Origin of the sequence: Streptomyces cinereospinus (assembly GCF_042430725.1) — a bacterium.
GTDB classification, from domain to species: domain Bacteria; phylum Actinomycetota; class Actinomycetes; order Streptomycetales; family Streptomycetaceae; genus Streptomyces; species Streptomyces cinereospinus.
Window position 1 is genome coordinate 1 of sequence record NZ_JBHMCY010000060.1, and the last position, 45,751, is coordinate 45,751.

Annotated in this window: 37 protein-coding genes and 5 pseudogenes; 21 read left to right on the plus strand and 21 right to left on the minus strand. The window is 72.9% G+C overall.

Annotated features, from left to right (window positions below; translation table 11 throughout):
• From ACFF45_RS26045 to ACFF45_RS26060, 4 genes and pseudogenes are all read right to left on the minus strand, one after another.
• Positions 1–692 (minus strand): annotated as a pseudogene (locus tag ACFF45_RS26045) (hypothetical protein); the annotation flags it as partial.
• A complete protein-coding gene (locus tag ACFF45_RS26050) occupies positions 674–1,414 on the minus strand; it encodes an ABC transporter ATP-binding protein (RefSeq protein WP_381348897.1) in 741 nt (246 codons plus the stop codon). The gene ACFF45_RS26050 and the pseudogene ACFF45_RS26045, both read right to left, overlap by 19 nt.
• Positions 1,415–1,644: 230 nt before the next feature.
• Entirely contained in the window at positions 1,645–3,009 is a 1,365-nt protein-coding gene (locus tag ACFF45_RS26055; protein ID WP_381348898.1) for an aspartate aminotransferase family protein, read from the minus strand.
• A 2-nt stretch (positions 3,010–3,011) separates the two neighbouring features.
• Positions 3,012–3,560, minus strand: coding sequence for an Lrp/AsnC family transcriptional regulator (locus tag ACFF45_RS26060; protein ID WP_381348899.1), 549 nt, complete (start codon positions 3,558–3,560; stop codon positions 3,012–3,014).
• 164 nt (positions 3,561–3,724) lie between these two features.
• On the opposite strand from ACFF45_RS26060, the gene ACFF45_RS26065 reads away from it, so the two are divergent.
• Entirely contained in the window at positions 3,725–5,164 is a 1,440-nt protein-coding gene (locus tag ACFF45_RS26065; protein ID WP_381348900.1) for a gamma-aminobutyraldehyde dehydrogenase, read from the plus strand.
• 163 nt (positions 5,165–5,327) lie between these two features.
• Here ACFF45_RS26065 and ACFF45_RS26070 read toward each other — a convergent pair whose 3' ends face one another.
• The 9 genes from ACFF45_RS26070 to ACFF45_RS26110 all read right to left on the minus strand — a co-directional run bounded on the left by ACFF45_RS26070 (position 5,328) and on the right by ACFF45_RS26110 (position 15,718).
• Positions 5,328–5,846, minus strand: coding sequence for a YbaK/EbsC family protein (locus ACFF45_RS26070; RefSeq protein ID WP_381348901.1), 519 nt, complete (start codon positions 5,844–5,846; stop codon positions 5,328–5,330).
• Between the two features lie 117 nt (positions 5,847–5,963).
• Positions 5,964–6,275, minus strand: a complete 312-nt coding sequence (locus ACFF45_RS26075; RefSeq protein WP_381348902.1) for a hypothetical protein — start codon at positions 6,273–6,275, stop codon at positions 5,964–5,966.
• Positions 6,276–6,826: 551 nt separating this feature from the next.
• Positions 6,827–6,994, minus strand: coding sequence for a hypothetical protein (locus ACFF45_RS26080; RefSeq protein WP_381348903.1), 168 nt, complete (start codon positions 6,992–6,994; stop codon positions 6,827–6,829).
• Positions 6,978–8,309 carry a hypothetical protein gene (locus tag ACFF45_RS26085; RefSeq protein ID WP_381348905.1) on the minus strand — a complete coding sequence of 444 codons (1,332 nt, stop codon included), beginning with the start codon at positions 8,307–8,309 and terminating at the stop codon, positions 6,978–6,980. The genes ACFF45_RS26080 and ACFF45_RS26085 overlap by 17 nt, the downstream gene beginning before the upstream one ends.
• Complete coding sequence (locus tag ACFF45_RS26090) at positions 8,306–10,108, minus strand: anthranilate synthase family protein (protein WP_381348906.1); 1,803 nt, start codon at positions 10,106–10,108, stop codon at positions 8,306–8,308. The genes ACFF45_RS26085 and ACFF45_RS26090 overlap by 4 nt, the downstream gene beginning before the upstream one ends.
• A gap of 4 nt (positions 10,109–10,112) precedes the next feature.
• A complete protein-coding gene (locus tag ACFF45_RS26095; protein WP_381348908.1) occupies positions 10,113–11,900 on the minus strand; it encodes a carbamoyltransferase family protein in 1,788 nt (595 codons plus the stop codon).
• 34 nt (positions 11,901–11,934) lie between these two features.
• Positions 11,935–13,266, minus strand: a complete 1,332-nt coding sequence (locus ACFF45_RS26100; protein WP_381348910.1) for a chorismate-binding protein — start codon at positions 13,264–13,266, stop codon at positions 11,935–11,937.
• Complete coding sequence (locus ACFF45_RS26105) at positions 13,266–14,672, minus strand: radical SAM protein (protein ID WP_381348911.1); 1,407 nt, start codon at positions 14,670–14,672, stop codon at positions 13,266–13,268. The genes ACFF45_RS26100 and ACFF45_RS26105 overlap by 1 nt, the downstream gene beginning before the upstream one ends.
• Positions 14,669–15,718, minus strand: coding sequence for a RidA family protein (locus ACFF45_RS26110; RefSeq protein ID WP_381348912.1), 1,050 nt, complete (start codon positions 15,716–15,718; stop codon positions 14,669–14,671). Before ACFF45_RS26110 ends, ACFF45_RS26105 begins: the two co-directional genes overlap by 4 nt.
• Before the next feature lie 566 nt (positions 15,719–16,284).
• Here ACFF45_RS26110 and ACFF45_RS26115 point away from each other — a divergent pair.
• Together ACFF45_RS26115 and ACFF45_RS26120 are read left to right on the plus strand one after the other, a co-directional pair.
• Positions 16,285–16,548 carry a hypothetical protein gene (locus ACFF45_RS26115; RefSeq protein WP_381348913.1) on the plus strand — a complete coding sequence of 88 codons (264 nt, stop codon included), beginning with the start codon at positions 16,285–16,287 and terminating at the stop codon, positions 16,546–16,548.
• Positions 16,549–16,620: 72 nt separating this feature from the next.
• Positions 16,621–17,067, plus strand: a complete 447-nt coding sequence (locus tag ACFF45_RS26120) for a radical SAM protein (RefSeq protein ID WP_381348914.1) — start codon at positions 16,621–16,623, stop codon at positions 17,065–17,067.
• Here ACFF45_RS26120 and ACFF45_RS26125 read toward each other — a convergent pair.
• On the minus strand, positions 16,976–17,704 hold the full coding sequence (locus tag ACFF45_RS26125) for a glycerophosphodiester phosphodiesterase (protein ID WP_381348916.1): 729 nt from the start codon (positions 17,702–17,704) through the stop codon (positions 16,976–16,978). The genes ACFF45_RS26120 and ACFF45_RS26125 overlap by 92 nt on opposite strands.
• 20 nt (positions 17,705–17,724) lie before the next feature.
• Entirely contained in the window at positions 17,725–18,807 is a 1,083-nt protein-coding gene (locus ACFF45_RS26130) for an adenosine deaminase (RefSeq protein WP_381348917.1), read from the minus strand.
• Between the two features lie 196 nt (positions 18,808–19,003).
• On the opposite strand from ACFF45_RS26130, the gene ACFF45_RS26135 reads away from it, so the two are divergent.
• Positions 19,004–19,918 (plus strand): DUF4190 domain-containing protein, encoded by a 915-nt coding sequence (locus ACFF45_RS26135; protein ID WP_381348919.1) that lies wholly within the window; start codon positions 19,004–19,006, stop codon positions 19,916–19,918.
• Between the two features lie 155 nt (positions 19,919–20,073).
• Here the strand turns inward: ACFF45_RS26135 and ybiA are convergent.
• Positions 20,074–20,642, minus strand: a pseudogene (gene ybiA / locus ACFF45_RS26140) (riboflavin biosynthesis intermediates N-glycosidase).
• 205 nt (positions 20,643–20,847) lie between these two features.
• Here ybiA and ACFF45_RS26145 point away from each other — a divergent pair.
• The 3 pseudogenes from ACFF45_RS26145 to ACFF45_RS26155 form a co-directional block, all read left to right on the plus strand.
• Positions 20,848–21,382, plus strand: a pseudogene (locus ACFF45_RS26145) (aldehyde dehydrogenase family protein); the annotation flags it as partial.
• 4 nt (positions 21,383–21,386) lie between these two features.
• Positions 21,387–21,578, plus strand: a pseudogene (locus tag ACFF45_RS26150) (ABC transporter permease); the annotation flags it as partial.
• Between the two features lie 152 nt (positions 21,579–21,730).
• Positions 21,731–22,028: pseudogene (locus tag ACFF45_RS26155) on the plus strand (hypothetical protein); the annotation flags it as partial.
• Between the two features lie 67 nt (positions 22,029–22,095).
• Here the strand turns inward: ACFF45_RS26155 and ACFF45_RS26160 are convergent.
• Together ACFF45_RS26160 and gabT are read right to left on the minus strand one after the other, a co-directional pair.
• A complete protein-coding gene (locus ACFF45_RS26160; protein WP_381348945.1) occupies positions 22,096–22,737 on the minus strand; it encodes a phosphatase PAP2 family protein in 642 nt (213 codons plus the stop codon).
• Between the two features lie 487 nt (positions 22,738–23,224).
• The gene (gene gabT / locus ACFF45_RS26165) at positions 23,225–24,559 is read right to left on the minus strand and encodes a 4-aminobutyrate--2-oxoglutarate transaminase (protein ID WP_381348920.1); all 1,335 of its coding nucleotides are present in this window, start codon (positions 24,557–24,559) and stop codon (positions 23,225–23,227) included.
• Between the two features lie 273 nt (positions 24,560–24,832).
• On the opposite strand from gabT, the gene ACFF45_RS26170 reads away from it, so the two are divergent.
• The 10 genes from ACFF45_RS26170 to ACFF45_RS26215 all read left to right on the plus strand — a co-directional run bounded on the left by ACFF45_RS26170 (position 24,833) and on the right by ACFF45_RS26215 (position 41,101).
• Entirely contained in the window at positions 24,833–26,953 is a 2,121-nt protein-coding gene (locus tag ACFF45_RS26170; protein ID WP_381348922.1) for an ATP-binding protein, read from the plus strand.
• Positions 26,954–27,076: 123 nt separating this feature from the next.
• A complete protein-coding gene (locus ACFF45_RS26175; RefSeq protein WP_381348923.1) occupies positions 27,077–28,639 on the plus strand; it encodes a PucR family transcriptional regulator in 1,563 nt (520 codons plus the stop codon).
• Between the two features lie 160 nt (positions 28,640–28,799).
• Positions 28,800–30,245, plus strand: coding sequence for an aldehyde dehydrogenase family protein (locus tag ACFF45_RS26180; protein WP_381348925.1), 1,446 nt, complete (start codon positions 28,800–28,802; stop codon positions 30,243–30,245).
• A gap of 754 nt (positions 30,246–30,999) precedes the next feature.
• Positions 31,000–32,931: an acyl-CoA dehydrogenase family protein gene (locus tag ACFF45_RS26185; protein WP_381348926.1), complete on the plus strand. Its 1,932-nt coding sequence runs from the start codon at positions 31,000–31,002 to the stop codon at positions 32,929–32,931.
• Between the two features lie 225 nt (positions 32,932–33,156).
• Complete coding sequence (gene dxr / locus ACFF45_RS26190; RefSeq protein WP_381348927.1) at positions 33,157–34,437, plus strand: 1-deoxy-D-xylulose-5-phosphate reductoisomerase; 1,281 nt, start codon at positions 33,157–33,159, stop codon at positions 34,435–34,437.
• The gene (locus ACFF45_RS26195; RefSeq protein WP_512701203.1) at positions 34,434–35,738 is read left to right on the plus strand and encodes a M50 family metallopeptidase; all 1,305 of its coding nucleotides are present in this window, start codon (positions 34,434–34,436) and stop codon (positions 35,736–35,738) included. Before dxr ends, ACFF45_RS26195 begins: the two co-directional genes overlap by 4 nt.
• A 169-nt stretch (positions 35,739–35,907) precedes the next feature.
• The gene (ispG, locus tag ACFF45_RS26200; protein ID WP_381348929.1) at positions 35,908–37,065 is read left to right on the plus strand and encodes a flavodoxin-dependent (E)-4-hydroxy-3-methylbut-2-enyl-diphosphate synthase; all 1,158 of its coding nucleotides are present in this window, start codon (positions 35,908–35,910) and stop codon (positions 37,063–37,065) included.
• 623 nt (positions 37,066–37,688) lie between these two features.
• Positions 37,689–38,537, plus strand: a complete 849-nt coding sequence (locus tag ACFF45_RS26205) for a GNAT family N-acetyltransferase (RefSeq protein ID WP_381348931.1) — start codon at positions 37,689–37,691, stop codon at positions 38,535–38,537.
• Positions 38,538–38,790: 253 nt separating this feature from the next.
• Positions 38,791–39,318 carry a GNAT family N-acetyltransferase gene (locus tag ACFF45_RS26210; protein ID WP_381348932.1) on the plus strand — a complete coding sequence of 176 codons (528 nt, stop codon included), beginning with the start codon at positions 38,791–38,793 and terminating at the stop codon, positions 39,316–39,318.
• Positions 39,319–39,391: 73 nt separating this feature from the next.
• Entirely contained in the window at positions 39,392–41,101 is a 1,710-nt protein-coding gene (locus tag ACFF45_RS26215) for a proline--tRNA ligase (RefSeq protein WP_381348934.1), read from the plus strand.
• 108 nt (positions 41,102–41,209) lie between these two features.
• Here the strand turns inward: ACFF45_RS26215 and ACFF45_RS26220 are convergent, their stop codons facing one another.
• The 3 genes from ACFF45_RS26220 to ACFF45_RS26230 are packed head-to-tail and all read right to left on the minus strand — an operon-like array spanning position 41,210 to position 43,125.
• On the minus strand, positions 41,210–42,103 hold the full coding sequence (locus ACFF45_RS26220; protein ID WP_381348936.1) for an aminoglycoside phosphotransferase family protein: 894 nt from the start codon (positions 42,101–42,103) through the stop codon (positions 41,210–41,212).
• Positions 42,104–42,130: 27 nt separating this feature from the next.
• Positions 42,131–42,595, minus strand: a complete 465-nt coding sequence (locus ACFF45_RS26225; RefSeq protein ID WP_381348937.1) for a ferritin-like domain-containing protein — start codon at positions 42,593–42,595, stop codon at positions 42,131–42,133.
• Complete coding sequence (locus tag ACFF45_RS26230) at positions 42,592–43,125, minus strand: hypothetical protein (RefSeq protein ID WP_381348939.1); 534 nt, start codon at positions 43,123–43,125, stop codon at positions 42,592–42,594. The genes ACFF45_RS26225 and ACFF45_RS26230 overlap by 4 nt, the downstream gene beginning before the upstream one ends.
• Positions 43,126–43,319: 194 nt before the next feature.
• Between ACFF45_RS26230 and rimP the strand changes: the two genes are divergently transcribed.
• The 4 genes from rimP to ACFF45_RS26250 form a co-directional block, all read left to right on the plus strand.
• Positions 43,320–43,838, plus strand: a complete 519-nt coding sequence (gene rimP / locus ACFF45_RS26235) for a ribosome maturation factor RimP (protein WP_381348940.1) — start codon at positions 43,320–43,322, stop codon at positions 43,836–43,838.
• 2 nt (positions 43,839–43,840) lie between these two features.
• The gene (nusA, locus tag ACFF45_RS26240) at positions 43,841–44,827 is read left to right on the plus strand and encodes a transcription termination factor NusA (protein ID WP_381348941.1); all 987 of its coding nucleotides are present in this window, start codon (positions 43,841–43,843) and stop codon (positions 44,825–44,827) included.
• Between the two features lie 102 nt (positions 44,828–44,929).
• Positions 44,930–45,226, plus strand: a complete 297-nt coding sequence (locus ACFF45_RS26245) for a YlxR family protein (RefSeq protein ID WP_381348943.1) — start codon at positions 44,930–44,932, stop codon at positions 45,224–45,226.
• Positions 45,227–45,376: 150 nt separating this feature from the next.
• Positions 45,377–45,751 (plus strand): translation initiation factor IF-2 N-terminal domain-containing protein (locus tag ACFF45_RS26250; protein WP_381348944.1); only part of this gene is annotated, 375 nt, incomplete at its 3' end.

Below are 45,751 nucleotides of genomic sequence, written 5' to 3' on the forward strand. Positions count from 1 at the left end.
CCCGCGGCCGGGGCGTGCGCCTGCCGCCCGGCGGCGGCCCGCGGCCGGCTGCCGCCCGCGCCCCGCCGCGGATGCGCGCCGTGACGCCCGTACGCCCCGAACGTCGCGCGCGGTCCGCCGCGCCCGTACGCCCCGCAGCGGCCGAACGCCCGGCGCGTGCCCGGCGCCGGGGGCGGGCTCGTCTCGCGCGGGCGCAGGACCAGGGCCACCGACAGCGACGCGGCGGCCGGCACCAGGGCCAGCAGGGTCAGCGCCGCCGGGACCGGCAGGGCACGGTCCGCGGCGAGGAACCGGGCCGTCGCTCCGTCGAACGGCATGCCGGTGAGGTCGCCGCGCAGGTGCAGGAAGAGCAGGAGGGCCAGCGCCGAGCCGAGCGTCGTCGCCAGGGCGGTCGTCGTGGCCGCGACGGTCATCAGGCGGGCCGGGCCCAGGCCGATCGCCGACAGACCGGGGCGCGGGCGGGTGCCGGGGTCGGTGCGGGCGACGGCGACGGCGAAGTGGACGGTGGCGGCCAGCGGAACCGTGCACCAGGCCAGGCGGAGCACGGCGGCGGGGGGATCCTCGGGGTGGCCCAGCGCGTAGCCGAGGGTGCACAGCAGCAGGAGGCCCGTGCCGGCCGACGCCGTCGCGACGAGCAGGCGGCGCAGCTGGACGGCGGGGTGGGCGCCGCGGGTCAGACGGAGAGCGAGCACGCGGCCCGGCCTTCCGCCTCGGGGACCGGCGGCAGGTGCACGGTGGAGACACACCGCCCGTCCAGCAGGGCGACCGTCCGGTCGGCGAGGGCCGCGGTCGCCGCGTCGTGGGTGGCGAGGACCACCGTGATGCCGTGCGAGCGGACCGCCGTGGTGAGGGTGCGCAGCACGTGCCCGCGGTCGGCGTGGTGCAGCGGGGCGGTGGGCTCGTCGGCGAAGAGGACCGTCGGTGCGGGGGCCAGCGCACGCGCGATGCACACCCGCTGCCGCTCGGCCTGCCGCAGCGTCTGCGGGTGTCTGCGCGCGCAGTCGCCGACGTCGAGGCGCTCCAGCCACTCCAGGGCGACCGTCTTGGCCTGCCGCCGTCCGGCGCCGCGCAGCATCAGGGGGAGCGCGGCGTTCTCCCAGACGTTCAGCTCCGGTACGAGGACGGGGGCGGGGTCGATCCAGGCGAACCGCTCGCGGCGCAGCCGTTCGCGGACGACCGGGCCCATGGTGTGCACCGGGACGCTGTTGAACCAGATCTCGCCGTCGCGGGGACGCAGCAGGCCGGACAGGCAGGACAGCAGGGTGCTCTTGCCGCTGCCGCGCGGTCCGGTGACGGCGAGGATCTCGCCCTCCCGGACGCCCAGCGAGACACCGCAGAGCGCGGGGGAGCCGTCGGGGTGCTGGTAGTGCAGGGCGCGTGCCCAGAGGACGTCGTTGTCCGGCGGAGCCACCATGGGCGTACACCTCAGTTCGGATCCGTATGTGCCTGCCGGCTCCCTCCTGCGGGGGAACGAAGGCTGGGCCGATCGGTCACTGGGCACGCTAGGCAGCGGTCACCGGGGTCCCGGACAGCACACGGCCCCGGGCCGCCGTTTCTCACTCGAACGGACGGCGCCGGGGCCGTGGCCGGTCATCCCGAGGGAAGATCACGGCGTCGGCCGGCCCGAGGACGACCGGAAGGCGGTCAGAGCTTCGTCCACGCCTCCGTCAGCGTGGCCCGCAGGATCTGCTCGATCTCGTCGAACGTCTCCTGGGTGGAGATCAGCGGCGGGGCGAGCTGGACGACCGGGTCACCGCGGTCGTCGGCCCGGCAGTACAGGCCGTTGTCGAACAGCGCCTTGGACAGGAAGCCGTACAGGACGCGCTCGGTCTCCTCCTCGTCGAAGGACTCCTTGGTCGCCTTGTCCTTCACCAGCTCGATGCCGTAGAAGAAGCCGTTGCCGCGGACGTCGCCGACGATCGGCAGGTCGTGCAGCTTCTGCAGGGTCCGCAGGAAGGCGCCCTCGTTGTCCAGCACGTGCTGGGTGAGGTTCTCGCGCTCGAACAGGTCGAGGTTGGCGAGGCCCACCGCGGCCGACACGGGGTGGCCGCCGAAGGTGTAGCCGTGCAGGAAGGTGTTGTCGCCCTTGTAGAACGGCTCGGCGACGCGGTCGGAGACGATGCACGCGCCGATCGGGGAGTAGCCCGAGGTCATGCCCTTGGCGCAGGTGATCATGTCCGGGACGTAGCCGAACTTGTCGCAGGCGAAGATCGTGCCGAGGCGGCCGAAGGCGCAGATGACCTCGTCCGACACGAGCAGCACGTCGTACTGGTCGCAGATCTCGCGGACCCGCTGGAAGTAGCCGGGCGGCGGCGGGAAGCAGCCGCCGGCGTTCTGCACCGGCTCCAGGAAGACCGCGGCGACGGTCTCGGGGCCCTCGAAGAGGATCTGCTGCTCGATCTGGTCGGCGGCCCAGCGGCCGAAGGCCTCGGGGTCGTCGCCGTGGATCGGGGCGCGGTAGATGTTGGTGTTCGGCACCTTGTGCGCGCCCGGGACGAGCGGCTCGAAGGGGGCCTTCAGGGCGGGCAGGCCGGTGATGGACAGGGCGCCCTGCGGGGTGCCGTGGTAGGCGACCGCGCGGGAGATGACCTTGTACTTGGCCGGCTGGCCCTTGAGCTTGTAGTACTGCTTGGCGAGCTTCCAGGCGGTCTCGACCGCCTCGCCGCCGCCGGTGGTGAAGAAGACCTTGTTCAGATCGCCCGGGGCGTGGTGGGCGAGGCGCTCGGCCAGCTCGACGGCCTTGGGGTGGGCGTACGACCAGACCGGGAAGAAGGCCAGCTCCTGGGCCTGCTTGAAGGCGGTCTCGGCGAGCTCGACGCGGCCGTGACCGGCCTGGACCACGAACAGACCCGCCAGACCGTCGAGGTAGCGCTTGCCCCTGTCGTCGTAGATGTGGGTGCCTTCGCCGCGCACGATCGTCGGTACGGGGGAGTTCTCGTAGGAGGACATGCGGGTGAAGTGCATCCACAGGTGGTCGTACGCGGATGTGCTGAGGTCCTTGGTACTCACGGTTATCGGGTTCCCCACATGTAGGTCTGCTTCTTGAGCTTGAGGTAGACGAAGCTCTCGGTGGAGCGCACGCCGGGCAGGGCCCGGATGCGTTTGTTGATGACGTCCAGCAGGTGGTCGTCGTCCTCGCAGACGATCTCGGCGAGGATGTCGAACGAGCCCGCGGTCATCACCACGTACTCCACTTCCGACATGCCGGTCAGCGCGTCGGCCACGGACTCCGTGTCGCCCTCGACGTTGATCCCGACCATCGCCTGCCTGCGGAAACCCACGGTGAGCGGGTCCGTGACGGCGACGATCTGCATCACGCCCTGGTCGAGGAGCTTCTGCACGCGCTGGCGCACGGCCGCCTCGGACAGGCCCACGGCCTTGCCGATGGCGGCGTACGGCCGGCGGCCGTCCTCCTGGAGCTGCTCGATGATCGCGAGGGAGACGGCGTCCAGCTGGGGACCGCCGCTCCTGGACTCACGGGAGGACTCACGGAAGGACTCGCGGAGATCCCGCGAGTTCCTCTGGTCTGCGCTTCGACTGGCCACGGCCTCACTGTGCACGACGTCTCGACAGTTTCGCAAGGCGACAGTGATGATATTCGTCGTCTGTGGTCGAGAATCTTGCGGATATCGCAGATTCGACGCGGCAGGGGGTGTTGAAATCGTGGGGCTTCCGATTAGTGTGGATGTCTCAGCCATGGGACACCGAACCTGGAGGGCCGGCAGTGAGCACCGAGCTGCGTCGTCTGCGCAACTACATCGACGGAGAGTTCCGGGACGCCGCCGACGGACGGACCACCGAGGTGGTGAACCCGGTCACCGGCGAGGCGTACGCCACCGCGCCGCTGTCCGGGCAGGCCGATGTCGACGCCGCGATGGCGGCCGCCGCGGCGGCGTTCCCGGGGTGGCGGGACACCACCCCGGCCGAGCGGCAGAAGGCCCTCCTGAAGATCGCGGACGCGTTCGAGGAGCGCGCCGAGGAGCTCATCGCGGCCGAGGTGGAGAACACGGGCAAGCCGGTCGGGCTGACCCGCTCCGAGGAGATCCCGCCGATGATCGACCAGATCCGCTTCTTCGCGGGCGCGGCGCGGATGCTGGAGGGCCGCTCGGCCGGCGAGTACATGGAGGGCCTGACCTCCATCGTCCGCCGCGAGCCGGTCGGCGTCTGCGCGCAGGTAGCGCCGTGGAACTACCCGATGATGATGGCCGTGTGGAAATTCGCGCCGGCCGTCGCCGCGGGCAACACCGTGGTGCTGAAGCCGTCGGACACCACCCCCGCCTCCACCGTGCTGATGGCCGGCATCATCGGCGCGATCCTGCCCAAGGGCGTCTTCAACGTGGTCTGCGGCGACCGCGGCACCGGCCGCGCGATGGTCGAGCACCCGACCCCGGCGATGGCCTCCATCACCGGCTCGGTGCGCGCCGGCATGTCCGTCGCCGAGTCCGCCGCCAAGGACGTCAAGCGGGTCCACCTGGAGCTGGGCGGCAAGGCGCCGGTCCTCGTCTTCGAGGACACCGACATCGCCAAGGCCGTCGAGGACATCTCCGTGGCGGGCTTCTTCAACGCCGGCCAGGACTGTACGGCGGCCTGCCGCGTCCTGGTCCACGAGGCGATCCACGACGAGTTCGTCGCCGCCCTCGCCAAGGCCGCCGCCGACACGAAGACCGGCCGGCCGGACGACGAGGACGTGCTGTACGGGCCGCTGAACAACCCCAGCCAGCTCAAGCAGGTCGAGGGCTTCATCGAGCGGCTGCCCGCGCACGCGCGCGTCGAGGCCGGCGGCAAGCGGGTCGGCGACACGGGCTACTTCTTCGCGCCCACCGTCGTCTCGGGCGTCCAGCAGGACGACGAGATCGTCCAGAACGAGGTCTTCGGCCCGGTCATCACCGTGCAGTCCTTCCGTGACGAGGACCAGGCGGTCGCGTACGCCAACGGCGTCGAGTACGCCCTCGCGTCCTCCGTCTGGACCAAGGACCACGGCCGGGCGATGCGGATGTCTAAGCAGCTCGACTTCGGCTGCGTGTGGATCAACACCCACATCCCGCTGGTCGCCGAGATGCCGCACGGCGGCTTCAAGAAGTCCGGCTACGGCAAGGACCTGTCGGCGTACGGATTCGACGACTACACGCGGATCAAGCACGTGATGACGTCGCTGGAGGCCTGACCGCCCCCGCACCGCGCCCGCCGGGCGTGCGGTGACACCGAACTCGGCCCCGGACGGAGGGACGGTCCGTCCGGGGCCGTGGTGTGTCCGGGGCCGTGGTGTGCGCGGGCACGTGCGGTGCGGGGGCGGGTGCGATCGTGGGCGTGGGACGCCCGGACCCCGGTCAGCCGGTCCCGCGGGCACCGCCGGCCGCCGGCGGGGCGGCGATCTCGCAGACCACCGGGTCGCCCGCGAAGCGCGCGATGTCCGACCCCAGCAGCTCCAGGGTGCAGTCGGCCCGGCCGCTGCCGCAGAAGACCCGGCCCATCGCGGGGACGGCGGAGTCCAGGACCACGGTGACGGCCGGATCACCGCACAGGGGGCTCACTCCGCCGGACTCCATCCGCAGCGCCTCCAGCACGTCCGGGCCCGCCGGCTTCAGCGCGCTGCGGCGCACGCCGACGGCGGCGGCCAGCCGCCCGTACTGCAGCCGGGCCGGTCCCGGGAGGCCGGCGAGCACCACCCGGTCGGCGTCGTCCTGGAAGGCCAGGGCCTTCACCGACCGCTCGATGGAGAACCACGTGCGCGACCGGATGTCCTCGGCCGTGCGGATCCCGGCGTGCTGATGGACCGTGAAGTCGACCCCCCGCGCCGAGAGCAGCTCGGCCAGCGGGAGTCGGCCGTCGGGGTGCCTGTCGTCCATCGCTCTCCTGTCACCGGTCGTCTGCCATCGGGCACCTGTCATCCGGCACCGGTCGTCTGCCGACGCGTTCCGGGCACAGGGCGATCGTAGTGAAACGCCCCGTTCCCTCCGCCGGTTTCACGGCTCCCGGTCGGCGCCCGTCTGCGCCTTGCCGCCCGCGCCGGCGCCGTCCTCGGAAGCGTCACCGGGGCGGACGGCGCTGCCGGCGCGCATGCCGGCCGCGACGGCCGCCGTCGCCAGCAGCGCGACGGCGCCGAACACCAGCCAGGCCGCGCCGCCCCACGCGCTCCACAGTGCCACCCTCACGGCCGGCCCCAGGGCGGTCCCGGCGCCGAACGCGGCCTGCCAGGCGCCCATGTAACGGCCGACCAGCTCCGGCCGGGCGGCGTGCGCGGGGTAGGCGAGCAGACCGTCTCGCCGAGCGACCACACCACCGTCGCCACCGCGAACACCGCGAACACCGCGAACACCGTGAACACCGCGACGTGCGGCGGCAGCGCGTACGCGGCGACGCCACCGGCGACCAGCACGATTCCGCCGGCCGCGGCGGCCCGCCGGGGTCAGTGCTGGGTCCACCGGGTCACCAGCAGCTCGCAGCAGATCACCACCAGGCCAATGACGCCGATCAGACCGCCGTAGACCCAGGTGGGCCACCCGGCGTCCCGCACGGCCAGCGGCAGGACGGCGACGTACTGGATGCGCCGCGTAGAGCGGCATCCCCAGGACGCAGACCAGGAAGCGGACGTCCCGGACCACCGCCAGGTAGCCGGACCCGCCCGGGCCGCGCCGTCGGCGCCCGCGCCGGGGGCCGGCCGGCGGGATCGCCCACCAGCTGATGACCGCGCACGCCAGGGCGGCGACGGCCTCCACCCAGAACAGCAGCGGATACGACACGGCGGCGAGCACCGCCCCCAGCAGCGGCGCGACGGTGGTGCCGAGGTTCGTGGCCAGGGGCACCGGTGGCGGCCGGGGTGCCAGGGTCACCGGTGCCCGGCGGCCGGGCGGGTCGACGCGAAGAAGTCGTCGTGGACGCCGACGCCGGTGACGGGCGGCTCGGCCAGGCAGATGCCCCGCAGCAGCAGCTCCGTGGCGTTGCGCGGCTCGTCGCCGTCCCGGATCCGGACGGGCGGATCACGCGGCTCGCTCATCGGCGGCTCCCTGGACGAGCCGCCGGACCGCGGCGGACCGTGCGACGAGATCGACGTGAGCGGTGGCCAGGAAGGAACCGGGTTCGCAGAAGCGGACCCGGTCCACGAGGGTGCAGTCGTCGAGGTCCACGACGAAGAGTTCGCTCGCGCCGGTCAGGAAGGCGTGCCGGGTGTCCTCGGCGACGGCGAGGTAGAGCGGGGCCGGGGTGTTCTTGGCGCAGACGAACGGCGGCTCGGGCACCTCGTCCTCGAACAGCACGGTCCGGCGGACCACGTTCAGGTCCGAGTCGAGCAGGTAGAAGGCGTTGGGGAAGGCGGGCACGGCGATGAACGTCTCGCCGTCCCGCTCGAACAGCGCCTGGGAGGTGACCCGCAGGAACCCCGGGTCGGTGAACCGGCCGAGCCGGGTGACGCCCCGCGGGCTCCAGCGGTACTTCTCCAGCGCGCCCGGGCCGTGCACGACCACGTTGTTCCGCCACTTGGAGATGTTGTGGCAGGAGACGTAGAACACGGCCGGGTCGACCGGGTCGATCTCGGCGTGGGCGGCGCAGGAGGTCTGCGGCACATGGGTGGTCGTGGTGCCGGTGCGCTCGTCCCGGACGAAGAAGCCGGACCGCGGGAACGGGGCCCGCGCATAGGCGTCGACGTCGAAGGGGGTGCCGGGCGCGTCGCGGAAGCCCGCGGCGGCGACGTCCGCCTCCAGGCCCATGTCCACGCCGACGTGGTACCCGGCCGGGGAGTACTGGAGCTGGTGCAGGGTGTCCCGGATGAAGGGCCGCACCGCGTCGACACGGCGCTCGACGCCGGTGGCCGGTTCGTAGGTGAGCAGTTCGCACCCGATGAGGTCCGCGCCGCCCCGGTAGCGGGCGAAGCGGTCGGCCGACGCGACGGCGGTGAGGCCGACGACCCCGGGTGCCGTCTCGCAGTTCGTCGAGCTGAGCATCCGGCCGTAGTCGAGTTTCTCCGGGGCGGGCCACAACCGTTCCTCCCGGCTGCCGAGAACCCGTACGTACGGAGCCTGCTTGAAGGAGACGACGATGTCACCGGCCGTGGTCTGCACGAATTCGTGCGGATGCATGAAGTAACCGAGCAGCTGTTCCGGAGCGGTGTGCCCGTACGGCAGCTCGGTTCCGGCCAACCCGTCCTTGATGACGTCCAGTTGGCGGTCGCGGAGTTCGTCCACGGGAACGCGCGTCTCGTGCACCAGCCCGGCGGCGAAGTCGACGAACTTGTACAGCTCGGCCCGCCCGTCGGCGGAGAGTCCCGATATCAGCAGGACCTTCTCGGAATACCGGCCGGCCAGGGATAACGTCACCGGAGCCATTCGAGTGCCCTTCGGAGAATCGACACGCAGTTGCTGGTGAGCAGGGACTCGACGTGGAACTGGAAGGTGCAGAAGTTCTCGGAGCGCATCGCGACGATCCGGCCGTCGGGCGTTCCGGCGATCTCCACCCCGGCCGGCGCGATCTCGGGCCGCTCGACGAAGAAGGTGTTGTAGAAGCCCACCGGCTCGTGCTGGCCGAAGAGGTCCACCTGCTGCTGCACGCCCTGGAGCGGCGGATCGACCCGGACGACCTCCATGCCCAGGTGCTGGGAGACGATCTGGTGGCCGAGGCAGACGGCGATGAACGTGGCCCGGGACTCCAGCAGTTCGCCGACCAGCTCGCGCACCCGGCGCATCTTGGGGTCGGTGTCGTCGCGGGGGTCGCCGGGGCCCGGGCCGATCAGCACCAGATCGGCGGCGGACAGGTCCAGTCCGGGGTCGTCGTAGTCGCGGACGGTCACCTCCAGCCCCAGGTACTTCAGGACGTGCCCGAGCATGTGGGTGAACTCGTCCTCGTTGTCGACGATGAGGACGGACTTGCGGGCCGGCGCCTCGGTCAGCACGCTGCCCTGCTGGTCGTCGGTCCAGAAGCGGGACAGGTAGGTGTTGCGCGACTGCAGGATGCGCTCGACGTGGTCGTCGACGTACCGGTCGAGCACCGGCTGGGTGCTCTCGGTGCTGTGCAGGGCCCTGAGCAGGCCGGCGATCTTGGCCTGGACCTCCTTGGTCTCCTTCTCGGGGGAGGAGTCCCGTACCACGCTGCAACCGCTCTGCAGGATGGCGTCGCCGGTCGCGGAGACCTCCATCGTGCGGATGGTGATGGCGCTGTCCAGGTACTCCGCGCCGGTCTGGTCCAGGCCGTGCACCATGATCGCCGACGAGTAGTAACGGCGCGACTCGCGCTCGTACTTGTGGATGATCCGGGCCGCGTTCTCCAGCGGGCTGCCGATCATCGTGGCCGCGAACATGGAGTCGCGGAACGCGTCGATCTTGTCCATCCGGCTGTGGCCCTCGAGGAAGTACTCGGTGTGGACGAGCGAGCCCATCTCCTTGAGATAGGGACCCTTGACCACACCTCCCTCCGAGCAGATCCGGGCCATCATCTTCAGTTCCTCGTCGACGACCTGGAACAGCTCGTTGATCTCCTTCGGGTCGGTCAGGAACTCGATGAGGTCGGAACGGCTGTGCAGGGCCGTCTTGGGCAGCGTGCCGCAGATCGGGTTCATCACCACCGTGTCGCCCGTGAAAGAGATGTGCCGTTCGGGCGACGAGCCGATGAAATACTTCTCGCCGTCGAAGAAGCAGAACGTCAGATAGGCGCCCAGTTCATTGCGGACCAGCCGCCGGAACACGGCCCGCGCGACGTCCGCATTGAATCCCTCGATATGCACCCGGCCGCGCCGGGAGATCAGGAAATTCGATCCCTCGCCCCGGCAGATCTCGTCCTCGACGACCCGGCGGATGATGTCGGTGAATTCCTCGTCGCTCACGTCGAAAACGACGTCGCCGACCGTGAAGTCCGGCTCGGCACTGTCCATGAGCTCGTCCAGGTCCACCTCGCGGCACTCGTCGGCGACCAGGGCGATGACGGGTTCGCCGCCGTCGTGCAGCACGAAGCCGCGCTCCTTCAGCTGCGCGTACGGCACCATGCTGATGACCGGCAGACCGGTCGGCCGGGGCAGGTCCTCCAGCAGCTCGACGCGGTGGATCTCGCCGGTGGCGAGGCGGGTGACCCCGTCCCGGCGGTAGAGGCAGAAAGGCCTGGCGTGGACAGTGGCCGTAGCGGACATATTTTTATCTCTCGATCTTGCGGACAAGGAAATCTTCCAGGACCAGATGGTCCATTGCGGTGCCGAGGAAGCAGCGCAGCGCATCCTCGGGCGAGGATACTATCGGCTCTTCTGCGACATTGAAAGAAGTATTCAGCAGGCAGGGTACGCCCGTCTCCTGCTCGAATATCCGGAGCAGCTCCGCGAGAGCGGGTTCCTGCTGCGCGGAAATCGTCTGAATGCGGCCCGTGCCGTCGACGTGGATCGCCCCGCTGGCCAGGTCGCCGTACTCCTTCTTGACCGGAAATACGAAGGTCATATGAGGTGAGGTTTTCTTCTTCCCCATCTCGAAGACCCGGGGCGCCACGGATTCCAGCACCATGGGGGCGAACGGCCGGAAGGTCTCCCGCTTCTTCACCCGGATGTTGATGATGTCCCGGATGTCGGGGAACGAGGGGTTGGCCAGGATGCTGCGGTGCCCCAGGGCCCGCGGCCCGTACTCCACCCGGCCCCGGAACCAGCCGACGACCACCTTCTCGCGCAGCAACCGGGCGGTGCGGGCGATCAGTTGCTCCCGCGGCAGCCGCTCCCAGCGCACCCGGTCACCGACCGCGCGCAGCGCCGCCTCCGCGGCCCCGGAGCCGTACGACGGCCCGAGGTACGGCGTGGCCGCGCCGCGCGGCCGCTTCCCCGCGAGGAAGCACGGATAGAAGCCGGCCCCGATCGCCACCCCGGGATCGCTCGCGCCGAAGCTCACGTCCAGCTCGGTGAAGGACGAACGCTCCAGTAACTTCGTGTTGTTGACGCAGTTCAGCGCCACCCCGCCCTCCACCAGCAGCCGCGGCAGGGAGGTCCGGGTCTCCAGGTGGGCCAGCTGGTGGGCGGTGACGGCCTCCACGGTGTCCTGCGCCCACCGGGCCACCCGGACCTGGAAGTCCCAGTCGTCGCGCGGACCCTGCCGGTCGAAGATCCGGTCGAAGCAGGCGTAGTACGACTGGGTGTCCAGCAGGACGTTGTCGAAGGACAGCTCGTAGCGCCCGCCGGGCAGCAGTTTCACGACGTGCTGCAACAACGGATTGACACCCGCCGGAGCGGAGGCGAAGGCACTCAGCCCCATCACCTTGTACTCGTCGTTGTTGGGCATGAACCCCAGATAGCGGGTGACCTTACTGTAGAGCAGGCCGAGGGAGTGCCGGATGGGGATCGCGGACTCCTCGAAGACGGTGATCCGCCCGTCCCGCACCTCCCCCGTGATCGACGAGTGGTGCTCGGCCCGGCCGTCGGTGACCAGGAAGGCGGCGTCCCCGCCGCCCGACAGGTAGTGACCGCACATCAGATGGGCCAGGTGGTGCGGCACCAGCAGCAGCTTCTCCGCCGGGACGGCCACCCCGGTGCGGTCGCGCAGGTCGGCGAGGACGGCCTCGCGCGACACCAGGGAGGTGTACAGCTCGCTCAGCCGGGCCAGCGCGTCGAACTTGTCCGCCGCGGAACCCGGGCCGGCCACGATGTCGCCGAGCTGCTCGTCCATCACCCGGTCGGAGAAGTCCCAGGGGAAGGCGTAGTGGTCGACGTCGTCCGGCTCGATCTCGGCGTCGCGCAGGCACCACTCCAGGGCCCGGACCGGGAAGTCGGAGGTCCGCTTCCGCCGGGAGAGCCTCTCCTCCTCCACCGCGGCGACCAGTTCGCCGTCCACGAAGACGCAGGCGCCGGCGTCATGGCCCAGGACCCGGTTGCGGTCCCTGCCCGCGCGCCGGTAGAGGCGGCCGAACAGCTCGGCGGAGCCGGTGAATCCGTTGTATCCGACGGTGATCAATGCGGCTGTTCCCCTTTCGTGGTCGAGCGGGTCGTCAACGCAGGTAGGCGAGTTTCAGGTCCAGTTCGGACAGTTCCTGCTCGGCCGTCGACTCGTTCGTCACGCCTCCGCCGCAGCTGAGCACGGTCTCGTCGCCGTCGGCCTCGCCGCAGGTGACGATGGTGTTGGACACCACCTCGCGGGTCGCGGCCCGGTAGATCCCCAGCGCCCCGGAGTAGAAGCCGCGGGGCCGCTCCTCGATCTCCGCCACGACCTCCTGCGCGCGCAGTTTCGGCGCCCCCACGACCACACCGCGCGGGAACGTGCCGAGCAGGCACGCGCCGAGCCCGGTCCCCGGCGGCAGGTCGCCGAGGACGTCCGTGGCCAGGTAGGTGGTCGGCCCGATGACCAGCGGTCGCAGCAGCCGCTCGACCCGCACCCGGCCCGGCAGGGCGAGCGCGCCGATGTCGTTGCGCTCCAGGTCCACCAGCATCACGTGCTCGCTGAAGTACTTGGGATCCTCGCGCAGCCGCCGGATCTCGGCGCCGGACCCGTCGTCCGCGCCCGCGGTCCCGGCGAAGACCCGGGTCGCCATCCGGTCGCCCGCGACGGTGACGTGCGGCAGCGAGCAGGCGCCGAAGATCCGGGTGCCGGCCGCCGACAGCCAGTACGCGTACGTCGCCGAGTCGTAGCGCCCGGCGATCGTCGCGAAGTACGTGTGGACCGGGGCGTACGGGCGGACCCGCACCTGGACCGAGATCACCGCCTGGTAGACGTCACCCTTGTCGAAGTAGCGCCTGGCGAGCGCCAGTTGCCGCGCGTACCGGTCCGCGTCGAGCCCGCTCACCACCCGGGTCAGCGGCTCGCCGGGGCCCGGCGGGAGGTCGGACCCGGCCGGCGCGGCACAGCCGCGGGCGAGGTCCAGCAACTCCTCCGCGTGCCGCCCGTGGGTCCGCGGCATCCCCCCGGTCTCGTCGTAGACCGCCGCCGAGCCGATCCTGGCCAGGACCGCCAGGGGGTCGCGCGGCCGGGCCGCGGCCGGCGCGGCCGGCAGTTCCGGCGGCCGCAGGCTCCACTGGAGGTCGTGGGAGAGCGCGAAGACGACGTCCCCGACGAAGGGCTCGCCGGCCGCGGCCGCGTCGGCCGCGCACTGCGCCTCGTCGAGCGCGCCGGCCAGCCGCGCGGGCGGCAGCGGCCCGTGCTCCGTGACCGTGCGCACCTCGTCGAGGACGGCCAGCAGCAGCTGCCGGCGGCCGTCGGGGCCGGTCAGCCGGTAGCAGAACACGTCGGCGAAGCGCTCCTCCATCAGCCGCAGCAGCCGGTACGGCGCGCCGCCGAAGGGCTCGCCGGACCGGGCGCGGGGTCCGACGCGGGACGGTGCCGGCATCAGACCGTGAAGCCGAACGCGTCGCGGCGCACCAGGTGCAGGTCCTGCCGGCGTTCGCCGCGGATCCGTCCGTTCGCCTCCTCGGAGTAGAACAGCCGCACGAAGCGGTCGGTGAGGTCGGCGTACTCGGGCCGGTAGCGGATGGTCCGCTCGTCGCGCGTGATGATCCCCAGGTCCTCCAGCGCCGCGAAGGCCGTGTCGAAGCGGTCCAGCGGGCGCGACCCGGGCGGGTAGAACGAGTGGAACGTGTCGATGTCCAGCTCCGTGTGCTTCATGGCGAGCACGAGATGGCGGCGCAGGGACTCCTCGGCGGTCAGCGGGTAGTGCTTCTCCACCGCGCTCTCGCCGGCCTCCACCTTCTTCATGTACTGGCGGTAGTTGAAGGTGTTGAGGTAGGTGTAGCCGTGCGAGTGGCTGTAGCCGCTGGAGCCGAGCGCCAGGACGTAGCCGTTCTTGCCCCAGTGGTTGTCCTGGTAGTGGAAGATCCAGTCGTCGCGGGGGAAGAGGTTGCGCGAGTACTGCCAGTAGCCGAGGGCCGCCATCCGGCGCTTGGCGTACCGGTACAGCGCCAGGCTGCGCCGGAACAGGTCGCTCGGTTCCTCCGCGCGCAGGGTCGTCCTGTTGATCGACCCCTCCCGGACGGACAGCGTGAACAGGGTGATCTGGGTGGGGACCGGGTCCAGCGCGGCGACCGCGTCCATGGTGCGTTCCATGTTGTCGAACGCCTCGCGCTCGATGCCCGCGATCAGGTCGATGTTCACGTTGGGGACGCCGCTGGCGACCATGTTGTCGTACGTCGTGACGACCTCGTCCGGGCTGTCGTTGCGCCGGGACTTGCGCAGGATCTCCGGGTCGAGGCTCTGCACGCCCATGGACAGCCGGTTGACGCCGCGCTCGGCCATCACCCGGATGCGGTCGCGGGTCGCCGAGTCGGGGGAGCACTCGTAGGTGATCTCCCGGCACTCGGAGAGGTCGAACTGGCCGATGACCCGGTCGAACAGGAAGTGGATCTGCTCCTCGTCGAGGCGGCTGGGGGTGCCGCCCCCGACGAAGACGGTCTCGACCTTCCGGCCGGCCACCGCCGGCCGGTAGCGCCGCGCCTCCTTCTCCAGGCAGCGCAGATAGTCCCAGATGACCTGCGTGTCGTCCTGCACGACGGCGACGCTGTAGTAGCAGAAGCTGCACTTCTGCCGGCAGAACGGGATGTGGATGTACAGGTTGAACGGGAAGACGGTGCTCCCGTCCCACAGCTCCTCCGGGGTGAGGCCGGTGACCCCCTCCGGCTGCCCGATCTCCTCCAGCGTCGCGTTGTTGCGCACCACCCGGAAGGACCGCCCGCCCTCGGCGACGCGGTGCGCCAGGTTGTGGGTGAAGGAGTCGTAGTTGTCGATGATGACGACGGTCACGACGGGCTCTCCGTCGGCGCAGCGGGCCGTACGGCCCTGGCCTCGATCTCCAGCACCAGGTCCGGGCGGCACACGTCGACGTGGTTCACCAGGCGGGGGAAGCCGAGTCCCCGCTCCCGGGCGTACCGTTCGAAGGCGGCCCGCACCTCGTCGCCCTTGCAGTAGACGTACGCCGAGGCGATGTCCGGCGGTGTCATGCCGGTGGTCGCCAGCAGGTCGAAGAAGGACCGCATGGTGTGGTCCACCAGCGCGCCGAGATCACCGCTGAGCGAGGACCCGTCACGGGTCACGCTGGAGATGCCCGAGACGTTGACGGTGCGCAGGCCGTTGGCGAGCGACTCGTTGGCCCGCACGAACCGGGGGCCGTAGCTGACCGGCGGGCACTGCAGTCCGGTGTCGAAGGTGCCGAACTCGCCGTCGTCCGCGTCGGTGGCCTCGACCAGCACGCTGATCAGCGCGTCCCCGGGCAGCGCCGCGCCGATGCCGGTGCTGGCCGGGTAGCGGGTGAGTCCCCAGGCGTCGAAGTAGGTGTTGCGGACGGTGTTGAAGTCGTCGTAGTGGACGTCGATGTCGCTGATGAAGTACCACGTGCGGCCGATGTGGCGGGGTGTGAGGCCGGCCCGGGCGAGTGCCTCGGCGACCGTCTCGAAGGCGTCCGTCGCCTGCCGGACGAAGGAGGTCCCGGCGGCCCGGTGCACCGCGCACAGCAGGCGGGTCGTGCCGTCGGCGCGCACCGTCACCGCGCCCGGCCAGGAGGTGTCGACGGTGACGCCGGGGCCGGTGGGCACGATGCCGCGCAGCTCCAGCGCGGCCGCCGGGGTGTCCCTCGGGTACTGGTCGCCCGCGTAAATCGCGGGAACGCCCGGCAGGGTCCCGGGCCGGGCGCCCAGGGTGCCGAAGACCACCGCGTTCAGCGGTGTGCCGCCGGTGCGCCGATGAAACCGGTCGAGCGCCCCGGACAGATCACCGGTACCGGGAGCGGCCGGCAGTTCGCAGGTGGCGAATACCTCGTCGTAGGCCCGGCCCCGGAAACTGTTTACACGCATGGAAATGTCCCCCTGAGCTTCGCGGAGAAGCCGATCAATGCACGGCGTATTCGGGAAAACCCGCGTACAGGACACTTTCGGTCAACGGACTTGCTCCCTCGCTCCTGGAGAAGCTGGGGGGTCCGTCGCTTCGTGCAGGTGGCGCCGTTCGCCGGCGACCGGGGTGGCCCGCGGCGGCCGGGCCGGGCCGGCGTCGGAGCGGGCCCTGACGGGCCGGTACCCCCGTCATCCTAGGGGGAGCGCTCCCAGACGGGCGGGCGCGGGACGGGGAAACTTTGCGAGACTTTGACATGCGGACCGGCCCGGCTTGTCGCGGGTCCGGGGTTGACAGGCCGCTCGGCGCCATCGTTCCCTTGAGCGAGTTGACCGGTTCACTGCTGTCGGAATTCGCCGCCCTGTCAGGGTGGCCCCGCAGGGAGCGGGCGGTTGAGCAACAGGCACTCCGGCTTATTTCCGTCCTTCCAGCAGGTCATTGACGAAGCGCGTGCTTCTGTCGACACCCTGCCGCTGTCCACGCTGGAAATTGGGGAATTCTCCAGCCGATCGAGAACTACTACTTGATCGGCATGTATCCGCCACTCAAGGCGATGGGCTCGGTGGAGCCCGAGGAGTTCCTGCCGCACGCCACCGACCGGTGCAGCGTCTATCCGCGCACATCCTTCTGCGAACAGCGCCGCACCTTCTGCCACTTCGCGAAGGAGATCCCGCCGCGCGGGCAGCGGGTCGAGCGCTACCTGCACGCGCTCCACCGGGAGTTGCGCGGCACCGGTGAGCTGACCGGCCACCCGCTCGCCCAGACCGTGTACTTCGGCGGCGGCACCCCCTCGTAGCTCAGCGCCCCGCAGCTCGCCGAGGTCTTCGCCGAGCTGCGGAACGCGGTCCGCGTCACCGGCGAGACCGAGATGACCTTCGAGCTGCATGCGAGCGTGATCGACGCCCCGGACTACCGGGACCGGCTGGACGCCATCGCCGAGGGCGGCGTCAACCGCTGGGTCTTCGGCGTGCAGTCCATGGAGGACCGCATCCTCAAGCTCAACCGGGGTCACACGGCCGCGGACGTGGACAAGCTGCTGTCCATACCGGCCGACCGGGGGATCGACAATCTGTCGGTCGACCTGATCTTCGGGCACGACTCGGCCCGGACCGGCCGCTCGGCCGCCTCTGCCGGTCCGCTTCCGCTCGGCCGCTTCCGCTCGGCCGCCGTCGCTCGCGGCCGGCGGCCGCGGCGGGCGGTGACGCGCCGGTCCGCGCCGTCCCTCAGTGCCGGCGCGGGGGGTGCTCCGCGCCGCGCGCGAGCGGCGGCCGGCCCGTGCGCAGGGCGCACAGGGCGTCGACGCGATTGGTGGTGATGGAGTCGACGCCCAGGGCGAGCAGGCGGCGCATGGCGCGGCGGGTGTCGGGGGTCCACACGGACAGCAGGTAGCCGTCCCGGTGGACGCGGGCGGCCAGAGCGCGGCTCACCAGGGCCCAGCGGTAGTTGAGCCAGCGCGGGCGCACCGCGTCCAGCAGCGCCGGGCGCGGTGGGGCCAGGGTCGTCCAGGTGAGGGCGATCTCGGCGGCCGGGTCGGCGGCGCGGACCGCGAGCATCGCGCCGGCGCCCGCGCAGTAGTACACCCGCTCCGCCGCCCCGCACTCCCGGACGACGTCCACCACCCGGCGTGCCGCCCGCACGTCGGGCGTGCCCGGCAGGTCGAGCATCACCCGGTGGCCGCCGGTCGCCAGGAGGGCCTCGGCGAGCGTCGGCACCCGGCCCGCCGTCACCTCCCGCACCTCGTCGGAGGAGAGCGACAGCAGCGGCCGGTCGTGCTCCCACAGCCGCTTCAGCGTCTCGTCGTGCAGCAGCACCGGCACCCCGTCCCGGGTCAGCCGTACGTCGACCTCCACCGCGTCCGCGCCCAGGCGGAGCGCGGAACGCAGCGAGTCGATCGTGTTCTCACGGAAGTGGTAGGGGGCACCGCGGTGGGCCACGGCGGTCACGTTCGGCATGGGGCCATTGTGGTGGTGCGTCAGCGGGCGAGCCACGCCGCGGTGTAGCGGTCTATCTCGTCCGTGATCCGGCGCTTGCCGGCCGCGTCGAGGAAGGACGCCTCCACCGCGTTCTTCGCGAGCTCCGCCAGGCCCCGCTCGTCGAGGTCGAGCAGCCGGGCGGCGACGGCGTACTCGCCGTTGAGGTCGGTGCCGAACATCGGCGGATCGTCGGAGTTGACGGTGACCAGGACGCCGGCTCGCGCGAACTCCTTGATGGGGTGCTCGTCGAGGGTGCGGACCGCGCGGGTGGCGATGTTGGAGGTCGGGCACACCTCCAGCGGGATCCGGTGCTCGGCGAGGTGCGCCAGCAGCTCGGGGTCCTGGGCGGCACTGGTGCCGTGGCCGATGCGCTCGGCGCGCAGATGGGTCAGCGCGTCCCACACCGTCTGCGGGCCGGTCGTCTCGCCGGCGTGCGGCACGGAGTGCAGGCCGGCGGCTGTGGCCCGGGCGAAGTACGGCGCGAACTGCGGCCGCGGTACGCCGATCTCGGGTCCGCCGAGGCCGAAGGAGACCAGGCCCTCGGGGCGCAGCCGGTCGTCGGTGGCCAGCCGCGTGGTCTCCTCGGCCGCCTGTGCACCGGCCTCGCCGGGGATGTCGAAGCACCAGCGCAGCACGGTCCCGAAGTCCGCCTCGGCCGCCTTGCGGGCGTCCTCGATCGCCTCCATGAACGCCTTCTCATCGATGCCGCGCCGGGTCGAGGAGAAGGGGGTGACGGTCAGCTCGGCGTAGCGCACCTGCTGGCGGGCCATGTCCCGGGCCACCTCGTACGTCAGCAGCCGGACGTCCTCGGGGGTGCGGATCAGGTCGACGACGGACAGGTACACCTCGACGAAGTGCGCGAAGTCCGTGAAGGTGAAGTAGTCGACCAGGGCCTCGGGGTCGGTGGGGACCTTCGAGTCGGGGTGGCGGGCGGCGAGTTCGGCGACGATCCGGGGGGAGGCGGAGCCGACGTGGTGGACGTGCAGTTCGGCCTTGGGCAGGCCGGCGATGAAGGCGTGCGGGGCGAAGGCGCCGGACCCGGCGGACGAGGCGGACGTGGACGCGGTGACGTGGTCGGTCAAGGCTGCTCCCCGGAAAGGCGTCCGGGCCGGCGCGTGGCGGCGGGGACGCGGGTGATCGGCTGATCGGTGACTCGGGATCATCGTAGGCCGCGGGTGAGGGGGAGTGGAGCGGGTTTCGGTACGGGGGAGGGCGGCACCCGGTCGGTCAGGTCCGGGCCGTAGCATGACGGAACGTCCGACAGAGGGGGTCCCGCGCATGACCGACGACGCGCAGCCGCCGGCAGCGCCGCAGAACGACGCCGTGGCACCCGGCGGTGCCGCCTCCGACGGGGGTGCGTGGACGCCGCCGCAGTGGCCGCAGGACGCCGCCGACGCCGCTCCGCTGGACGCGGGCGCGATCCCCGAGGTCGGCCGGGACACCCAGGTGGGCGCCGCCGGTGCGCCCGGGGTCCCGCTGGACAAGGGGGCCGCGGCGGACGCCCGCGGGCCCGCGCCCGACCCCTGGGCGGCCCCGGACCCCCGCACCGACACCGTCGCCGCGTCGGGCGGCGGCCCCGGCACCCCGGTGCCGCCCTCCGTGCACGACCAGCAGACGGTCACGTCGCTGCCGGCTCCGGACGCCTCGCCGTGGGCCGCCCCGGCCGCGCCGCCCGCCACCGGCGCCCCCGCCCCGTTCCCGCCGCCGAACCCGGCCCTGGGCGGCCCCTTCGCCCCGCCCGGCCCCGCGGCACCGGGCCCGCTGGACGTCCCGCCCCCGCCCATCGGCCCCGACGGCCCCGGCCAGGTCCCGTACGGCTACCCGGCGGCCGGCTACGGCCACCCCGCGCCCCAGCCGTCCTACGGCTACCCCGCGCCGCAGCCGGCCCACGGCGGTCAGCACACCCACGGCGCCCCCGGCTACTACGGCTGGCCGGGCGGCCCGGCCGAGCCCAGCAACGGCCTGGGCACCGCCGGCATGGTGGTCGGCATCATCGCGGCCGCCGGCTTCTGCCTCTGGCCGCTGGCGATCCTGCTGGGCGCGCTGGCCGTGATCTTCGGCGGGATCGGCCGCGCCAAGGCCAACCGCGGCGAGGCCACCAACCCCGGCCAGGCCCTGGCCGGCATCATCTGCGGCGCGGTCGGCCTGGTGCTGGGCGTCCTGTTCGGCGTCCTGGTGGTCCTGGCGCCGTAGCCGGGGCCACGGGGCCGGGCAGCCGACGCCGCGGGGCCGGCGGCTTCGCCGGTGGGGCGGGAAGAGCCCCGCTCACCGGCGTCGGTCGGCCCCCGCGTCCCCGTCCACCAGCCCCGCGCCTGGCCACCCCCGACCGGCGTCAACGGCCCCCCGGGTCACCCCCTGCGCAGTCTCTCCCGGGCCTCCATCAGGGCGAACCCCAGCAGGTTCGGCCCCCGCCACCGCTCCGGGTCGCCCGCGGCCTCGTCGTCCGCGGCCAGTCCGATCCCCCACACCCGGTCCACCGGACTCGCCTCCACCAGGACCCGGTCCCCGGTGCCCAGCAGGAACCCCCGCAGACCGGCGTGGGCGGCGAACTTGTGCACGCTGCCCTCGACCACGATCCCGCACCGCTCGCGCGCCCACACGGCCTCGTCGAAGCCGCGCACCAGCCGCCCCGCATTCTTCGCCTCGGCGGGGTGCCCGGCCGCCAGCACCCGCCGCTCCGCCTCCGCGTCCGCGAACAGCCGCGCTTTGCCGGCCATCATCCAGTGCTCCGCCGTCGCGTACTCCACGCCGTCCACGGTGAACGGCGACGGCCACCACTGGCTCAGACAGCTCGCGCCGACCCGCCCGTCCGGCCGCGGCCGGTGCCCCAGAAGTGCAGATACCTGAGGCGAGCGCCCGCGCGAACCGCGCTGACCAGCGTCTCCCGGGAATCGATCACTCCACCCACCCTCTCCATGCAGGGGAGTCTGACAGGCACCACTGACACTCCGTCCCCCCATTTCCGTGTCGACTCGGCATCTGGCCGACAGATCCCGTCGGTTAACAAGGGAGTAAAAACGGAATCACTTGTTGGACGATCGCCCCTCTGTCAGGATCGCCACTCAGTTCAGGCTGGAGCTACGCCCCCCGGGGGACAGGGGCGGGGGGCGGAGGAGAGCGACGTGCACAACCGGGGCACGGACACCGGCACGAACACACCGGAACGGTTCCCCGCCCAGGACCGTTTTTCGCCGACGGCGCCCAGTACGTCGGGGGCGGCCTCACGCAGGGCACCTCGGGCCGGCCCCACGCGGTCGTCGACCCGCCACCGGCGCGCGGGTCCTCCCCTACGACCTGGCCGGCCCCGACGACGTGGACGCGGCCGTCGCCGCCGCGCGCGAGGCGTTCCCCGCGTGGGCCGGCGCCACCCCCGGTGAGCGCTCCGACGCGCTGCACCGCCTCGCCGCCGTGCTCGCCGCAGGCGCGGAGGACTTCGCCCGCGCCGAGTCCCTCCAGTGCGGCCAGCCGCTGAAGCTGACCCGCGAGTTCGACGTGCCCGGCACCGTCGACAACACCGCGTTCTTCGCGGGCGCCGCCCGGCACCTCCAGGGCCGGTCGGCCGGCGAGTGCTCCGGCGACCACACCTCGTACGTCCGCCGCGAGCCCCTCGGCGTGGTCGGCTCGGTCGCGCCCTGGAACTACCCCCTCCTGATGGCCCGGCTTCCTGATCCGCACCCTCGCCTGGAAGACGATCCTGGCGGACGGCGGCCCGGTCGTCGGCGCCCTGAACTCCCCGCACGTGCTGGACGTCACCAGCCGGCTCGGCGTCACCGCCGGGGACCGGGTACTGGCCACCCCGCCGGCGGTCGTGTGCGGTCCGACGTACGACTGCCTGCCGTTCATTGCGGACCCTGGACCGGCTGGGGCTGGGCTTCGACAGCTGAGCCGCGCCGGTGCGGTCCGGGTCACCCCCGAAAGGTGCGCGGACCCGCGCGATGCTCTGGGGAGACCCCCCTCTTCCCCGTGACGCGACCAGCGTCCCCGTGTGGACAGGGAGGTCCTCTCATGACGGGGGCGAAGACGGCGGTCGAGTGGCCGGCATCCGTCGCACCGGACCCCGGGGCCTGCCGCCGGGAGTGGGAGCGCAGTCCCCTCGAGGTCAGGCCCTGCCCGCGGGCAGGGCCTGACACGTCCCGAAGACACCGGATGGCTGGGCTGCCCCACGCTCGACGTGCTCACCCGCATGCTCGACCGGCCCGGTCCGGGGCCGGCCGACTGCGGCGACGCCCGGATGGACTTCCCGGTACCGCCGGGCACCGCGGCCCGCCGGCTGGGCACGGGCATCCGCACGGCCGGGGGCGGCCAGGACCCGCGGGCCGGCGCCTGCCTCCCGGTCGGCCACGCGCCGCGCGGTCTGATGGCCTGGTCGGTCAACTGGGACCGGTTCGGCGGCCGGGGGTTCCAGCGGACGGTCGACGGCTGCTTCGGCTGACGCTCAGCACGTAGCCGGTGATCAGGACCGCGCACAGGCACCAGCTGGCCAGCACGTCCAGCGGCCAGTGGTAGCCCCGGCGGACCAGTCCGAAGCCGACGCCCAGGTTGAGGGCGAGACAGCCGGCCACGAGGGCCCGGCGCACGGGGGCGCCGGTCAGCCGGGGCAGCAGGAGCAGGGTCGCGCAGCCGTAGGCCACCGCGGCGGTCGCGGTGTGACCAGAGGGGTAGTAGCCGGTGGCCGGCGGGACGACCGGGGTGCCGGGGCGGTCGGTCAGTTCCTTGAGCGGGACGACGAGGGCCGGGACCAGCGCCATGAGGACGACGGCGGCGGCGCCCGGCAGCCACCAGCGGTGCGTCCCCGAGCCCCGGGACCGCCACGCGGTGTACGCCGCGACCAGGGCGAGCACGGGGACGGCGATGTGGACCTCGCCCAGGTCGGCCAGGAGTTCGGAGCAGCGGTCCGGCCGGATCAGCACGCGGCTGAGCCGCTCGTCCAGCCGGACCAGCGGCCCGTCGGCGACGACCTGCCAGGTGATCAGCGCGAAGAGGAAGGCGGGCAGGGCGAGCGGCACGAGCACGGGAGGCACCGGAGGCACGGGAGGCACGGGAGGCACGGGAACAGCTTGGCAGGGCGCCCGGCCGCGCGGGAGCCGGGCCGGTGGCCGTGACGCCCGTGGTGCAGACCTCTGGCGGGGTCCGCCGGACACGCGGAAGGGCCGGCGCAAGGGGGGGTGTGCGCCGGCCCTTTCGGGGCGTACCGCTCTCAGGCGGCCGTCCTGACCGGAACGTCGCGCGCCCCGGGGGGTCTAGGGCGAGCGACCGTCCGATCGGTGAGGAGATCAGGAGCCGAAGGCTCCGGTCGTGTGCGCGACGGCACGGCCAGGCCGAAGCTGGGGAGGCGCCGGCCTGTCGCCCGCGGTTGCCCGCGGGCGGGGTGTGTCTCTCATCTGCGGAGAACCTACGACAGGCGTCCCGGGTGCGACAGGCGGATCCCCGACCCGCCATCCACCTCGCACACCTTCTTCACACGCCCTGCCGGGCGGCGCGGACCGGGCGGGCCGGCGCTCAGACGCGCGCGAAGGCCTGCTCGATGATGTCGAGGCCCTCGCTCAGCAGGTCCTCGCCGATCACCAGCGGCGGCAGGAAGCGCAGCACGTTGCCGTAGGTGCCGCAGGTCAGGACCAGCAGGCCCTCGGCGTGGCAGGCCTTGGCGAGCGCGGCGGTGGCCTCCGGGTTCGGCTCCTTGGTGGCGCGGTCCTTGACCAGCTCGATGGCGATCATCGCGCCGCGGCCGCGGACGTCGCCGATGATGTCGAACTTCTCGGCCATGGCGGTGAGGCGGGACTTCATGACCGCCTCGATGCGCTTCGCCCGGTCGTTGAGGTCGAGCTCCTTCATCGTCTCGATGGCGCCGAGCGCACCGGCGCAGGCGACCGGGTTGCCGCCGTAGGTGCCGCCGAGGCCGCCCGGGTGCGCGGCGTCCATGATCTCGGCGCGGCCCGTCACGGCGGCCAGCGGCAGCCCGCCGGCGATGCCCTTGGCGGTGGTGATCAGGTCCGGGACGATGCCCTCGTCCTCGCAGGCGAACCACTGGCCGGTGCGGCAGAAGCCGGACTGGATCTCGTCCGCCACGAAGACGATGCCGTTGTCGTGGGCGAACTTCACGATCTCCGGCAGGAAGCCCTTGGCCGGCTCGATGAAGCCGCCCTCGCCGAGCACCGGCTCGATGATGATCGCGGCGACGTTCTCCGCGCCGATCTGCTTGCTGATCTGGTCGATGGCCTGCTCGGCGGCCTCGGGGCCGGCGTTCTCCGGGCCGGTCGGCCAGCGGTAGCCGTAGGCGACCGGGACGCGGTAGACCTCGGGGGCGAACGGGCCGAAGCCGTGCTTGTACGGCATGTTCTTCGCGGTCAGCGCCATCGTCAGGTTGGTGCGGCCGTGGTAGCCGTGGTCGAAGACGACGACCGCCTGGCGCCTGGTGTGGGCGCGGGCGATCTTGACGGCGTTCTCGACGGCCTCGGCGCCGGAGTTGAACAGCGCGGTCTTCTTGGCGTGGTCGCCCGGCGTCAGCTCGGCGAGCGCCTCGGCGACCTCGACGTACCCCTCGTACGGCGTGACCATGAAGCAGGTGTGCGTGAAGTCGGCGAGCTGGGCGCTCGCGCGGCGTACGACGGCCTCGGCGGAGGCGCCGACGGAGGTCACGGCGATGCCGGAACCGAAGTCGATCAGGCGGTTGCCGTCGACGTCCTCGATGATCCCGCCGCCCGCGCGCGCGGTGAAGACCGGCAGTACGGAGCCGACGCCCTGGGCGACCGCGGCGGTGCGGCGGGCCTGCAGCTCCTGCGACTTCGGGCCGGGGATGGCGGTGACGACGCGGCGCTCCTGCGGGATTGCGGTCATGAGGGGCTCCCTGATGATCTTGCGTACCGGGTGTTCCGGGCGGGCCGGACGCTCCGGGTGGGGGTTTTCGGACGCTTGCCTTGTTTCTTCGCAGGCTAGGACCGGAGCAGGGGTGTGGGCATGCTCCATGTGGGCGGTGTCGCCGGTACGGGTTGTCCGCGGTGGACATAGCCAGACGGGGACGCGTCGGCGCGCGATCGCCGAACCGCCCTTGCGGGCGCGTTAGATTGGCTCGCTGATGGTGGACGGAGCGGCTGGTCAGGGGGCAAGGCGATGGACGGCGACGGGACGCGGGACGCGCGGCACGCACAGGCCAACCCAGTACCACACCCAGCGGCCCCACCGTCCGCTTCCCCACCCCCACCGATGCCCGCGACCCCGCCCCGGCCGGACGGCTCCGCCTTCCTCGCCTGGCTGCGCACGCCCCGGCCGGAGGCGGCGCCCGGCGTGTGGCGGTTCGGGCACCGGCCTCGGCCGGACCAGCAGCCGGAGCAGCTCCCGGCGCGCCAGCTGCTGACCGGTGCGCTGATCGCCTTCCTGGTCGGCTGGCTGGTCTGGTCGCTGCTGCAGAACGGCTACCTCGGCACCTGGTGGTGGATCCCGTTCGACCTGATCGTCCCCGACTCCTGGCGTGGCGGCGACAGCCAGATCGGAGAGACCGGCACCGTGTTCGTGTACCAGGGCTACCAGGTGCTCGTCGCCCTGGCCATCCTGGTCGCCGTCAGCCGGCTCGGCCGCTGGGGCGAGGTCTGGCGCCGCTTCGTTACGCCCCGCCTCAGCCGCTCGCGGCCGCAGGAAGCGGCCCCCGCCCCCGCGGAGGACCCCGCCCGGTGGAACCAGCTCCGCGCCGCCGGCGCCTCCGACGCGGCCGACCGGCTCGCGGGCGACGCCCACGCCGGTCTGATGCGGGACGTCGACCACGCCCGGCTCACCCGCGCCTGGCAGGGCGTGCGCAGCGGCCGGCACAGTCTCGCCACGTTCACCGGCGCGGTGCTCAAGGACGGCGCCGCCGCCTGCCTGCACCCCTCCGGCGAGCGCGACCTGCCCGCCCGGCTCGCCCGGCACGACCTGGTCACCGGCCAGGTCCGGCTCGGCACCACCGCCGACCACCCCCGCAACCCCTACGCCTACCGGGGCACCGGCCTCGCCCTCGGTCCCGACCTGCTCGGCACCTCGCTGCTCGCCGTCGGCCCGGCGGGCTCCGGCAAGACCGGCGCCGTCGTCCGCCCGCTCGCGGAGTCGCTGTGCCTGCACGCGCTCGCCGGGCGGGCCGCCGTCGTGGTGGTCGGCGCGGCGGGCGCCGGACTCGGCCCGGCCGACGCCTACGACGTCGTCGTCCGTGTCGCGCACCCCGACTCCGTGCACGACCTGGACCTGTACGGCGGCACCACCGACCCCGACGAGGCCGCCGCCATACTGGCCGAGGCCCTGGTCGGGGACCTCGCCGACGCGCACCCCGGCAGCGACAGCCGCCGCTCCACCACGGTGCTGGCCCAACTCCTCGGTCCGTTCCGGGCCGTCCACGGCCGCTTCCCCGCCGTACCGGAACTGCGCCGGCTCCTCGACGGCTCGCCCGGACCGCTGAGCGAGTTGCGCGTGGCGCTGCAGGACTCCGGGCACGACTCCCTGCTGCGCGAACTCGACGCCCGGGAGCGGCAGCTGGGCCGGCCGGGCGACGTGGGCGGCGTGCTCGCCGACCGGGTGGCGCTGCTGGACCGCCCCGCTTTCGCGGGCTTCTTCGACACGTCCGGACAGTCCCGGCCGTTCTCCCTCAGGGCCCTCGACCACCCCGTGCGGGTCCGCATCGACCTGCCCGAGCGCGGCCACGCAGACGCCTCCCGAATCCTGGCGCGCCTGGTCCTCGCCCAGTTCACGGCCAGCGTCGCGGCCCGGGAGGACCGGTCGCTGTTCGCCTGCCTGATCCTGGACGACGCGACCGGCGTCGTGACGCCGGAGGCGGTCCGCGGGATCCAGCGGCTGCGCTCGGCGCATGCCGGGGCCGTGCTGACGCTGCGCACCCTGGACGACGTACCGCGCCCGCTGCGCAGCCCGCTGCTGGGCGCCACCGGATGCCGGGTCGCGCTGTCCGGACTCACCCCGTGGGACGGGCAGGACTTCGCCGAGGTGTGGGGCAAGGAGTGGACCGAGACCCGGGACGTCACCGACCGGCAGATCATCGCCGAGACCCCGGCGGGCAAGGCCGTGCACATGCTGCGCCGGGTGATCACCGGCAAGGCGCCGACCGCGCGGGCGGTCACCGTGCGGCAGGTCGAGCGGGAGCGGTGGTCGGCGTCCGAGCTGGCGCATGCCGTGCCGCCCGGGCATGCCGTGCTGTCGCTCACGACCGTGCAGGGCGAGCACGCGCCGCCGTTGCTGGTGGATCTGCGCGACTGAGCGTTCGGGAGTGCCGGGACCGTACAGTGAGGCAGAATCGACACAGGTCGTTCATACGTGGCGGCCAAATGATCACCACGATCAGCCGACCTCCCGGCCATCGCCGACCGACCTGAAGGCACCATGCCCCCGACGCTCGCCTCCCTCGTCCGCCACTCCGCGCTCAAGCTCACCGTGCGGGCGGGCGAGGACCGCCTGGACGTGCCCGTGCGCTGGGCCCACGTCAGCGAGCTCGCCGACCCCGTGCCGTACATGGAGGGCGGGGAGCTGCTGCTGATCACCGCGCTCAAGCTGGACGCGGAGGATCCCGACGTCATGCGGCGCTACGTCAAGCGGCTGGCCGGGGCGGGGGTCGTCGGACTGGGCTTCGCGGTCGGGGTGAACTACGACGAGATCCCCCAGGCACTGCTCGACGCGGCCCGCGGGGAGGGCCTGCCGCTGCTGGAGGTCCCCCGCCGCACCCCCTTCCTCGCCATCACCAAGGCCGTGTCGGCCGCCATCGCCGCCGACCAGTACCGGGCGGTGACGGCGGGCTTCGCGGCCCAGCGGGAACTGACCAGGCAGGCGCTGGGCGAGGGCCCCGAGGGCCTGCTCGCCGCGCTGGCCGCGCAGATCGACGGCTGGGCGGCGCTCTACGACGCCTCCGGTGCCGTCGCCGCGGCCGCACCGGAGTGGGCCGGCCGCCGGGCCGCACGGCTGACGGCGGACGTGGAGCGGCTGCGGGACCGGCCGGCCCCGGCGAGTTCGGTGGTGGGCGGACCCGAACACGAGGACCGCGTGGAGCTGCACACCATCGGCACCGGCCGCCGCCCCCGCGCCGCCCTCGCGGTCGGCACGGCCGCCGCCCTCGGCACCGCCGAGCGGTACGCCCTGCACTCGGCCATCGCCCTGCTCACCCTGACCACCGAACGCTCCCGCTCCCTGCAGGCCGCCGAGCAGCGGATCGGGGCGGCGGTGCTGCGGATGCTGGTCGCCGGCCAGCCGGACCACGCCCGCGCCGCCGCCGGCGACCTGTACGGCGGCCTCCTCGACGCGCCCTACCGGATCGTCCTCGCCGAGGGCGCCTCCGGCCACGCGGGCATCGCCGAGACGGTGGAGGCGGCGGCGGCCCGGTCGGGGGAGTCGGTGCTGGTCGTCCCGGACGGGGAGCGGCTGGTGGTGCTGGCCGCGGACGGCGGCGCGGCGGTGGCGGCGTGCGGGGAGCACGCGGCGGCGCGGGAGGCCGCCCGGGCCGGCCAGGAGCCGTCGGCGGGCGAGGAGGACGACCTGGTCGTCGGCCTGTCGGCGCCGGCCGGCCCGAGCGCGGCGGCCGCCGCCTACAAGCAGGCCGAGCAGGCGCTGTCGGTGGCGCGCCGCCGGGGCCGGGTGCTGGTCGAGCACGAGCAGCTGGCTTCGGGGTCGGTGCTTCCGCTGCTCGCCGACGACGCGGTCCGGGCCTTCGCGGACGGCCTGCTGCGCGCGCTGCACGAGCACGACGCCACCGGGCGCGGTGACCTGGTCGCCTCCCTGCGGGCCTGGCTGTCCCGGCACGGCCAGTGGGACGCGGCCGCCGCCGACCTCGGCGTCCACCGGCACACCCTGCGGTACCGGATGCGGCGCGTGGAGGAGATCCTCGGACGCTCGCTGGACGACCCGGACGTCCGCATGGAGCTGTGGCTGGCGCTGAAGGCGACGGCGACGGAGTAGCCGATCGCCCCGCACCGGGCAGCCGAGCAGGCCAAAGCGTCGTACCCCGGCCCGCCACTGCTACGGATCGGACAACCGCGCCACACGCCCCCCACCCCTACCGTTGACCGGGAACGCCGTACTCCAAGACACCTCAACGCGGAAGGGGCCGGGAACTCACATGACCTCCACCCACGCCTTCTGGCTCGCCGGCCGTCAGGCCACCGGCCAGGACACCTTCGACGTCACCTCCCCGTGGGACGGCCGGCTCGTCGGCAGGGTCAGCGTGCCCACCGACGCCCAGGTCGAGGAGGCCGTGGCCGCCGCGTACGCGGTGCGGGACGAGTGCGCCGCCACCCCGGCACACGTCCGCGCCGCCGCCCTCGACCACGTCAGCAAGCGGCTGGTGGAGCGCACCGAGGAGATCGCCCAGCTGATCTCCGCCGAGAACGGCAAGCCCATCAAGTGGGCGCGCGGCGAGGTCGGCCGGGCGGTCTCGGTGTTCCGGTTCGCCGCCGAGGAGGCCCGCCGCTTCAACGGCGGCGAGGCCCAGCGCCTGGACACCGACGCCGGCGGCCAGGGCCGGCTCGCCCTGACCCGCCGCTTCCCCAAGGGCGTCGTCCTCGGCATCGCGCCCTTCAACTTCCCGCTCAACCTGTGTGCCCACAAGGTCGCCCCGGCCATCGCCGCCGGCGCCCCGATCATCCTCAAGCCGGCGCCCGCCACCCCGCTGTCCGGCCTGATCATCGGCGACCTGCTCGCCGAGACCGACCTGCCGGCCGGCTCCTGGAGCATCCTGCCGGTGCCCAACGAGGCGATGCCCGCCCTGGTCCAGGACGAGCGCCTGCCGGTCATCTCCTTCACCGGGTCCGAGAAGGTCGGCTACGCGATCATGGACTCGGTGCCGCGCAAGCACTGCACCCTGGAGCTGGGCGGCAACGGCGCGGCCGTCGTCCTCGCCGACTTCGCGAGCGACGAGGACCTGGACTGGGCGGCGAACCGCATCGCCACCTTCTCCAACTACCAGGGCGGCCAGTCCTGCATCTCGGTGCAGCGCGTGATCGCCGACGCGTCGGTGTACGACCGGCTCCTGCCGCGCGTCGTCGCCGCCGTCGAGGCCCAGGCCACCGGTGACCCCGCCGACCCGAAGACCGACGTCGGCCCGCTGGTCAGCGAGGACGCCGCCAAGCGCGTCGAGTCCTGGGTCGACGAGGCGGTCCGAACGGGCGCCCGGCTGCTCGTCGGCGGGGAGCGCGACGGCGCCTCGTACGCGCCGACCGTCCTCACCGACGTACCGGCCGGCGCCACCCTCGCCTGCGAGGAGGTCTTCGGTCCGGTGCTGACCGTGCAGGAGGCGGACGGCGAGGCCGCGGCCTTCGCCGCCGTCAACGACTCCAAGTACGGCCTCCAGGCGGGCGTGTTCACCCACGACCTCCAGGCCGCCTTCCGCGCCCACCGCGCGCTGGAGGTCGGCGGCGTGGTCATCGGCGACGTCCCCTCCTACCGCGCCGACCAGATGCCGTACGGCGGCGCCAAGCAGTCGGGCGTGGGCCGTGAGGGTGTGCGCCACGCGATGGACGACTACACCTACGAGCGCGTCCTGGTCCTCACCGGCCTGGCACTCTGACCCTTCCGGGACCGACGGCCGGAGCCCACTGTGCGGGGGCTCCGCCCGTTGCCGTACCCGCGCGAGCCGTTCGCGGCCCGTCGTCGTGGCAGGGGCCCGGCACCGGTGCCTCCCGGTGCCTGGCCCCTCGGTGCGCCGGCCTGGTCCGGACCCGGACCCCGTCCGGCCGCGAGGCCGGCCTCGGGCCGGTTTCCGGCAGGCCGATCAACGCGGGGTGCTCCTGGGAGGAGGGCGGACGGGGAGGTGCCCTCGCCGGGCCCTTGGGCAGGTGCGGACGGGGCGGCGCGGATGCGGAGGTGCGGGGGCGGACGTGCGGGGCCGGACGGCGCGGATGCGGACGTGCGGGGCGGGACGTGCGGATCGGACGGCGCGGATGCGGACGTGCGGGGCCGGACGTGCGGACGGGACGGCGCGGATGCGGACGTGCGGGGCCGGACGGCGCGGATGCGGACGTGCGGGGCGGGGACGGCGTGGGGCGGGACGTACGGGCATACGGGCGGGTCGTCCGGGCGGTCGTACGGGGCGGACGTACCGGCGGAGCGACGCGGGCCCACCGGCCCGGGCCATCGCCCGGACGGACGTACCCGCACCGCCCCCCGCAGGTGCCGCCGCACACCGCCACCGCGGGGCCGGGCCCGGCCGGACGGCCGCGCTCGGGGTGGTGGCCGGGTCCGGGATCGGGTACATACGAACGGGTAGCACCCGTCGGTAACCACATCGGACCTTGATCCTTCTTCACGGCGAGGTGAGCGTCATGTCCGCAGCTCCCACCCGGCCCACCGTCACCGAACGTGAGGCCCGCCAGGTGGCGGAGGCGGCCCGGGAACAGCACTGGCGCAAGCCCAGCTTCGCCAAGGAACTCTTCCTCGGGCGCTTCCGCCTCGACCTGGTCCACCCCCACCCCCTGCCCCCGGACGAGGACGCCCAGCGCGGCGAGGAGTTCCTCACCAAGCTCCGCGACTTCTGCGAGACGAAGATCGACTCCGCCCTCATCGAGCGGGACGCGCGGATCCCCGACGACGTGATCGACGGGCTCAAGGAGCTCGGCGCCCTCGGCATGAAGATCGACACGAAGTACGGCGGGCTGGGCCTGACGCAGGTGTACTACAACAAGGCCCTCGCCCTTGTCGGCTCCGCCAGCCCGGCCGTCGGCGCGCTGCTGAGCGCCCATCAGTCGATCGGCGTACCGCAGCCGCTGAAGATCTTCGGCACCCAGGAGCAGAAGGACACCTTCCTGCCGCGCTGCGCCCGCACCGACATCTCCGCCTTCCTGCTGACCGAACCGGACGTCGGCTCCGACCCGGCCCGGCTCGCCACCACCGCGGTCCCGGACGGCGACGACTACGTCCTCGACGGCGTGAAGCTCTGGACCACCAACGGCGTGGTCGCCGACCTGCTGGTCGTGATGGCCCGCGTGCCGAAGTCCGAGGGCCACGCGGGCGGCATCACGGCGTTCGTCGTGGAGGCGGCCGCCGAGGGCGTCACCGTGGAGCACCGCAACGCGTTCATGGGCCTGCGCGGCCTGGAGAACGGCGTCACCCGCTTCCACCGGGTGCGGGTGCCGGCCGCGCACCGGATCGGCCCGGAGGGCGCGGGCCTGAAGATCGCCCTCACCACCCTGAACACGGGCCGGCTGTCGCTGCCCGCGATGTGCGTAGGCGCCGGCAAGTGGTGCCTGAAGATCGCCCGGGAGTGGTCGGCCGCCCGCGAGCAGTGGGGCAAACCGGTCGCCCTGCACGAGGCGGTCGGCTCCAAGATCGCCTTCATCGCGGCCACCACCTTCGCGCTGGAGGCCGTGGTGGACCTGTCGTCCCAGATGGCCGACGAGGACCGCAACGACATCCGCATCGAGGCCGCCCTCGCCAAGCTGTACGGCTCGGAGATGGCCTGCCTGATGGCCGACGAACTGGTGCAGATCCGCGGCGGCCGCGGCTTCGAGACCGCCGAGTCGCTGCGGGCGCGCGGGGAGCGGGCGGTGCCCGCCGAGCAGATGCTGCGGGACCTGCGCATCAACCGCATCTTCGAGGGCTCCACCGAGATCATGCACCTGCTGATCGCCCGCGAGGCGGTCGACGCCCACCTCTCGGTCGCCGGTGACCTGATCGACCCGGACAAGTCCCTCCAGGACAAGGCCAGGGCGGGCGCGCAGGCCGGCGCCTTCTACGCCAAGTGGCTGCCCAAGCTGGTGGCCGGACCGGGGCAGCTCCCGTCCTCCTACGGCGAGTTCCGGCACGGCGTCGACCTCTCCCCGCACCTGCGCTACGTCGAGCGCGCCTCCCGCAAGCTGGCCCGGTCCACGTTCTACGCGATGTCCCGCTGGCAGGGCCGGATGGAGACCAAGCAGGGCTTCCTGGGCCGGATCGTGGACATCGGCGCCGAGCTGTTCGCGATGAGCGCCGCCTGCGTCCGCGCCGAACTCCTGCGCGCGCGGGGCGAACACGGCCGCGAGGCCTACCAGCTCGCCGACGCCTTCTGCCGCCAGTCCCGCATCCGCGTCGAGGAACTCTTCGGCCGGCTGTGGACCAACACCGACGACCTCGACCGCAAGGTGGTCGGGAACGTCCTGGCGGGCACCTACGCGTGGCTGGAGGACGGCGTCGTGGACCCGTCCGGAGACGGCCCGTGGATCGCGGACGCGACCCCCGGCCCGAGTCTGAAGGAGAACGTGCACCGGCCCATCAGGTGAGGGGCGGACGCGCCGGGTGGGGGGCGGGCGCGCCGGGTGGGTGGGGGCGGGCGCGCCGGCGGCACGCTCCGGTCCTGCCGCGGCTCGCGTCACGAACCCTCACGTCACCTTCCCACGTGGGGCAAACGGGTTATCCGGCTGGAAACGGACGCGGTGCGGCGCACCGGAGCCCGCGCCAGGGGCACCCTGCTCCGGCCGGACCCCGGTTGCGGCAACAATGGGGGCATGAGCGACCGCCCAGCCCCCCTCGCCGACCCGCACCTCGTCTACGACCCGGTGCCGGGCGACGACCCGAAGGACGTCGTGATCCTCGGCTCCACCGGGTCGATCGGCACCCAGGCCATCGACCTCGTCCTGCGCAACCCGGACCGCTTCCGGGTCACCGGCCTGTCCGCCAACGGCGGCCGGGTCGGCCTCCTCGCCGAGCAGGCGTACCGGCTCCGGGCGCGGACCGTCGCGGTGGCCCGCGAGGACGTCGTACCGGCGCTGCGCGAGGCGCTGAGCGCCCAGTACGGCGGCGGGGAGCCGCTCCCGGAGATCCTCGCCGGCCCGCGGGCGGCCACCCTGCTGGCCGCCTCCGAGTGCCACACCGTGCTCAACGGCATCACCGGCTCCATCGGCCTCGCCCCGACCCTCGCCGCCCTGGAGGCGGGCCGCACCCTGGCGCTCGCCAACAAGGAGTCGCTCATCGTGGGCGGCCCGCTGGTCAAGGCGCTGGCCCGGCCCGGTCAGATCATCCCGGTCGACTCCGAGCACGCCGCGCTCTTCCAGGCGCTCGCCGCGGGCACCCGCGCGGACGTGCGCAAGCTCGTCGTCACCGCGTCCGGCGGCCCCTTCCGCGGCCGGACCAAGGCCGAACTGGCGCACGTCACCGTCGAGGACGCCCTCGCCCACCCCACCTGGGCCATGGGCCCCGTGATCACGGTGAACTCCGCGACCCTGGTCAACAAGGGCCTGGAGGTCATCGAGGCGCACCTGCTGTACGACCTCCCCTTCGACCGCATCGAGGTGGTCGTGCACCCGCAGTCGTACGTCCACTCGATGGTCGAGTTCACGGACGGATCCACGATCGCGCAGGCGACGCCCCCGGACATGCGGGGGCCCATCGCCATCGGCCTCGGCTGGCCCGAGCGGGTCCCCGACGCCGCCCCCGCCTTCGACTGGAGCACGGCGTCGGCCTGGGAGTTCTTCCCCCTGGACACCGACGCCTTCCCGTCGGTCGGCCTCGCCCGGCACGTCGGAGAGCTCGCGGGGACCGCCCCGGCGGTGTTCAATGCCGCCAACGAGGAGTGCGTGGACGCGTTCCTGCGCGGCGCGCTGCCGTTCAACGGGATCATGGAGACCGTCACCCGGGTCGTCGACGAACACGGCGTCCCCGGCTCGGGAACCCCGCTCACCGTGCCGGACGTCCTCGAAGCGGAGGCCTGGGCCCGCGCCCGGGCCCGGGAACTGACGGCCCAGACCGGACATACAGTGCAGACAGTCACCGCGGAGGCGCGTGCATGACGACCCTGATGATGATCCTCGGCATAGTCGTGTTCGCGGTCGGCCTGCTGATCTCGATCGCGTGGCACGAGCTGGGGCACCTGTCCACCGCGAAGCTCTTCGGCATCCGTGTCCCGCAGTACATGGTCGGCTTCGGCCCCACGCTCTTCTCACGCACCAAGGGCGAGACCGAGTACGGCGTCAAGGCCATCCCGCTGGGCGGCTACATCCGGATGATCGGCATGTTCCCGCCCGGCCCCGACGGCCGGGTGGAGGCCCGCTCCACCTCGCCCTGGCGCGGCATGATCGAGGACGCCCGCTCGGCCGCCTTCGAGGAGCTCCGGCCCGGCGACGAGACCCGCATGTTCTACACCCGCAAGCCGTGGAAGCGGGTCGTGGTGATGTTCGCGGGCCCGTTCATGAACCTGGTCCTGGCGGTCGCCCTCTTCCTCGTCGTGCTCATGGGCTTCGGCATCTCGCAGCAGACCACCACGGTCAGCTCGGTCTCCCAGTGCGTGATCGCGCAGAGCGAGAACCGCGACAAGTGCACCGTCGAGGACGAGCTCTCCCCGGCCGCCGCGGCCGGCCTGAAGGCCGGCGACACGATCGTCTCCTTCGACGGCGTGCGGACCGACGAGTGGAACGAGCTCTCCGACCTGATCCGCGCCCGCCCGGGCGAGGAGGTGCCCGTCGTCGTCGAGCGGGACGGCCGCGAGGTCACCCTGACGGCGACGATCGCCTCCAACCAGGTCGCCAAGAAGGACTCCCGGGGCCAGATCGTCCAGGGCGAGTACGTCACCGCCGGCTTCCTCGGCTTCAGCGCCGCCACCGGCGTCGTCCGCCAGGACTTCGGCGACTCCCTGGTGTGGATGGGCGACCGGGTCGTCGAGGCCGTCGACTCGCTCGCCGCCCTGCCCGGCAAGATCCCGGCCCTGTGGAACGCCGCCTTCGGCGGTGCCGAGCGCGAGCCCGACTCCCCGATGGGCGTGGTCGGCGCGGCCCGCGTCGGCGGTGAGATCTTCACCCTCGACATCCCGCCGACCCAGCAGCTGGCGATGGCCCTGATGCTGGTGGCCGGGTTCAACCTCTCCCTGTTCCTGTTCAACATGCTCCCGCTGCTGCCGCTCGACGGCGGGCACATCGCGGGCGCGCTGTGGGAGTCGCTGCGGCGGAACGTGGCACGGGTGCTGCGCCGGCCCGACCCGGGCCCGTTCGACGTGGCCAGGCTGATGCCGGTGGCCTACGTGGTGGCCGGGATCTTCGTCTGCTTCACCATCCTGGTGCTGATCGCCGACGTGGTTAACCCGGTGAGAATCTCCTAGTCGCCCGGAGTTGGCGGCGGCCCGGCAGGGCGTACGCCGGGCCGCCTTCCATCGAGTGGGTTTACCGGGCGGGAGGTGCTGGCGTCCGAGGGCGTGCCGTAATCTCGAAGCCTGGAGCCCGCTGCTGACGGGACCGGATCTTGATCCACGACTTGGGGTTGCACAGCAGATGACTGCGATTTCTCTCGGCATGCCGTCCGTTCCGACCAAGCTCGCCGAGCGCCGGAAGAGCCGGCAGATCCAGGTCGGGTCGGTGCCGGTCGGCGGGGACGCGCCGGTCTCGGTCCAGTCGATGACGACCACCCGCACCTCGGACATCGGTGCCACCCTCCAGCAGATCGCCGAGCTGACCGCCTCCGGCTGCCAGATCGTCCGGGTCGCCTGCCCCACCCAGGACGACGCCGACGCCCTCGCCACCATCGCCCGCAAGTCGCAGATCCCCGTCATCGCCGACATCCACTTCCAGCCGAAGTACGTCTTCGCGGCGATCGAGGCGGGCTGCGCGGCGGTCCGGGTGAACCCCGGCAACATCAAGCAGTTCGACGACAAGGTCAAGGAGATCGCCAAGGCCGCCAAGGACCACGGCACGCCGATCCGCATCGGTGTCAACGCCGGCTCCCTGGACCGGCGCCTGCTGCAGAAGTACGGCAAGGCGACCCCGGAGGCCCTGGTCGAGTCCGCGCTGTGGGAGGCCTCGCTCTTCGAGGAGCACGACTTCCGGGACATCAAGATCTCCGTCAAGCACAACGACCCGGTCGTCATGATCGAGGCCTACCGCCAGCTCGCCGCGCAGTGCGACTACCCGCTGCACCTCGGTGTCACCGAGGCCGGCCCCGCCTTCCAGGGCACGATCAAGTCGGCGGTCGCCTTCGGCGCCCTGCTCTCCGAGGGCATCGGCGACACCATCCGCGTCTCCCTCTCGGCCCCGCCCGCCGAGGAGGTCAAGGTGGGCATCCAGATCCTGGAGTCGCTGAACCTCCGCCAGCGCGGCCTGGAGATCGTCTCCTGCCCGTCCTGCGGCCGCGCCCAGGTGGACGTCTACAAGCTGGCCGAAGAGGTCACGGCCGGCCTCACCGGCATGGAGGTCCCGCTCCGCGTCGCCGTCATGGGCTGCGTCGTCAACGGCCCCGGCGAGGCCCGCGAGGCCGACCTCGGCGTCGCCTCCGGCAACGGCAAGGGCCAGATCTTCGTCAAGGGCGAGGTCATCAAGACCGTCCCGGAGTCCAAGATCGTCGAGACCCTCATCGAGGAGGCCATGAAGCTGGCCGAGCAGATGGAAGCGGACGGCACGGCCTCGGGCGAACCGTCCGTCTCGGTCACGGGCTGAGCAACGCCCTTCAGGGGCGCGGGGAGCTGTGTGCCTGGCTCCGGCGAGCGGTCGGCCGCCCGTCCCGGGTCGGCGGTTGAACCGTCGTTGTGGCGTGGCGGGCTGAGCAGCGCCTGTCGGGGGCGCGGGGGACTGTGTGCCTGGCTCCGGCGAGCGGTCGGCCGCCTGCCCCGGGTCGGCGGTTGAACCGTCGTTGTGGCGTCGCGGCCCGAGCAACGCCTGTCGGGGGCGCGGGGAGCTGTGTGCCTGGCTCCGGCGAGCGGTCGGCCGCCCGTCCCGGGTCGGCGCTTCAACTGTCCTTGTGGCGTGGCGGGCTGAGCAGCGCCTGTCGGGGGCGCGGGGGACTGTGTGCCTGGCTCCGGCGAGCGGTCGGCCGCCTGCCCCGGGTCGGCGGTTGAACCGTCGTTGTGGCGTCGCGGCCCGAGCAACGCCCTTCAGGGGCGCGGGGAACCGCGCGACCAGCCACAGGAAACCGCCGGCCGCCCATCCCGGGCCGACCGACGCGCCCCCACCCCGGGCCACCGAAGAACGAGCGCCCCCCATACGACTCGGCGCCGCCCGGCTTCCGCGGGTACAGTGCGGAGACCGGCTGCCCCGGCGATCCCACTGTGAGGCCCCCACACGTGTTGACCCAGACCACCTCCCGGGTTCTCGAACCGAGCGACCTGGACGCCGCACTCGCCGTCCTCGACCGCGAGCCGGTGGCCAACGCCTTCGTGACCTCCCGGGTCCAGGTCGCCGGCCTCGACCCCTGGCGGCTCGGTGGCGAGATGTGGGGCTGGTACGAGGACGGCATGCTCACGTCACTCTGCTACGCGGGCGCCAACCTCGTCCCCGTCTGCGCCACCCCCCGCGCGATCCGCGCCTTCGCCGACCGCGCCCGCCGGGCCGGCCGCCGCTGCTCCTCCGTGGTCGGCCCCGCCGAATCCACCGCCGAACTCTGGCGCCTGCTCGAACCCCACTGGGGCCCCGCCCGCGAGGTGCGCGCGCGCCAGCCCCTGATGGTCACCGACCGCATGCCCGCCGGCATCGCGCCGGACCCGCACGTCCGCCGCGTCCGCAAGGACGAGATGGAGACGATCATGCCGGCCTGCGTCGCCATGTTCACCGAGGAGGTCGGCGTCTCCCCGCTGGCCGGCGACGGCGGCCTCCTCTACCAGGCCCGGGTCGCCGAACTCGTCGGCGCCGGCCGCTCCTTCGCCCGCCTCGACGAGCACGGCAAGGTGGTCTTCAAAGCGGAGATCGGCGCCGCGACGGACCGCGCCTGCCAGATCCAGGGCGTCTGGGTGGCCCCCGAGTACCGGGGCAGGGGCCTGGCGGCCCCCGGCATGGCAGCCGTCCTGCGCTACGCCCTCGCCGACGTCGCCCCGGTGGTCAGCCTGTACGTCAACGACTACAACACGGCGGCGCGGCGGACCTACCGCAGGGTCGGCTTCCGCGAGGTCGGCGCCTTCATGAGCGTCCTGTTCTAGTGCCGCGGCAGGCGACGTTCGCCCCGTCGCGACGCCCGGCAGGCACTGTCGCCGCACCGGCCGGAAGCCCGAGTGCGTCCCGTACGAGGGCTTCCGGCCGGTGCGGCGAGAGCACGCACCGGACGCCGCTCCTCCACGGGCGAACGCTGCCCGCCGCGGCACTGGCCACCCCCGGGGCGCACGGGACCGCGCGACCGGCCGACGGCGCCCCGCGCTCCGCGGACCGCCGAAACCCCCCTGTAAGCTCCCCGCCATGGACCTCGTCATCGGCCCCCTGGACCTCCCCGCCCACGTGGACGAGGCCCTCGCAGTCCAGGCGGCGGCCTTCGGCCTCGGGCCCGACGAGGTGGCCGTCCGCCGCCAGATCGTCCTGCGCCACATGACCTACCCCGGCGCCCGCGCCCTCGGCGCCACCGCGGGCGGCCGCCTCGTGGGCTTCGTCTACGGCATGCCCAACGACCGCACCCACTGGTGGTCCACCGTCGTCGAGCCCTACCTGCGGGCCCGCGGCCACGACGACTGGCTCGACGACTCCTTCGTGATCACCGAGCTGCACGTCCACCCGGACCACCAGAAGCGCGGCATCGGCCGGACCCTGATCACCACGATCACCGACACCGCCGCCGAACCCCGCTCCATCCTCTCGGCGATCGACACCGACAGCCCCGCCCGCGGCCTCTACCACTCCCTCGGCTACCAGGACCTCGCCCGCCAGGTCCACTTCCCCAGCGCTCCCAAGCCGTACGCCGTCATGGGCGCTCCGCTGCCACTGCGCCGCTAACCGATTTCCACCGTCCCGTCCCGCCCGGCTAACCTCCTTGCCATCACCCTTACGTAGCAGGAGTACGAGAACCATGGCGAACGCATCGGTCCAGCGCATGTCCCAGTTGATGGCGAAGACGCTGCGCGACGACCCGGCGGACGCCGAGGTCCTCAGCCACAAGCTCCTCGTCCGCGCCGGCTACGTTCGCCGTACCGCCGCCGGCGTGTGGTCCTGGCTGCCGCTCGGCAAGAAGGTCCTCGCCAACGTCGAGCGGATCGTCCGCGAGGAGATGGACGCGATCGGCGCCCAGGAGGTGCTGCTCCCCGCGCTGCTGCCGCGCGAGCCGTACGACGCGACCGGCCGCTGGGACGAGTACGGCCAGGAACTGTTCCGGCTCAAGGACCGCAAGGGCGGCGACTACCTGCTCGGCCCCACCCACGAAGAGATCTTCACCCTCCTGGTGAAGGACCAGGCGTCCTCCTACAAGGACCTGCCGGTGATCCTCTACCAGATCCAGACCAAGTTCCGGGACGAGGCCCGTCCGCGCGCGGGCATCCTGCGCGGCCGCGAGTTCCTGATGAAGGACTCCTACTCCTTCGACGTCGCCGACGAGGGCCTCGCCGAGTCCTACGCCCTGCACCGGCAGGCGTACCAGCGGATCTTCGCGCGGCTCGGCCTCGACTACCGCATCTGCGCCGCCACCGCCGGCGCGATGGGCGGCTCCAAGTCGGAGGAGTTCCTCGCCCCGGCCGAGGCCGGCGAGGACACCTTCGCGGACTGTCCGCACTGCGACTTCGCGGCCAACACCGAAGCGATCACCTACGAGCTGAAGCCGGTCGACGCCTCCGGCGTCCCGGCCGCCGAGGAGATCCCGACCCCCGACACCCCGACCATCGAGACCCTCGCCGCCTCGCTCGGCGTCCCGACCTCCGCCACGCTGAAGAACCTGCTGGTGAAGGTCGACGGCGCGATCGTCGCCGTGGGCGTGCCCGGCGACCGCGAGGTCGACCTGGGCAAGGTCGAGGCGCACTTCGCCCCGGCGGCCGTCGAGATGGTCACCGAGGCGGACTTCGCGGCCCGCCCCGACCTGGTCCGCGGCTACGTCGGTCCGCAGGGCCTGGGCGAGAAGGTCACCTACCTCGCCGACCCGCGCGTGGCCCCCGGCACCGCCTGGATCACCGGCGCCAACAAGGAGCACACGCACGCGAAGAACGTCGTCGCCGGCCGTGACTTCGAGGCCGACGCGTACGTGGACGTCGTGGTGGTCCAGGACGGCGACCCCTGCCCGAAGTGCGGCACCGGCCTCCAGCTGGACCGCGCCATCGAGATCGGCCACATCTTCCAGCTGGGCCGCAAGTACACCGACGCGCTCAAGCTCGACGTCCTCGGCCAGACCGGCAAGCCGGTCCGCGTGACCATGGGCTCCTACGGCATCGGCGTGTCCCGCGCCGTCGCCGCGCTCGCCGAGCAGACCGCCGACGACAAGGGCCTGTGCTGGTCCAAGGAGGTCGCCCCGGCCGACGTGCACGTCGTCGCGGCCGGCAAGGCCCTCCAGACCGAGCTGGCCCTGGAGGTCTCCGGCAAGCTGGCGGCGGCCGGCGTGCGCGTCCTGGTGGACGACCGCGCGGGCGTCTCCCCGGGCGTGAAGTTCACCGACGCCGAGCTGATCGGCGTACCGCAGATCCTGGTCGCGGGCCGCCGGGCCGGCGAGGGCGTGGTCGAGCTGAAGGACCGCCGTACCGGCGAGCGCGAGGAACTGCCGGTCGACGAGGCGATCGCCCGGCTGACCGCCGCCTCCTGACGCCGCGTCAGCGACGGGGGGCACGGTGCCGGACGGACCGGGCCACCCGGCCCGTCCGGCACCGCCCGGCTGCGGGGCGGCCGCATCCGGGTCCCTGCCGCCGCGCGCCTACAGCCACGCGGCGAACTCCAGCAGCAGCTCCGCGTCCTGGGGCCGCCCCACCCGCCGGGCCCGGGCCCCCGACTCCACGGCCCGGAACAGCGTCCAGCCGCGCAGCCGCTCCTGGTCCACCTCCAGGGACTCCGCGAGCCGTTTCACCCGCCGCCGGGTCATCGCGGCGCCCGACGGCGAGGCGATCAGGTCCTCCACCCGGTCCCGGACCAGCCGCGCCAGGTCGAAGGCGCACTCGCCGACCACCGGGTCGGGGCCGACCGCCAGCCACGGCATCCGGTCCCCGGCGAGCACCTTGCTCTGCCGGAACGTGCCGTGCAGCAGCCGGTGCTCGGGCGGCGCCGCCACCAGCTCCGCACGGGCCGCCAGCGCCGCGTCCACCAGCGGGACCAGATCCGCGCCGGCGCTCGCCCGCATCGCCTCGGCCTGCCGTCCGGTCCGCCCGGCCACGGTCTCGAAGACATGACCCCGCGGCGGCTCCACCCACAGCCTGCGCAGCGTCCCCGCCGCCTCCAGCAGCGCCTTCGCCTCCGGCAGCGACCGCACCGACATCTCCGGATGCAGCCGCTCCAGCAGCAGCGCACCGTCCTCGGCGACCGGTTCGAGCAGCTGTACGGCGCCCCGGCCGCCCCAGTGCGCCAGCGCGACCCGCTCGCTCTCCGGGCGGGCCCGGGGCGGGGCCAGCTTCAGCACCGCGGGCGTGCCGTCCGCCCGCCGCACCAGCAGCACCAGGCTGCTCCGGCCGCCCGGCACCTGCACCCGTTCCACGGTCAACTCGCGTAGCGCGACGGCCCGCCGGGCCGCCTCGGGCAGCCGCTCCAGCCAGTCGTCACCGTTCGCCGCCGTCTCACCGAGTGCCCTGACCAGCCGCTGCGGCGGTTCGAATGCCATACGCGAGCGGTCCCCTTCCCGTCTCCGTCACGCCGAGGGTGTCACCGGCACCGCCTCGGCGCCGGCCCGCTCGGCGAGCCCAGGGAAGGCTACGCTCCGGCCGCGCCAGCGCACCGCCCGCACCGCCGCCTCGCGCAGCGCGGCCGCGGCCAGGTTCCGCCGCCCGCCGCCGGCCGCCCGCACCAGGTCGGAGTAGACCCCGGCCACCCGGTCCTCCAGTTCGGCGGCGAGCCGCACGGCCGTCGCGGGGTCGCCCACCGGGAACGGCAGCGCGTATCCGGCGGCCGCGGCCACCGGCACGGCGCCCAGCGCGCGCACCTCGCGCCCCAGGGCGTCCCGCCGCGCGCGATGGGCGTCGTACGCCGCCCGCGCCTCCGTGCGGCGCTTCTCGCCGATCCGCGCGCCGACCACGCCGTAGCCGTACACCGCCGCGTGCTCGGCCGCCAGCGCCGCCTGCAGGGCCCGCAGCTCCCCGTCCTCCGCCTCGCTCATGCCGTGCCCTCGCCCTCCGTGAGCAGATACGCGTGCGCCTCCCCGGCCGCCGCCACCGACGCCAGCAGCCGGGCCAGTTCACCCTCCACGCCGAGCAGCGCCTGGGCCCGCCGGTCCGCGACCGCCCGCTCCACGGCGGCCAGTTCGGCCAGGGCGGCCCGCTCGGTGCCGGGGACGGTCCGGGAGGCAGCCCCGGTGCCGGGAGCGGACGCCGCCGCCGTGGGGGAGGGCCGCGCCGCGCCGCCCCCGAACGCCTCCGTGTGCCACCGGGTCTCCTCCCGCAGCGGCCGCAGCCGCCCGGCGAGCCCCGGATGGGCGGCCAGCACGGCGTCGTAGCGCGCGAGCAGGCCGGCGCTGTCCCGGGCCGCACGCGCGCGTGCCCGCTCGGTGGCCGACGGGCTGCCGCCCGTGGTGCCCGAGTCGCCGGGGCCGCCGGAGCAGCCCGCCAGCAGGGCGACGCCCGCGGCCGAGGTGAGCAGGGTCCTTCTGCGCGGCCCCGAGGGCATGCGCGGCGACAGGGAAAACGGCACGGCTGACGTCCTCGAAGGCTCGTACGAAAGGACTGGGCGGCTCGCCCATGATCACCGTACCCGCGCACGTGTCCGAGACCACTCATCGGCACCGCCCCGGCGCAGGTGGACGGCAACACACCCTGGGACCGGATACCCTTTGACCAGACACGCGACCTTCCCACAACAGCACACGCGGCCGAGGAGTCACCCGGATGAGCACCACCCAGAGCGAGAGGCTGCGAGAACTGCTGGAACCGCTCGTCACCTCCCAGGGGCTGGATCTCGAAGAGGTCGCGGTGGACTCGGTCGGACGCAAGCGAGTGCTGCGCGTCGTCGTCGACTCCGACACCGGAGCGGATCTCGACCGGATCGCCGATGTGAGCCGTGCGCTCTCGGCGAGGCTCGACGAGACGGACGCGATGGGCGAGGGCGAGTACACCCTCGAGGTCGGCACCCCGGGCGCGGAGCGCCCGCTCACCCAGCACCGGCATTACGTACGGGCCACCGGCCGGCTGGTCAGGTTCCAGCTGGCGGACGGCGCGGAGCTGGTGGCGAGGATCCTCACGGTCGACGACGACGGCGTCGACGTCGAGGTGCCCGGGGTCAAGGGCCGCAGGCCCACGGCGCGCAGGCTCGCCTTCGACGACGTCGCCAAGGCGCGCGTCCAGGTCGAGTTCAGCCGCAAGGACAAGCAGGACCACAAGGACATGACGGAAGAGGAGGAGGCGTAGCCGTGGACATCGACATGAGCGCCCTGCGGGGTCTGGTCCGGGAGAAGGAGATCTCCTTCGACCTGCTCGTCGAGGCGATCGAGGCGGCCCTCCTCATCGCCTACCACCGCACCGAGGGAAGCCGCCGGCACGCGCGCGTGAAGCTCGACCGGGAGACCGGACATGTGACCGTGTGGGCGAAGGAGGACCCCGAGGACGTCGAGGAGGGCCAGCAGCCCCGAGAGTTCGACGACACGCCGTCCGGTTTCGGCCGGATCGCCGCGACCACCGCCAAGCAGGTCATCCTGCAGCGGCTGCGCGACGCCGAGGACGACGCCACGCTGGGCGAGTACGCCGGCCGTGAGGGCGACATCGTCACCGGTGTGGTGCAGCAGGGCCGCGACCCGAAGAACGTGCTCGTCGACATCGGCAAGCTGGAGGCCATCCTGCCGGTGCAGGAGCAGGTGCCCGGCGAGAGCTACCCCCACGGCATGCGGCTGCGCTCGTACGTCGTCCGGGTGGCCAAGGGCGTCCGCGGTCCCTCGGTGACCTTGTCCCGCACGCACCCGAGTCTGGTGAAGAAGCTGTTCGCGCTGGAGGTGCCGGAGATCGCCGACGGGTCCGTCGAGATCGCCGCCATCGCGCGCGAGGCCGGCCACCGCACCAAGATCGCCGTCCGGTCCACCCGGTCGGGCCTGAACGCCAAGGGCGCCTGCATCGGCCCCATGGGCGGACGGGTGCGCAACGTCATGGCCGAGCTGAACGGCGAGAAGATCGACATCGTGGACTGGTCGGACGACCCGGCCGAGATGGTGGCGAACGCGCTGTCCCCCGCCCGGGTGTCCAAGGTCGAGGTCGTCGACATGTCGGCCCGCTCCGCGCGCGTGACGGTGCCCGACTACCAGCTGTCCCTGGCGATCGGCAAGGAAGGGCAGAACGCCCGGCTCGCGGCCCGGCTCACCGGCTGGCGGATCGACATCCGTCCGGACACCGAACAGCCGGGGGAATAGATCTCGGCCCCCGGTGGGTTGGATCCCGACAGTTGTACGCGCAGCGACTGCCCGATCTCGGCCCCGCGGGGATGAGGTCGTTACGGGGAGGTAGACTTAAGGGTGTCTGGCCGGACGCGAGCCCGCGCATGCCCGGAGCGCACCTGTGTCGGGTGCCGGGAGCGAGCGGCCAAGACCGAGCTGCTGCGCATCGTGGCGATCGAGGACGCGTGCGTCCCCGATCCTCGCGGTACGCTGCCCGGCCGGGGTGCCTATGTACACCCCGCCGTGGTCTGTCTCGACCAGGCGATACGCCGCCGGGTGTTCACGCGGGCGTTGCGCGCCCCGGGAGCGCTCGACACAAAGGCGTTGCGCCGGTACGTCGAGCGGACGACAGTTGCCGAGCAGGCAACACGGTAAGAAGCGTGCCGTACGGAACCTCCCGTGCGGCCTGGTACCTCGCGAGTCTGAAAGCAGGTCGAGATTGCGATGAGCACTCGATGAGTACGCGATGAGTACGCCCATGAACTAGCGACGGTCCGGCCGCAACCCGGACCTCAAAGGAGCGAAGTGGCTAAGGTCCGGGTCTACGAACTCGCCAAGGAGTTCGGTGTGGAGAGCAAGGTCGTCATGGCCAAGCTCCAGGAACTCGGTGAATTCGTCCGATCGGCGTCTTCGACGATCGAGGCGCCCGTAGTACGCAAACTGACTGACGCCTTCCAGCAGGGCAGCGGCAAGTCCGCCGCGAAGCCTGCCCCGCGGAAGGCAGCCCCCAAGCCCGCCGCGCCCTCCCCGGCGCAGGCGGCACGTCCGGCTGCCCCCAAGCCGGCCGCGCCCAGGCCTCCGGCTGCCCAGCAGCCCGCGGCCGCCGCGGCCCCCGCGGCCCCCGCGTCCACGCCGGCCCCCGGTCCGCGTCCGACGCCGGGTCCCAGGCCCGCGCCGCGT

Coding starts and splice junctions, on each gene's coding strand:
- ACFF45_RS26050 (WP_381348897.1), bottom strand. CDS start 1,414: ATGGTGGCTCCGCCGGACAACGACGTCCTCTGGGCACGCGCCCTGCAC.
- ACFF45_RS26070 (WP_381348901.1), bottom strand. CDS start 5,846: ATGGACGACAGGCACCCCGACGGCCGACTCCCGCTGGCCGAGCTGCTC.
- ACFF45_RS26080 (WP_381348903.1), bottom strand. CDS start 6,994: ATGAGCGAGCCGCGTGATCCGCCCGTCCGGATCCGGGACGGCGACGAG.
- ACFF45_RS26090 (WP_381348906.1), bottom strand. CDS start 10,108: ATGTCCGCTACGGCCACTGTCCACGCCAGGCCTTTCTGCCTCTACCGC.
- ACFF45_RS26100 (WP_381348910.1), bottom strand. CDS start 13,266: ATGCCGGCACCGTCCCGCGTCGGACCCCGCGCCCGGTCCGGCGAGCCC.
- ACFF45_RS26110 (WP_381348912.1), bottom strand. CDS start 15,718: ATGCGTGTAAACAGTTTCCGGGGCCGGGCCTACGACGAGGTATTCGCC.
- ACFF45_RS26115 (WP_381348913.1), top strand. CDS start 16,285: ATGTATCCGCCACTCAAGGCGATGGGCTCGGTGGAGCCCGAGGAGTTC.
- ACFF45_RS26120 (WP_381348914.1), top strand. CDS start 16,621: ATGACCTTCGAGCTGCATGCGAGCGTGATCGACGCCCCGGACTACCGG.
- ACFF45_RS26125 (WP_381348916.1), bottom strand. CDS start 17,704: ATGCCGAACGTGACCGCCGTGGCCCACCGCGGTGCCCCCTACCACTTC.
- ACFF45_RS26135 (WP_381348919.1), top strand. CDS start 19,004: ATGACCGACGACGCGCAGCCGCCGGCAGCGCCGCAGAACGACGCCGTG.
- gabT (WP_381348920.1), bottom strand. CDS start 24,559: ATGACCGCAATCCCGCAGGAGCGCCGCGTCGTCACCGCCATCCCCGGC.
- ACFF45_RS26170 (WP_381348922.1), top strand. CDS start 24,833: ATGGACGGCGACGGGACGCGGGACGCGCGGCACGCACAGGCCAACCCA.
- ACFF45_RS26175 (WP_381348923.1), top strand. CDS start 27,077: ATGCCCCCGACGCTCGCCTCCCTCGTCCGCCACTCCGCGCTCAAGCTC.
- ACFF45_RS26180 (WP_381348925.1), top strand. CDS start 28,800: ATGACCTCCACCCACGCCTTCTGGCTCGCCGGCCGTCAGGCCACCGGC.
- ACFF45_RS26185 (WP_381348926.1), top strand. CDS start 31,000: ATGTCCGCAGCTCCCACCCGGCCCACCGTCACCGAACGTGAGGCCCGC.
- dxr (WP_381348927.1), top strand. CDS start 33,157: ATGAGCGACCGCCCAGCCCCCCTCGCCGACCCGCACCTCGTCTACGAC.
- ACFF45_RS26195 (WP_512701203.1), top strand. CDS start 34,434: ATGACGACCCTGATGATGATCCTCGGCATAGTCGTGTTCGCGGTCGGC.
- ispG (WP_381348929.1), top strand. CDS start 35,908: ATGACTGCGATTTCTCTCGGCATGCCGTCCGTTCCGACCAAGCTCGCC.
- ACFF45_RS26210 (WP_381348932.1), top strand. CDS start 38,791: ATGGACCTCGTCATCGGCCCCCTGGACCTCCCCGCCCACGTGGACGAG.
- ACFF45_RS26215 (WP_381348934.1), top strand. CDS start 39,392: ATGGCGAACGCATCGGTCCAGCGCATGTCCCAGTTGATGGCGAAGACG.
- ACFF45_RS26220 (WP_381348936.1), bottom strand. CDS start 42,103: ATGGCATTCGAACCGCCGCAGCGGCTGGTCAGGGCACTCGGTGAGACG.
- ACFF45_RS26225 (WP_381348937.1), bottom strand. CDS start 42,595: ATGAGCGAGGCGGAGGACGGGGAGCTGCGGGCCCTGCAGGCGGCGCTG.
- rimP (WP_381348940.1), top strand. CDS start 43,320: ATGAGCACCACCCAGAGCGAGAGGCTGCGAGAACTGCTGGAACCGCTC.